This is a genomic window from Deinococcus aetherius (genome assembly GCF_025997855.1).
GTDB lineage: Bacteria > Deinococcota > Deinococci > Deinococcales > Deinococcaceae > Deinococcus > Deinococcus aetherius.
In genome coordinates this window covers 2,780,159-2,831,416 of the sequence record NZ_AP026560.1, presented here as the reverse complement: position 1 = coordinate 2,831,416, position 51,258 = coordinate 2,780,159, and the positions used below count along the sequence as shown (strand labels likewise).

The following is a 51,258-nucleotide window of genomic DNA, read 5'->3' as shown; positions in this document are numbered from 1 at the left end:
GGCGTCGCGCCCCTGCTGAACGGCCTCCCGCTCGCGGCGGGCTGCATCTGCCGCCCGGTCGCTCGCTGCCGTAGCTGCCTCGGTGCGGCGCTGCTGCTCGCTCTTGATGGCGTTGTACTTCTCGACCTCGCCCGCCGCCCTGGCCGTCGCCAGGTTGCTGGCGAGCTGCGCATCGGTATAGGAGCGCAGCCCCCGGACGTACGCCTCCATCTGCTCGCCCCGGACGATCTGCGCCCGGTTGTTGCTCAGCTCCTCGCGTTCGCGCCGGGCCGCCTCGGTCGCCCGCTCGGTGGCGGCGGTCGCCACGTCCTGACGGCGTGCCAGCTCGCCCTTGATCGCGTTGTACCGCTCGGAGTCCCCGGCGGCGCGGGCCTGGGCTTGGGCGTGCTGGAGCTGCGCGGCGGTGGCGGTGCGAAGGCCCGCCACCCACCGCTCCATCGAGATGTCCTTTTCGAGAGCGGCGCGGTTCTTCGCCAGCGTGTCCGCCATCTCCTTGGCGCTGGCCTGGGCCTCGGTGCTCTTGCCCTTCAGGCTGCCCAGCTCCTTGGTGACGAGCGAGAGCGCCTTCAGCCATTCGGTGTAGGCGGGGGTGCCCTCCTTCACCGTGGAGAGCTGCGAGCGCAGTTGCGTGGCGGCAGACTCCAGCGTCTTCGTGTAGGTCGAGAGGTCCACCTTCCCGACCACCCGCTCCGCCTGGAGGTCCCTGAAGGCGTCGAGAAACGCCTTCGCGGTGCCCTCCGCCGCCTTGCGGACGTTCGGGCGCCCGCTCTCGATCCCGGTCACGAAGCCCTGCGAGGTGAACTCGCCCAGCTCGTGCATCACGCGGCTGGGGCTCTGGATGCGCAGGATGCCCTTGATCCCGTTGATGACGGTCGAGCCGAGCCCCTGCACCGCGCGCAGCACCAGGCCGCCCGCTGCCCTGATCCCGTTGACGTAGCCCAGGATCATGTCGATGGCGACCTGCTTCAAGTCGATGTTGCGCAGGAAGTTCACGGCCCCCTGGATCGCGTTGCTGACGATCTCCTTGACCTGCCCCCAGATCGCCAGGGCCCTGGCCTTTACCTCGTCCCAGTTGCGGTAGAGGTAGACCCCGGCCGCGACGAGGGCGGTGATCGCGGCCACGGCGAGCCCCACGGGTCCGGTGATGAATGCGATGGCGACGCGGAGCGCCACGCTCGCGGCCGTGGCCGCCGTGGTGGCGACGGTCCACGCGGTCGTGATCGCGGTCGCCGCGATGGTGGCCGCCCGGTGGATGGCGAGGGCCCCCGCGACGGTGCCGATGCCCGCCGCGAGGGGGATGAGCACCTCCTGGTTACGCTTCAGGAACCCCGTGAACCGCTCGACCCCGGCGGACACCTGGACATAGGCGTTGTTCAGGGTGTTGTACGCCGTGACGGCGCTGGAGGCGAAGGTTTTTACCCCATCGACGCCACTCTTGATCCACCCGGGCAGCTTGTCGCCCAGCCACGACGCGGCCTTCTGGAGGTACGGCATCGCCTCGTTGGCGAGCTTGAGCACCTCCTGACCGGCGGGGAGGAGGGCGACTTGGACTTTCCGCCCCAGCCCGCCGAAAAAGTCGCCGAGCGTGTTGTACCGGGCGTTCAGCTTGTCGGTGGACCCGGCGAGGTCCGCCATGCTGCGGCCGGTGAGGGAGAGCGCCGCCGCCCCCTTCTGCCCCAGGTCCTCGTACTGGGTGCCGATCAGCGCGACGCCCGCCTGCATCCGTAGGTTCTCGTCCTTGACCCCGGCGAGCTTTTGCTGCACGAGGGTGAACGCCTCGGCGGCGGTGACCTGACCTGACGCCATCTTCTTGGCGAGGTCCTCGCTGTTGATCCCGATGCTCTCCAGGGCGTTCGCCACGCCCTCGGAGCCGTCCTGAACCCTGACCCGGAATTCCTTGAAGGCATCGGCGGCCCGGTCGGTGCCGAGGGAGCCGCCCTGAAGGCCGTTCTCCAGCAGAGAGAAAAACTGCGCGGCGGACGCCCCGCCGTTGGCGAACTGGGTGCTGTACTCGTTGATGGTGTCGAGGAAATCCCCCGAGCGGTCGAGCCCCTTCTGGAACCCGGCGGCGAGGAAATCCGTGGCCTGCTGCGAGGTCAGGCCGAACTGTTCCATCAGGGTTTTCGTGGCGTCGATGCTCTCGGGCACCTCGACGCCGAACGAATCCTTGAGGGCCAGCGCCCCCTCGGTTACCCGTTGCAGCTCGTCGTCGGCGAGGTTGCCGAGCTGCTGGCGCACGGTTCCCACGGCCTCGCTCGCCTCAGTCAGCGAGCCGCCGAAGTTGTTCCCGAACACCTGCACGGCCACGTCGCCCAGGCGCTGCGCCTCGGCGGCCGTGGTGCCCAGCCTGGCCTCCAGGGCGGCGGTCGCCTTGACCTGCTCACCCGCGAGGTTGACGGCGCTCGTCGCAGCCGCCGCGAGTCCCCCCGCCAGGGCGAGAGCGGCGGAGGTGGCGACGCCCAGGCCGAGGGAGATGGCCGAGCCGAGCTTGCTTCCCACCCGCCTGCCGGTGTCCTCGGCACCGCCCTCCAGCTTCGCCATGCGGGCTTCGTACTTCTCCATCCGCGCGTCGATGTCGATCCAAACGACATCCGCCTGTCCGCCGAGCCCGCCTCCGCTGGTCATTCGTCACCCCCTCCCGCTGCGTCCCTGATGTCGTCGAGCGGGGCGATCAGCAGCGCCCAGGAGGGCACCCGCTTCCCCTTCATCGCGGCCAGGAACTCCCGCGCCGCGTCCTCGCCGATGCCACCGGGCAGGTCGTACCCGGCGACGTACCGCTGCCAGCCGCGCAGGCGCTGGCGCTCCTCGTCCGTCAGCTCGCCGCCACGCGGCTTGAGCAGGTCGGCGATGCCCTCTTCCCCGAACTTGCTGAATGCGTACCGGAGCAGCGCCTGGTCCCGCAGGAAGCGCACCTCCCCCAGGTGGGCGAGGTACATCTGCCGCTGGGTCGGGGTGAGCGTCTCGGGCTGCCCCGCGCCGGGGAAGAAGGCCGCCATCAGGGCGTACTCGCGCCCTAAATCGCCTCGATCACCTCGTCCATCAGCCGATCCGCCAGCTTTGCCATTAGGAGGTCCATCTTTTTTTTGTCGGGCAGTCGTCCGGTGAGCAGCACCGTGAGCGCCTGGGCGAGCACCGGCTCGGGCCGGATCAGCTCCCGCACCTCGGCACGGCTGAGGCCGTCACGGCTGCACGCCAGCAGCCAGTCGGTGGCGAGGTCGAGCGATTCCTCGTCGCTCCTGCACCCCTGGAGCTGCTGCGCCATGCGGGCACGTTCCTCGTCGGACCGCTCGGGCACCTCGAAGCGCAGGACCCGGCCTCCGGCCTTGAAATGCAGGGGCACGGTGTTCGTGCCGGTCGCCTCGGAGAGGTCGATGACGATGGGCTTCTTCACGGGGCGACCTCCAGCACGGCGTCGAAAGTCAGTCCGTGCCGCCGGGCCCCGAGCAACTTCTTGGGGAGGCGGACACGGACGCGTTCTTTTGTTGTGGGACAGCGAAAAACGAGGGTGCGCCGGGTCTGCCCGCGCATCACGAACAGCAGCTCACAGCGCAGGGCGCGGCCCTCCTCTTCGAGAGCCGCGCCGTACGCGCAGGCCACCGGCTGCCCCTCGCGGCGACTGGTGGCGATGAGTTCCACGGGGCCTAGACCGCCAGGGCGGTGTCGGGGAAGTGCCTGCCGTAGCCGGTCAGGCCCGATGTGAACGTGACCGGGCCGTCCGCCGGGATGGGCTTGCCGGTGGAGGTCACCAGGGCGCAGCCACCCTCGTTCTTGTCGTCCGTCGCCATGCGCCGCTCGGTCCAGACGTACCGGCCCCGCGCCGCATACAGCGCCTCCATCGCCTCCCGCTCGGTCTCGGTGGGCTGGACATTCCCGGTCAGGGTGACCGTCCAACTGCCCTGCCCGGGGCGGGGCCGCGCCCAGCTTGTGACGCCAGCACTTCCGGCCGGGGGCGTGCCGTACATGATGGGCGTGTCGCGGGCCACGGTCGCCACCGCGACGGGCATATCGCTCGTCGTCAGCTCGGGCAGCGTAAGGGCCGCCGAATCGAAATTTGCGGGGCGGACCTCGGTGGGGCCGGGGAGCACCAGGAAGCGGTAAACCGACGTGTCGCCGTAGACGGTGCCTAGAGTCATCTCAACCTCGGCGGTAGTCCGCCAGCTCGCCTACGCCGTCAGGGGCGGGGCGGCTCTGAATGAACGTGAAGCGCTGCGCCCCCAGAGCGGCGCGGGCCTGAGCCGTGAGGTCGAGGGCGCGCTCGACGCCCGCCGCATAGCAGGTGACCTGGATGCGGTTCGTGGTGGCGCTACCCCCCTGCATCTGGAGGCCAGTGGACGCCACACGGTCGAGCACGATTACCTCGTCGCCGCCGGGGTCCTCGTTCACCCCCCGCAGCAGTACGGGCGGGGCGTTTGGAATGGCCTGAAGGGCGGCGAGGGCGTCGGCGAGGGCGTCGAGGAGGTCAGCCACGGCGCACCTTCTCCGCCGCCGGGCGCATGAATGGGCGGGGCGCGATCCGCCGCGTCCCGAACTCCAGCCAGAACGCATACTCGACGTTCGTGCCAACCCTCCACCGCCCCGGCGCAATCTTGAGGGCGACGATGGACTGACGCAGGCGGCCGGTGTCCACGGCGGGCGGGTCGCCAGGGGCGCTGGCCGTGTGCGGAACCCCTCGCCGTTGCCCGACCTTGGCCGTGGTGCCATCCCCCTTGAGGAACTCGCGTTCGAACTCGTACGTCCGCCCCTTGCCCTCCTGCGAAAGCTGCTCGACCACCTCGTTACGGAGTCGCTGGGCCTCCTGCGCCACGGCCTGCTCGGCGATGGCGATGGCGGCAGCGCGGGTGTTTTTCAGGTCCACTCACACCCCCTCGACGACGACAAGCGTGAAGCTCCGCCACGTCGTCACCGTTACACACCGCCAGTCCCGCCCCCGGAACCGAACGCGGTCCCCGGGCTCCCGGGTCACCCCAGCGGGGAGGCGCACCCGGCAGCGAATCACCTCCGCCTTGAGGCCCAGTCGCACCGCCTCCTCGGCAGTGAGGGGGGTGATCCCGGCGAGGTGCGTTTCACCCGCCACATAGGTGACGGCCTGCTCGCCCAGCCGCCCGGCTGAGCCCTTGACCGCCGTGAGGAGCGTGACCTCCTCCGGCTCCTGCCGCCGCAGCTTGGGCCGCAGCACGTCACCAGCCCCCCCACTCGATCCGCGAGTCGAATGCCTCGTCGGTGGCCGTCGCCTCCGGAGGGAGACGCTGGGCCGTCCACTCGGTGTCCAGCTCGCGCAGGCGCTCGGCGAGGTTGGAGGGGTTGACGTACTGCTCGGCGGTGTCGCCCTCGGTTCGAGAAGTCACCTGTCCGGGCCGGAGGAGGTACATCAGCACTGTTTTGTAGGGGCGATAAAAAACCTGGGGAGCATCATTTACGGAACGGATTACAGCATCGTCCGCAAGTTGCTCTGCCCAGGCTTCTGGAGTCCAGTCCGAGTGATCCCCGGCGTGCCTAAGCGCAAGGGCTAGGCACGCCCCCATGTCGGTGGGGTCTGTCATTGCTCTCCTACATGTTCACCACCTGAAACCGCTCCGGCATGAACTCCCAAGGCATCTTCGTACTCTTTGCCAGATTGCAGGGTTCACACGCGATCACGATGTTTTCCGGGTGATTTGTCCCCCCTCGTGACAAGGGGATGAAGTGGTCAATGTGCCAGCGCGTCCGCTTGTCAATCTTGCAATCGCAGTACGCGCACCGTCCCCGCTGCTTGGCGAACGCCGCACGCACGTCCTCGCCCGTGAAGGCTCCGGGGGCACTCGCTCTTTTGGCGCGAATACGAGAGGAAACAGCCCGGTACTTGCCTGGGTTCTGGGTGTACCGCACCCGGCGCCGTTGGTTCACGTTTTCACGCTCCACCTCCATGTACAGCCGATGCCTCTCGCGGGCTCTGACCACTAACTCAGGGTTCTCTGCTCTACGAATCTTCTTGCGAGAGTTGATGTGGTCACGGGTCGCAGGGTCTAACCGCTGTGCCCTCGCCTTGGCGTTGCGCAACCCCTTGTGCTTGTGGTGATGCTTTCGGTTCAAGGCCCGCACCAGTTCGGCCTTTTCGGGGACCGCCCTGTAGCGCCGCATGTACTCCGCTCGTGCCTCCCTACCCTCGACCGTCTGACGGTGGGCCACCTTACGCAAGCGGTCCTTCTCCCTCTGCTCGGGGGACAACTCACGCCCCCGCCTGCTGGCGCTATGGCACACCCGGCATTGCGTTTGAAGGCCGTCCTTCATCCGCTTGTTTTTGGCGAACGCCTCCAAGGGCAGATCGCGGGAGCACTTGCCGCAGAACTTAACGGGGATCACGCCAGCTCCCCCAGTTTCACGAGGCCATCCCGCAGCCCCAGGCGGTACGCCGCCTCCACCATCGCCCGTGCATGGCCCCAGACGGTCAGATCGTCCTCGCTCATGCCCAGCCCCATCGGGGAGGCGTCCATCACCTGTGTTACCCGCAGGAGGATGATGCCCTCAAACGGGGTGGCCTCAAACTCAGGCTCCAACTGGGTTGCGGTGTGCCTGATGTCGGGGAAACTCTGGGGGTCCAAGTCGCGTATACTCATTACAAGCTCCTTTGGGAGAGTTCCGAATAGCCCCGCTGGTCCCGCCAAGAATCAGGCGGGGCTTTTCGGTTATGGTCAGTGTAAAGCGTATAGCTTTACGTGTCAAGCATATTGCTTTACACTAAGGGAGGGGTGAATGCCGATCAGACATGAACTTGCGAATGTCCTCTCAGAGCTTCTTGAGGCTCAGAACCGCCCGCTCGCTCAGGTTGCAAACGAACTGGGCTATAGCCGCCAGCGTCTGCATCAATTACGCACCGGGCAGAAGTCAGCAGCCCCAGAGAAGATTGAGGAGGCGATTAACAAGCTGGGCTACGAAGTGCGGGTGAGCGCCGTACCTACGGCGGATCAGTAGCTGTGCGGTAGGGGCGGTAGTGCAGGACCGGCGGGTCGTCCCGCATCAGTCCGTCGTCGGCGAGCTGCGCGGCCCACTGCTCGGGCGTCCAGTCGGAGGCGTCCCCGATCTGGCGCTGGGCGAGGACGAGGCAGGCCGCCGCGTCGGTGGGGGAGGTGGGGCCGGTCACGACTCAGGCGGGGCCTGCACGCGCTCAGCCCGAGCCGCCTTGACCTTCTCCGCCAGCGTCTCGGGCCGCCAGTTGGGCAGGTGCCGGATGCCAAGCTGATCGAGTTCCGCCCGCAGGTGCTTCGCCCGGTCTTCGAGGAGGGCATTCAGCGCGTTCTCGTCATTCTCGGCGGTCCACTCCAGACCCAGGGCCGTCACCCGCTCACGCAGGGCGACGAGCTTGGAACTGGGCGAGTCGTCCGACCGCTCGCCGGGGCCGTCCACCGCCTCCAGGTCACGGTTCTTAAGTGCCTCGCGGTAGGCGTAGCCCTCCGCCTCGAAGACCTGACCGCTGCGGCGGTGGCGGAACCAGCCGTTGGTCGCTTGCTCATCGGCCATGACAGCCTCCTTGTGCCTTGCAAAAGGCGAGCGGCGGGCTTCCTCCGGAGGAAGCCCGCCGCCTCAGCCGGTGGTTTACTTGCTGAGCTGGCCCTTGTTGAAGGTGCCGACCGCGAATGCCCGGGGTTGGGTCATCTTCGCGCCATAGACGTGCAGGCCGCGCACAAGCGTACCGAAGGACGACTGGGCCCGCAGGGTTTCCGTCTTGACGATGGCGTCCGCGAACGTGATCTCCGGGACGCCCGCGAGCACCTTGAACTTGGCCCCGCCGACGCTGGGGACGTTGTTGCTCTGGTAGACCGTCACGCCGTCCACGTTGCCCGCCATGCCGTTCTGGGTGATGTTGTCGCCCAGGCTGCTCGCCCGGTCGCCGAACTGCGTCTTGAGCGCCCGCACGAACCAGGGAGGCAGCACGATGCGCCGGTCCGGGTTCGGCACGTTCGCCTCGTCCAGCTTCTGGGTGAGGTCGAGGAAGGCGTCGTAGGGCCTCGTCTCGCCCGCCGCGAAGCCGATGGTGACCGGGGCCGCGTCGGTGCCCACGGCGTTCGTCGCGTCCACCGCGCTATGGAACGAGGCCACGTGGCGGTCGCGCACGTCGCTCATGCCCTGCGCGGCCCGCTTGCTGCCCTCGTCCACCAGCATCAGGATCGAGCGCCGGGCGTCCACGTCGTCCACGATGAAGTTGAAGCTTTTGCGCTGGTCGATGACCAGGTCGAGGGCCGTGTCGTTCAGGTTCTCCGGGGCTGCCAGCGTCCCGGTGTAATCGCTCACGGTCACATCGCTGACCTGGAGGATGCGGACCGTGCTGCCCGCGTCCGTGATCTCGCCCTGGTAGTTGCGGTTGGTGAACGCGGCGCCGTAGACGAACGTCTTGTCGAGGTGCGCGAGGATGCGCGCACTCCAAATGGTGGGGTCAGAGACGGTGATCGTCATGTTACTGGGCTCCCTTCAGCTCGGCGTCGAAGGCGGCATTGATCGCTCCCGGGTCCTTGCTGGCGACGGCCGCGTCGAGGCTGGTGGTCGCCGGGGTCTGGGGCCCGCCGCCACCGCTCGGGGCCGTCGCCGTGGTGACGCCCTCCGGCGCGAGGAACGCGTAGCGCCCGATGATCTTCTCGATGTCGGGGTTCCCGTCCTTGTCTTTGAGGTCGTCGGTCATCAGTCGCAGGGTCGCCTCCGGGTCCCGGACCTTGCCCGCCAGGGCAGCGAGCTGGCCGCTGCGGGTCGCCTCACCCGTCAGGCGTTCGTTCTCGCCCTTCAGGGTGGCGTTCTCGCCCTCCAGTGCGGTCAGGCGGTCCTGCAGCTCCTTCTGCTTCGTCTCGTCCACTTGTCCCTCCAGGTCCTGCACACGCTGTTGCAGGGTGGCGTTCTCGGCACGGCTGGTCTCCAGCAGGCCGTTGAGCCGCGCGATCTCCCGGGCGGCCGTGTCGTCGGCAGCCGGGGCGGGCGCGGGCCCGGTCTCCACCGACGCGTCGGTGGGCTTAGGGTCGGGGTTGGGTGCCGTCATGGGAACCTCCAGGCGTGAAGTCACTCAGAGGCCCGGGAAGGCCCCTCGAAGTGCGGGAAGGCTGTGCGATACCGGGCGGCACCCCGCTGCCTTGAATTAAGGGAAATCTGAGGCAGGAAACGGGTCTGCCAAACGAGGCACCCCCGCCCATTGGAGGCGGGGGTGCCTCGTCGGGGTTCACGCACCTAGTTCGGGATGCTGGCAGCCTAGCGTGCGGGCCCGGGGTGCGGCGGGTAGATGTAGCGGCTAGTACAGCCCCTCCAGGGCCCCGGCACTGCGGATCACGAGGGTGTCGCCGAGCTTCCGAACGAAGTGCCCGGCGAGCGGCCCGCCCGTGACCCGCTCGTAGCCGGGGCGGCTGGAGGGGGTGCGCCTGGGGGCCACCTGCGCGAGAGTGAACGTGGGGCTGCCGATCTCGATGATGTACCGGGTGCGGCTGGCCCGCTGCACGCTCACGCGGTCGGTGCTGAGAGACGCCACCTTCCCCCGGCAGGAGACACCGTAACTCATCGACGTGCAGGTCAACCCGGCTCCCTGGGGGTCGGCAACCACCCTCTTCAGGGTGTCGGCCACCCCGGGCGCGGCGGCCACACACGACGACACGGCCAGCAGACCGACGATCAGCAGCTTTTTCATGCCCGCTCAGGCTACGGGGGCAGCCGTGATCTCCCCGTGATCACGCTTCCGTCTGCCCCGGCGGCAGCGCGAGCGCCACGCACCGGCAGTTGAATGGCTCCCCCGGGTGCCCGTCGCTCGGCGGCCGGTCCCAGGCGAAGACCTTCCCGTTGCGGGCCTTGTGCTCCGGCCTGACCCGGCTATCGGAAGCGGTGCGCCAGACGTAGTGGGTGCAGCCCGCCTCCTTCTGGCTCTCGCGCATGGCGAACCCGGCCGCGTTGCCCACCTCGTTCCGGGCGATGAGCGTGGCCCGCGAGCGGCTGACCGACGTGCGCTCGCGGATGCGGCGGGCGATCTGGTCGAGGCCCTGCCCACGCTCCAGTCCGTCGCGGATTGCGGCCTGCACCTCCCGCCGCAACCGGGGCGGCTCCCCTCCCCAGAACTCCAGCATCCGCGCCTCGGCGTGCTCCATGTACCGAAGCTGCAAGGTGGCCGGGACCGTGAAGGCGTCGGTCACGACCTGAGACGCGGCGAACATCTCCGCCGTGCCGGTGATCCCGCTCTGCACCGCCGAGCGCACGGCCGCCGCCAGGTTGTCGGGCGCCTCCCCCAGAATCTCGGCCCCGATGTCCCACGCCTCCATCAGCCGGTCCATGTACCGCACCCGGGCGAGCGGGCTGTCCTCCTCGGTGGCCGCGCGCAGCAGGGCGATGAGGCTGGCGAGGTCGAGCTGCCCGTACAGCCGCGTGACGGCCCGCAACGCCTCCGCCTCCAGCCGGTTGCCGCGCCGCTCCAGCTCCCGCAGGATGCGCTCGACCACCGCGCTCACGCGCCCTCAACCCGGGGCGGGGCCAGTGCCTCCTCCTCCGCCAGCGCCGCGTTGATGTGGGCCTGGGTGACCTGCGAGACACCGAGCGACTGGAGCCCGGAGAGCCACGCACTCCGGGGCAACCCTGCCTTGTACTCCTCCAGCAGCATCTTGCGTTCGTTCATCACATCGCGGGTGAAGCGGGGCTCCAGGGTGACCCGGTAGCCGGGACGCAGCTCCGCCGGGCGCAGGACCGCCCCGAGCGCGTGGGCTTCGGTGAGGGCGCCCCCGACGCTGCCTGCCACGCTCTCGGTGAACTCGGTGTACGCCTCGCGCTTTTCCTGAAGGGCGTCCCCGCTGAGGTCGCCCCCGGTGTCCGGCATGTTGAGCGCGTCCCGCACGTCTGCCCGTGCCGCCGCCTCCTGATCCCGGTACTCGGACAGGACCACCGGGTCGAGACGCTCGTAACTGCCGCCCCCGTCGAGGAGGCGCACCACGTTCACGCCCACCTTCTTCAGTTCCAGCACGAGCGGGTGCCGGGGGTTCTCCTTCGCCAGCTGGAAGAGCTGGTCGGACTTCACCAGCCGCTCCTCGAAGCCGCCGCGCGTGGCGATGAAGGCGAGGAGGACCGCGAACTTCACGAAGCGCCGGAAGGCGGGCACGGCGGTCTGCGCGATGCCTTCAGGCTGCCGATCCGCATCCCGGCCCACGATGCGGAAGGCGATGGGGAGCCGATCCTTCGCGGGCTGCTGGAACACTTCGGGCGTCTTCGCCGCGTACTTCTGCCACTCCTCCAGGTCGCCAAACACCTCCAGCAGCCCCGGCGAGTAGCGCCGGACCTCGTACTTGATCTTGTCGCCCTTGCGGGCCGACGTGATCTGGAGGACGCCGAGCACCTCGCTCGCGTCGCCGGGCTCGTAGATGGGCCAGAGAAACCCGGTGAGCGTCGTCAGCCGGAGGCGGCCGTCCGGGGTGACGGCGGGCAGGAAGGCGAACTTGCCGCTCACCAGGGCGTCGGTCGTGGCGTCCTGCACCAGATCGCGCCCGCGTGAGTCGAGGAATGCGCCGGGGGAGACTCGCGCGTCCGGCTCGCTGCCCTCGCCCTCCCACTCCCAGTTCAGCTCGCCACGGGTCAGGGCCCGCACATAACGGCTGATGCCCTGCTGGAGGTAGTTCGGAACGTCCTTGTTCGCCTTCAGCAGGTTGATGTCCACGCCGGGGAAGAGCTGGGCCACCATCGCCTCGATGCCCTTCCCGCCGATGGCCTGCCGGGCGTCGGACTCGGCCTGCCAGGTCGTGGCGATGTCCGCCATCTGGTCCTGCACGAGGGCTGTCAGTACCGCTGTGTCCATTCAGCCCTCCTAGAGCGTGATGATCCCGCCGCTCGTCTTCGTGACGGCAGCGTGCATGGCGAGGGCCCCAGCCCAGAACTCGTCGGCGTGGCCGTCCGCCTCCGACTCGGCGTCGTAGCGCGGGTTGTTGGACGACGTGGTGATCTTGCGGACCTTGTGCAGCGCCCGCCGGAGCCCTTCCTCCTCCGGGATGCGGATGATGCGGTCCTCGAAGGCGCGGCGCAGGGTCGTGGCAAGGTCGTTCTTGACCGTCCCCGTGAACGTCACCGGCTCGACCTTGGGGCCGTGCCGCTCCTGCGCCTGCTCGGCAAGCTGCATTCCCAGACCCGTCGCGTCGATGCAGGCCCGGGTGACGTGGGGCAGCACGGCGTCCAGGCGCCCGCTTTGCACGGCGAACCGCGCCCCCTTCATCCGCTCCAGCAGCCGGGTCCAGTACACGTCTCCCACCCGCTCCAGCAGCCACAGGACCGTGAGGTCACGGCGGCGGCCGATGTCCACGCCCAGGTAGCGCCCTGAGTCGCGCAGCAGCGCCGCCAGGTCGTAGTCGAGGGTGGCGAGGCGGTGCTCGACGGAGGCGATCAGCTCGTAGGACAGGAACGCAGTTGCCTCGTCCAGGAACTGAAGCTCGTACTCCTGCGCCCACGCCTCGTCGTCCTGGAGGCCCGCTTTCAGCTCCTCCGGGTCCACCGGGAGGCCCTGCGCCACGGCCTCATAGATGTCCACGTGGTGCTTGCTCCAGACGGACTTGCCGGTGCCCTTGCCGTGCCACAGCTCCGCGAACTTGTTGTTCAGGCCGTTCGGCGTGCTGATCACGCGCAGCTTGTAATCGGGCCTGCGCGTGATGATCGGGTAGAGCGCCTGCCAGATGGCCCGGCTGTCCTTGTGGAACGCGAACTCGTCCAGCAGAACGTTGCCGCTGTAGCCACGCGCCGTGTCGGGGTTGGCGGGCAGGAAGATGTGCCGGGAGCCGTTCGGGAGGACCTGCTGAAGCTGAGTGTATCGGGTGCCGTCCTCCCCCAGGAAGTAATCCTCCAGGCTCTCGGCGGCCTGCCGGTACGCGGTGAGGTGGGTCTTCACCGTGTTTGCCAGCTCCAGGCTCTGCCGCTCGCCGCGCGAGAGGTAAATCCAGGTCGTCTTGCGTTCCAGGCCGTCGTCCACCGCCTCCAGGGATGTGGCAAAGGATTTCCCCGACTGGCGCGACATCATGCCGATCTTGAAGCGGCTCTTGTCCTGCACCCACTTCCGCTGGTAGGGCAGCAGGATGCCCCCCGGCGCCGTCAAGGTGCCTCCGGCTCGGGCTCGGCGTCCACCAGGCCGTAGAGGTCGCGCCGGATGGCCCGGAGCACGTCGGGGGCCATCCCCGATTGCGCGGCGAGCGCCGTCACCTTCTTGTCGGCCTCGGCGATCTTGTCCCTGGTCAGGGCCAGCTCCGCCTTCCTCACCTTCAGCAATACCTCGATGCTGCGCACCGTGGCGTTCAGGACCTTGGGGTTCATCTCCAGGTCCACGCCATCGAGCGCCCGCATCGCCTTGCTCACGAGCATGTTGAGGAACGCCGTCTCCATGCCGAGCACCTGCCCGGTCGCCTGCGCGATGGCCTCGACCTGGCGCTGCGCCTCGACGGCACCCAGCACGTCGGGCATCAGATGGTCACTCTTGTGGCGGCTCAACCCCGCCTTGCTGATCTGAAGGCCGTGCGCGGCGGCCCAGTCCACGATCTCCTCGTAGCTGTACCGCTCCCCGCTCTCCTCGTCCACTTCCTTACCCATCAGGCGCAGATCGACGCCCTGACGGATGGAGGAGCTGCACACCTTGCACTTAGGGCGCATGAGGGCGTTGATGTCGTAGTCCATTCGGCCCTCCTGCTCAGGGACTGCCCGGTGTGGCCGGTGCCGCCTGGTGTGCCCGGCTCTGGTCGATTTCGTGGAGCACTGCCCGGTTCAGATTGAGAGCCACCAGGGTGGAGATGCTGATTACCAGTGAGACCGCGACGAGGACGGCCAGGACGCCGACCATCGGCCCGACCCATCGACGGAGGTAGCCCAACTCCAGCTCCAGCCGCTGCAACCCCGTCAGGGTGGTGAGCTGGAGAGCGTCCACCTGATCCGCCACGTCCCGCAGCGCCGCGTCTCGCTGTCGCTCGTCCATGATTACCTTCGAGGCGGGAGTGCGACGCCGGGCTCCACCTGCGCCGCCCGGCGGTTCTCGTAGAGGTCGATGCCCTTCTGAGTCAGGGTCAGGGTGTCGTAGGTGCGGCGGTCATCCATCCCCCACTCGACCTCGACGTACCCGGCACCCTCCAGCCAGTCCACCGCGCGGGTCAGGTCCTCCCGGGGCGGCATCGCCGCACGCTGGGTCAGGGTCATTTCGAGCACGGTGCGGCCCATCGTGCGGTTGCGGGCCGGGTCAGTCAGGCCCTCATGCCAGGCCATGTACAGCGTGCTCAACACGACCCCACGGGTCATGCGGCGGTAGGCATCGGCGGACGTTCCGGATAGGGTCATAGTGCCTCCAGGCGGCGCCCCTACTCGGCAGTAGGGGCAGATTCGGGGTTGTTGGTTGGTCGAGGAGGGAGTCGCCTGAGTGTCCCCATGCGCGAGAGGTTGTGCCACAGCGCCCGGAAGGCGTCGGCCTCGCTGTCCCACATCTCGGGCGGCACGCTGACCCAGCGGCGGGAGCCGTCCTGATCAGCGCGTTCGACGAGCAGGTCCGGCCGGACGAGGTAGGCGAGGACCTGCTCGCGCTGGGCGGGGGTGAGGGCGGCGCGAGCGGCCCGCAGGCTGCGGTTGTCCAGCTCGTACACGCCGAGGATGTCGAGCAGGCTGATGGGGTCGGGGGTCTCGACCTGCACCTTGCCGACGAGCTTCACCTGGGCGTTGACCCACCTCGCCTCTCGCATCCGCTGGGCGAGCATCACGGGCCAGTCGCGGTGGGGTGCCCGTCTGGGCGGGGGCACAGCAGGAGGGGGAGGCTCGTGCGCCTCCCCCTCGTTCAGCTTGCCCTGTCCACGCCGTCGCCCCACGGCAGCATCGGTAAGTCGTTTCCAGGGGCGTTTGGTCTCAGCCCCAGAGCGTCCATCGCCCTCTTCAGTTCCGTCAGCTCGTACACCTTCGGCTCGCCCTGGTCCTCCGGGTAATACTCGACGGAGGTCCGGCGGTGCAGATACCGCTCGCAGTTGGGATTCAGGCAAACGCGCCACCTCCGGTAGATCAACTCATCCTCGCCGTCCAGGCCCGCCTCACCGCGCAAGACGATGGTGCTGTCCTCCTGGCAGGTGTCGCAGGGCAGACCGGCCATTAGGCGTCGCCGTCACTGCGGGATGCTCGCAGGCTAGCGGGCGGGAGGTCCTCCGGGCGGGTAGATGTACCGGGAAGCGGCGGGGTTGTGGGAGTTGCGGCAACCCTACTACGCCCCACATCGAGCACAACCCCCAGCATGACCAGGGTGACGAGCCGCACCCGCTCCTCCCCGACGAGGTAGGCGACCTGGGAGGGTGTGGCGTCAGGCCACAGCACCATGCTCTCGCGCACACGGTCGATCAGGGGGCGAGAGGGGTCGCGGAGGGGAGCGAGCATCTGCGTGAGCGCGCGGCCCAGGCCAGCGACCCCCTCCACGATGCGGCGCACGGCCTCCGCCATCCTCTGCGCCGCTTGCACGAGCGCCTCGAAGGCCGCGACAGTCCGATCACCGCGCCAGGCCCGCCTCATTCGCCGCGACGCCCCCTTCCGGCGGGAGGCGTAGTAGCGTTGACCCGCGCGGACGGCGTTGTGGGCAACACGGTGGTTGGAGGCGTCCATCACCAGCTCACCGTGTAGTAGCCATCGCTCCCATAGGGTTCGCGTGGGTCGTGACCCACATGCGTGTGCCGAATCGAGTAGCCAGCGGCCTTCAAGTGCGCCTCGACCCCAGGCTCTAACGAGTCGTATAGGTTGACGGACGCGGCCCCACGGGCGGTCGCTGCCCTGATCTCCTCGGCGAGCTTCGCAAGCTGCGCCTGCGCCTTTGCGGTTGCGCCCTGCTCAAGCTGCACACGCATGTCGGCGGCACGTGGCAGGCCGCTCATGCCCCCACCCCCCGCACGATCTCCCGCGCCTCCTCCAGCGCCGCCGCGACGTGCGGGCCGGAGCCGATCACCCAGCCCGCCTCGGACAACTCGGCCAGCCCGGAGCGGCTCAGGCTGTCCAGGATGCCCTCGACGGCGGTGTACCGCAGGCCGGTGTTCGCGCTCAGGCGGCTGACTGTCTGCCCTTGGTGATAGAGCGCCAGCAGGAGCAGGGCTCGCCTGCGGCCGGTGCGGGCGCTCACTCCGGGTCCTCCCCGCCTAATTCCCAGGCGGTGGGCTTCTCGCCCTCCAGGCGCACGAACAGCGTCTCGTCGGCGTGGTTCTCCTCTAGCGATACCCGGGCAGGCTCCCCCGTCACCTCGTCGTCACCGCTGAAGAGCGTAACCAGCACCGGCAGCTCACGCCCGCGCCGCTCGGCGACACGCTGAAGCGCGTCAAGGAGATCGCCGAGCGTTGGTGTAGTCATGTGGGTCGTGTCGTACTCGTCGTCGTAGATCATGACAGCCCCCCGAACGCCCCGCTCGCCCGCACCCGCTCCACCAGCGCCGCCATCCGCCCCTGCGCGTTCCCGTCCAGGGGCGCCCCAGGCAGGAGCACGAGCCGGTTCAGCCCGCCCTCCAGGTGCGGCGTCATGGCGATGGTGACGCGCTGATCGTGCAACTCGCCGCCGAGGAACGCCTTCATCCGCAAGAACCGCTCCAGCACCCGCACCTGGGAGCGACGGGCGGTGAGCATCACCACCTCGGCGTGCTCGTCCTGCCACAGCAGCAGGGTCAGCTCCTCGGAGCAGGGCGGGACCTCGCCCTGGGGCCCGAACTCCTTCAGGCCGCAGTCCACGCACGGGCCGTACACGCTCCCGTTCACGCACTCGGGCCGGGGGTCGGGGTTCTGGAGGCTGGGGTAGAGCGTGCGGTCCTCGCGGTAGCCCAGGACGACGGCCTCGATCCGGCTGTGCTGCTCGCCGGTCAGGGTGTTCACGAAGGTCCCGGTTTCGTAGTTCAGGGCCAGCGTGGGGAGGGTGGGACGGGGTTCGGTGTGGGTCATTCGGGGTTTCTCCTGAGCGGCTTGGAGGTCACGTGCCACCGCTTGCAGACCTCACAGCGGTAGGCACGGATGGGATGGGGGCGGTCGGAGTCGTGCCACCTGTGGAGCACCCGGGCGAGGTAGCCGAGTGCGTCGGCCTCCCTCCACCACGACTGCTTGCCCGAGCGCGGGCAACGGGGCGGGGGGCGTCCAGGCATCAGGCCACCTCCAGGGCGCCTTCTGCCAGGAACGCCCGCAGGTCCGCCGCGCAGTCCGGGCAATACGTGTCGTCGTCCTGGTCGTGCTCGGCGCAGCCCAGGCAGACCGCCCGGCGGCAGCAGCGGCAAGTGCGGGGGCTGGGGGTGGGCTCGTGGCAGGAGACGCAGGTGTCGGGGGCGTCGAAGTCGTCGAACATCAGCGGTATCCCTTCGCTTCGGCCACGAGCGCGCGCTCGCAGTGGGGGCAGGGGTAGGTGAACGGCACGGGGGTCAGCGTCAGCTCGCCGGGCGAGCCGAGCGGCACGCCGCAGAGAACCTTGCCGCCCCGGACGTAATGGGACAGACCGTACTGCCACAGGAAACTCCAGCCCTCCCGGACGGGGGGATCAGCGGCGGTCATCGTCCGCCACCTCCTCCCCGACGACGTGCGCGGCCACGGCACAGCCTCCGGCCTGCCAGGCCCACTGGATGCTGAGGGGGAGGTCGGGCCACAGGGGCATCTCGCCCCCGCTGTGGGTCCGCCCCCCGGTGCTCTCCCGGTAGGCGCTGTAGGCGATCTCGCCCAGGGTGCGGTCACTGTCCATCAGACGCCCCCTCGAACGTGGGCAGGCTCGCCCACAGGTCGATGCGCCGGGCGCGGGCCAGCGTGACGAGGCAGTCCAGCACCTCGTCCTCGCTCAGCCCCAGCTCGGGGTGCAGGTCGGCGAGACCGAAGGGCGTCAGCTCGCGCGTGGGGGAGAGCAGGGCGAACACGCGCTCCTCGGCGGGGGGTGCAGGGGGGGGGCGCGTCAGGAAGCCGGAAGAGGCCGTCATCGCCGATCACGGCGCAGCCGGTGCCCACCAGCCGGAGCATCGCCCCTCTCGCCTGGGCTGGGGCGCAGGCCAGGGCCACGCTCATCTGGGTCGAGGTCCACGCGCGGCCCGGCTCTCCGCGCAGGGCAGCGAGGGCCTGTTCGGTGCGGTTCATGGGGTCACCTCGTCGGGCACGAGCGCGAGCAGCTCCACCCAGGTCTCCTCGCTCAGGTCGTCCAGTTGGCTCGTGCGGGTCTCGACGTTCGCGCCGGGGCGCTGCCGCTTGTAGAGCCGGGCGTAGAGCGGCGTGAGGACGTTGTTGACCGCGAACTGGTCATCCGTCGCCTTCAGCCCCGCCTGGAAGCGCATGACGTGGCAGATCATGTCGGCGCTCACCCGGCGGTCGGATTTGGTCACCCTGTACCAGTCGGCGAGGCGGCGGAACTCGACGAACATTTCCGCGTGGTGCGCCAGGTGCCAGCGGTAGTAGGCGAGCGGGTGGTCCTGGAAGCTCGGCGCGGTGACGGTCGGGGCGAGGTCAGGCATGGGCCTCCTCCTCGGTGGGCGCGGCTGGGATGCGCGGCTCGATGACCTGGGTGGGCGCGGGCTGGGGCGGAGCGGAGCCCTGGAGCGTCATGCGGCCCCACCGCTGGCCGCCGTCGCGGCTCCACTGATGGCGGCGGTCCCAGTTGCCCGTGCCCACGATCCGCAGGTCGGTGATGTCGTTGGCGGTGAGCCACGCCGCGACGGGGGCGAGGGTGCGGCGGCCGTCCTCCTCCCGGACGAGGGGCGAGAGGATCAGGTGGACGGAGGAGAAGTTGACGCAGGAGAACTCGACGCCCCGCAGCGTGAAGGTGCCGAGGGAGTCGCAGGTGCGGTACTTGCGCATGAAGGCGACGGCGATGGCGCCGATGTCGCACCCCACGGCCTCGTAGTTGGGGATGGCGTCGAGCAGCTCCTGGGCGGTGGCCTGGGCGTAGAGCATCTCCTCGGCCATCAGCGCACCCGCTTCTTCGCCGCCCACCGCTCGCCCGCCTTCTCCACGACCTGCCCGCAGCGGTTACAGGTCAGGGTGTGCGGGTCGGTGCTGTAGCGGCTCATGCGGGGGCCGTCGAGGGGGATCAGGGTGCCGCACAGCGTCCGGCGGCTGCCCGGGTGGCGCAGGTGGACGGTGCCGCTGGGGACGATGACGTACTCGGCGGGGTGGGGCAGGAGGTAGCGGTCGCCCAGGGCGCGGGCATTGTCACGGGCGGACCGTTCAGGGCGCAGGGAGTCGGGGAGGGTCATGCCAGCGCCTCCGCCCGCGTGATGCGGGTGAGATGGGCAGTGGTGCACTCGTAGGCGCGGCCCTCGCCCGGGCAGAACACCAGGAAGTCGGGGGCGTATGCCTCGGCGTAGTCGTCCACGATCACGCCCAGTTCCTCGTTCAGCTCGTCAACGTCCGTGGTGCTCCGCTGCTCGCACTCGCCGGTCACGTACACCCAGTCCCCGACCTGGAGGTTGCCGTACTCCCGCTCCAGTTCCTCGCGGGACCAGCCGCAGCGGGAGTGGCGAACGCGGTCGAACGCCTGAGCCCACTCCACCGTGTAGGCCCGCTCACCCGTGCCCAGCACCTCGACACACGTGACCACGCCGAGGGCGCCGGTGCTCCGGCAGGTCACCGTGTCGCCCAGGTCCAGCGTGTGCCGCATCACGCCACCCCCGGAATCCGCACCCGCGACCGCACGAGCTGCCGCTCGCGGGCCTGCTGAATCTCCTCCGCGTCGATGCGCTCCGCGACGGCCCTGGCACAACCGAGGTCGATGAACAGCTCGGCCGTGTCGGGTCCGCCCTCCTCCCGTGCGCAGTCGAACAGCTCGCCGGACGTGTACCCGTACCGGTGGGTGTGGTCCACCACGCTCACGCAGCGGGCGGAGGCGTCGCAGGGCGCCCAGGCGACGCGAGCGGGGAGCGAGGCGGCCACCGCATAGAGCAACAGGCAGCCGATGGCGAGGGCGAGCAGCGTCAGGATCATGGGCGGACCTCCTTGGGGGTGGGGAAGGCGGGCGTGACGAGCAGCTCGGCGACGACCCGGGTGGGGTCGAGGCCGGAGACGATGGGGGCGTTGTCGGGATCGGCAGCCCAGGGACCACCCACCGGGTAGGCGACCCAGATGCCGTCCACGGGGTCGCGGAAGAGGGTGATCTCGACGGCGGTGTTCTCGTCCACGGATTCGATGGCAGCCTGGACGGTGAGCGAGAGCCGCAACTGGATGGGGCTGAAGCGGCGCACCTTCTCCCGCCAGCGGGAGAGGCGTTTCTGGAAGTCGGCGAGCCTCATGCCAGCAGCCCCATGCCGAGGGCCTTCGCCAAGTCCTTGTCCTGCACGAGTTCCTCCAGGCGCCCGACGATGTAGAGCCCCGCCTGCACGCGCAGGCCCTCGCGGGTGCGGCGCAGGAGGTCGCGCTGGGCCTCGGTGGAGCGGATCATGCCGTTCAGGGCTTCCAGGCGCTCCACGAGAGCGGAGTGCTTGGGGTCGTCTTCGAGGGCGATGGTGAGAGCAGCGGCGCGGTCCTCGGCGTTGCTGTACTCGCCCTCCTTGCTGATGCGGACGCGGTGCCTCGCCTTGCTCGCGTCGATCTCGCGGGTCTTCTTGGCCTTGTCGTTCTTCAGGCCGTTGAGGGTGCGGTCGAGGGCGTTGATCTGAGCGGGGAGGTCGAGGAGTTGCTCGACGGCTTCTTTACTCGGCTTCACGGGGCACCTCCGGGGTGGGGGAGAGGGCGAGGAGGTCAGTGAGGGCGGCGTGGAGGGTGCGGAGGTCGGTGAGGTTGCCGGGGCCGTAGACGGCGCGGTTGTGGGGCCCGACCGGCGAGAGGCGGTTCAGCTCGCCGCGCTCGGCCATCAGCCGCAGGAGGTTGACGAGGCGACCCGGCCCGGCGGCGGGGAACTGGCGCTCCAGGTCGCGGGGCGTGACCGTGCCGAAGGCCAGGGCCCGGCGCAGGGCCCAGGTGCCGATCTCGGAGGAGAGGAGCCCGGCGGCCCGCTCGACGGGGGTGCGGCCGGTGCGGAGCATGTAGGGGGGGCGCATCAGTTCGCCTCCAGGTCGGCGGCGGTCATCGCCATGCGGTCCTCGACCGTGGGTGCCGTGTACGCTGAGGCGTGAGCGGATACTTCGATCAGATGGCAGACCGTTTCCTTGCCTCGGTCATCAATCCGGTTCGCTGGGCCTACCGGCTGACCCACGATGTCCTTCCGTCCAATACAGGGTTTAGCGATGTCGAAGAGGCCAAGCAGCTTGCCGAAGCCTTCCTGAACAGCGGCCGTGCCACACCTACGCGCGAGGAAGCGTCCGCCATCGTTCGCCTGGCATGGCTGTTCGTGCAGGCGCCCGGGATTGGCACCCTGAGCGAACTTCACGCTGCGAGCAGGGGCAGGGGCCTGCCCGCAAACTCGCCAGAGCTGTACGAGTTGCTGGAGATCGCGGTGCAATTCCGCGCGTACATCCATATTCCCGGACACTGGGACGCCGCCCTGAGTGATGCCCTGGGGTAGGTAACCCATCAGCCGTCCCCCTCGGCAATACCCAGCAGCATCTCACTCAGTTCGTCATTGCTGGGGACCGGGTTCGTGAGCACATGCCGCTCGATCTGCCCGTACTTGCCCGGCCAGATGGCGACCGTCATATCGACGGCCACCACGAAGACTTTCGTCTTGTGGCCCATGCCGCCCCTGGTGCCGGGCCGGTTGTCCTTGAGGGTGAAGACGCTGCCCTCCTGAATCCAACTGACATCGGTCAGGAGAGTGGTGACCGGGAGAGTGGGCCAGGAGTGGTCCTCGCTGAGGTAGATGAAGGTGCCCGCGTCCTTCACGACGGGAATCTTCGTGACCTCGTCGCCCTTCTTGACCTCTGCAAAGCGCTTGCTATTGCTCCCCGCACCGCTTGGGCGCTTCCGGCCGCTCACTGGAGCACTTCCTTCACGAGGTGCCGCAGGTGCCCAATCTTCAGCTCTGCGGGGGAGAGACCTGCCTCTTCCATCGCCACGACCAACTTGCTCAGCAGGCGATCCAGGCGGCGGTAAACGCCAGACGTGAGCTTGTGCATTTCGCCCAGCACGTCCTCGGCATAGCCGTCCGGCTGATACAGCCGGACAAACTCTTCCAACGTCATGCTGCCAACCCGAACCCGCGTTCCCACACGGCTGTCGATGTCGGGGTTCTTCTCGATGATCCGCTCCAGGTTGACGTTAGCGACGAGCACGAACGTGCAGCCGGATTCATCCCCGATGTACTTCAGGGTGTCGAGGCAGTCGTAGTCGAGGCGCTGCCCCTCATCCAAGATGATGAGTTTGGGGTCTTCCCGGAGCTGCGAGACGACCACCGAGGTCTGGGCACGCCACCCACTTCCCGCGTTCACCCCCAGCAGCTCGGCGAATTTGTCCACGAGGTGCTTGGGCTGGTACTTCGGCTGCACGTGGACCAGCAGCACGCCCTCCTGTTGAGCCATAAACGCCACCGCCGTGCTTTTGCCGCAGCCGTTCGCCCCCGTGATGAGGCAGAAGGTGTCGTGGAGCGACCAGGCGAGCTGAATCTTGCCGACGATCTCGCGGAAGTTGCTGGTCAACTTAAAGTTCGCAGGAAGTCGGGTGTCGGAGAGGTCGGCTTCACGGAGATCGATGCCTACCACCTTCCCGGCGGAAACCAACGCTGTGGGTTTGGCCGCTTTCGTCATTTTTTCCTCCCTGGGAGCGTGTTTTTAATCACCGTCATGAACTCGTCGGCGGTCTGAGCGTCCTTACCTGCATCCAAGAACCTGCCGAAGTCCCCCACGTCCTCATCCCGGGGCGTGGTGGCGAGGCGGGCACGGCTGGTGGGAAGGGGCGCGGGGGCAACATCCACCACAGGCAGTTGGCTCGGGTCAGAGAGCGGGAGCGCACGCACGAGGGACTCCGCGATGTTCAGCTCCGGTCGGCGGTTGCGCTCGGCCTCCACCTCGACGCGCTCCACCAGGGCACGCCGGGCACCCTTCTCGATCTGCCGGACGGCCGCAGACTCGGCGCTGTCGGCCCACTCGGGCGCGGGCTCCACATCACCGAGGTAGGCATAGGTCCCGTCCTTGCGGGGGTAGACCACGCCGTACCAGCCCTCTGGGCTGAAGGCGTCCTCCATCAGGACCACGGTCCTCCCGGCATACCCGGCAAGCGCCCCCGTGGGCGACTTGAAGAGGCGGTTCTTGTACTGGATGCCGCTGTCGGGGGTGACCACCCGGCTGATCTGGCGGCAGAACAGCATGAAGAGTTCCTGGGGGTCGTAGAGCCGCAGGGTGTGGCGTGCGGCATCCCCCTGCACGCTGGACAGGAACTTCTCCTGCCGGGTCTCCCCGGTGTCCTGAATCATCTGGTGGTATTCGGTCACCAGCCACATCAGGACGACGGACTTGAACTCTTCTTCGGTCAGGTGCCGTTGCTGGCGCCCGGGATCACGTCCGGTCTCTGCCCACCGGAGGGTCCGCTCTCGCAGCGCCCGCAACTCCTCGCTGTCTCGCGCGACGGCGTTCATCCCGGCGTACCCGGTCAGAGCACGCTCGATCATCCCGTGGAGCGTGCCAAAGAAGCGCTCGATGGCTCCGCGCGTGTGAGACACGCGGGGGAGACTGTGGATGCTCTCGATCCCCAACGTGCTGACGATGCGCTCGACCTCACCACTGCGATATGTTTTGCCGTTGTCCCAGTAGATGGTGTTGGGCGTCCCGTACATGGGGTACAGGTGGGCGTACCGCCCCGTTTTGGGCGTCAGCGCGCGGAGGAGCGCGATGTTGGTCTGCGCCTGGTCCTCGTCCTCACTGAACGAAAGGCCCATGATGCAGCCGCTGTAAACGTCGATGACGGCGTGGACGCGGAGCCTGTAGAAGCGCCGCATGACAGGGTTAAAGACCTCTACATCACAGCGGGTCATGTCCATCTGCCACTGCGCGTTCGCGTGCAGGGCGTGAACCTTCCCGTTGTACACGCGCAGGAACTCCTTGCGCTGCTTGGTGTCACGGAACATCAACTGCATCGCGGGATCGACCATCAGCTCCTGCTGAATCACCCGAACCGTTCGCGGCTCGATCCGCTTCACGCTGCCGCCCTTGGTGCTGTAGGTCATCAGGTGTGGCACCGAACGCTCCAGAGCCCGATAAACCGCGCTGGCGCTTACGCCTGGGCGATTGTTGAGAAAGGCGGCTGTAACAAGCTCCCGCACCTCCTCGGGGAACCGCCGCCTCCCCCTGTCAGATCGCCCCTGCCGCGCCAGGGCGTAAGGGCTATTTGCCCCCTCCTCCAGGGCGTGAACCCAGCGCTGCACCCTGCGGGGGTGAACCTCCAACTCGCCAGCTAAGCGCTCGACCGCCGCACCTCGCTCCCGGCTGTGGCGCCGGGTCCTCAGGACGACCTGCAAGCGTTGGTGGAGGTCGTGGGTTTGCGGGTCGAGGGGGGAAAGCAGTGGCACCTTTGGAGGTGTGCGGAAGGACAAATTGGGTGTCCCTCCGCACGCCTGGGGCGGCGGGGCGGGGACTTCGGGGTTCAGCAGCACTGGGACACCGTTTTCCCCATGTCCTTCCGCACTGATCTCGATGTCCTTCCGCACTGTCCCTCCGCACACCTGCGGAAGGACATGTCCCTCCGCAAGAATCGGGAGGCCCAGGGTCCTCACATCGACAAAGGCGGTACGTACCGAACCCACCCTCGCCTTTACGAAGTGGTACTCGACGTAGACGTGCTCTCCAGCCAGCCGCCTCGTGATGGTCTTGGTGGACCTTCCAGTAGCCACGGCGCATTCCTCCACGGTCAGCAAGTGCGTTTTGCGTTCTTCGCTGTACCTAGACACTCGCCCCCCCCCGGGCCGCTCGCTTTTTCGTGCTGCTAGACGTGTTTTCTACTCGCTTAAGCGAGTGACCGGACGAAAAAAAGTAGTCCGCCTTCACGTCCAAACCCCGGGCGAGAGCCTGGATAGTCGGAAGGGAAACAGCCGCCCCCTTCCTTCCATTCACGATGTCCGAGACGTGACCCGTACTGAGACCGGATAGGCGGGCAATTTCCGCCTGCGAACGCCCGAGTTCACGCATACGCTCCTTGACTAGATCAGCGATCACTCAACCCTCCTTTACTCGCATATGTGAGCAGTCTACACTCACACATGTGAGTAAGTCAACGATAGAGAGGGAGTTCGAAGGTCTTCAGAAGACGCTCGCCAGCCCCAACGGACCCTTTAATCGGCTCATAGCGGCCTACATGCGGAAACACAGCCTCCGCAAGATCGAGGAGTTCGCAGCGGTCAGTAGCATCGGGGAAACGACGCTGTACAACATCGTTCTTGGGAAGAAAACGGCGTCGGGCAAAACTCAGAAAACCTCGGTGGACACATTGAAGAAACTCGCCGAAACCTTGAACGTTCCCATGCACGAACTGCTCTACATGCTAGAACCTGACGGGTTCGGACACGACAAGCTCGAAGCCCACATCCCGGTCGTACAGGTGCCAGTCCAGGTAGCCGGGCTCGTCGGCGCCGGGAAGACGCAGTTCACGGCGTCGGACACCGAGGTCTTCGTGGAGGAGGACTTCGCGCGTGGGCGTGACCTCGTCGCCTTCAAAGTGTACGGAAACAGCATGGAGGGCGGAAAAACCCCCATCCACGACGGCGACGTGGTCATCGTGAACCAGCTCGACAAGAGCCTAGTCGGCTCGGCAGTAGTGGCCCGCATCTCGGACGACGGGTATGTCTGCAAACGGCCACTCTTAGGCGAGGGCGGACGGCTCCAGCAGCTCGTGAGCACCAACCTCGACTATGAAGACCCGCAGTTCAGGATCATTGGGGCCGAACGAGTGGAAGAGGTCGTGGGCCGAGTGATCAGGATCGTCCACGACGCCGTCTAACTCCGATGACAAATAATTCTGTGCAGGAGCCCCGGGAACCCTCGAACCGGAACCGTTCCACGACCGACCGGCACGTTTCGCGCGGAACCGGAAAAGCGCCCACTGCATAAGCGCTTTGTTCCTGCCGGTTCAGCCTGGTTCCGGTTATTTCGCCAAATAATTCTGCCAAGCAGCATAGGGGTAAATCTGCACACAACAGTAGGGCCAGAGGAGGGGGCATGTCCGCCGAGACGTGCCCTCTCCTTTTCTGTTTGCACCGTTTCTATTTGCACCGTGTCCCCAATTCCTTGAACGCTTGTTCAAAGAATGCTACGGTTCGCGCATGACCGCCTCCCCGACTCCCGGCAGCCGTCCCAGCATCGGCATTACCGCCCTCGGCATGTACGCGCCGCCCACCGTCGTCACGAACGCGGACTTCGAGGCGCGCATGGACACGAGCGCCGAGTGGATCGAGGCCCGCACCGGCATCCGCGAGCGCCGCTGGGCGGGCGAGGACGAGTACACCTCCGATATAGGCGTGCGGGCCGTGCGCGACCTGCTCGCCCGTGACCCGGACGCTCTGGAGGGCGTGGACCTCGTGATCTGCGCGACCGCCAGCCCCGACGCCCTCTTCCCCTCCACGGCGGCCCTGATCGCCGGGCAGGTGGGGCTCGCGGGGGCAGGGGCCTTCGACCTCTCCACCGCGTGCAGCGGCTTCGTCTACGGGCTGAGCATGGCCCACGGGCTGATCCTGGGCGGCACGGCCCAGCGGGTGCTCGTGGTGGGGGCGGAGGTGCTGTCCAAGATCATCGACAAAGGCGACCGGGGCACCGCCATCCTCTTCGGGGACGGGGCGGGCGCGGCGGTCGTGGGAGAGGTGCCGGAGGGGTACGGTTTTCAGGACTTCGTGCTCGGCGCGGACAGCGCGGGCGGGCCGAGCCTCTACGCCCGCTGCGTGGCGCCGAGGCTGCCGGGCGGGTTCCCGATGGGCGAGTACGCGGGCATGAACGGGCGCGAGGTCTTCAAATTCGCCGTGCGGGTGCTCGGTGACAGCGGGGGGCAGGTGCTCGCCAAGAGCGGGTTGAGCAGCGCCGATGTGGACTGGGTGATTCCGCACCAGGCCAACATCCGCATCATCGAGGCGGCCTGCGAGCGGGTGGGCCTGCCCATGAGCAAGACCGTGGTGAACCTGGGACGCTACGGCAACACGTCGAGCGCCACCGTGCCCCTCGCCCTGTGCGAGGCCGTCGAGGACGGGCGCGTCCGGGACGGGCAGCAACTCCTCCTCGTCGCGTTCGGGGGCGGGCTGAGCTGGGCGGCCTCCACGATGAAGTGGTGGGGCGGCGCGCCCAGCCTGAGGGGACGGGCCGAGCGCGAAGCGGTGACGGTGTGAGGGTCGCCGCCCCCAACATAGCGGCACTGTTTCCCGGCCAGGGCTCGCACGCCGTCGGCATGGGGGCTGACCTTGCCGCCACCTTCCCGGAAGCGGAGGCCGTGTACGCTGAAGCCGAGCAAACCCTTCCCGGCCTGCGCGCCCTGATCGAGACGGGCCCGCTCGAAGAGTTGACCCTCACCGCGAACCAGCAGCCCGCGCTCGTCGCCGCGTCGGTCGCCGCCTACCGGGCATGGCAGGCGCACACGGGCCTCACCCCCGCTTTTGCCGCCGGTCATTCCCTGGGCGAGTACAGCGCCCTCGTCGCCGCCGGAACGCTCGGCCTCGCGGACGCGTTGCGGTTGACCCGGCGGCGCGGCGAACTGATGCAGGAGGCCGTGCCCGTCGGAGTGGGGGCGATGAGTGCCGTGATGGGCAACCCCGACGTGGTGCGCGAGGTATGCGAGGGGGTGAGGGGCGTCGTGCAGCCCGCCAACTTCAACGCGCCGACCCAGACGGTCATCTCCGGGGAGCAGGCCGCCGTGGACGCCGCCGCCGCCGAACTCAAGGGGCGGGGCCTGAAGGTGATTCCCCTCAAGGTAAGTGCCCCCTTCCACTGCGCGCTGATGCAACCGGCCCAGGACGCTCTCACCCCGGACCTGCGGGCGACTACCTTCGGTCCCCTCGCCTTCCCGGTGGTGGCGAACGTGACCGCCGAGCCGAACGACGACCCCGCCGCCCTGCCCGACCTGCTTGCGCGGCAGATCACGGGGAGCGTGCGCTGGGTGGAGACAATTCAACGGCTCGCGGACCTGGGAGCGGACACCTTCGTCGAGTTCGGCCCCGGCACGGTCCTGACCGGCCTCGTCAAACGTCTTCTGCCCGACGCCCGGACCCTGAACGTGGGAAAATCGGGCGATCTCGGATGACCACACTGCCAACCCCCCAGACCCGCGAGGAACTTCTCCAGGCGCTCGCCCAGATGCAGGGGGAGGTGGTGACCTACTTCCGCAAGCTGTCCCCCGAGGAGTTCACGCGTGGCTCTGCCGAGGAGTGGTCCCCGGCCCACCACCTTCACCACCTGACCCTCTCGAACGCGCCGCTCAGCCAGGCGCTCCAAATTCCGCGCGACCGGCTGGGGCGGCGGGGCGGGGGCCGGGCCTCGCGCTCCTACCTCGACATCCGCGACCGGTACCGGGAGGCGCTGGCGGGCGGCGCGAGGGCCTCGGGCCGGTACGTCCCCGATCCGCAGGCCGACCAGGCCACGCTCGTCGAGGAGTACGCGGGGGCCACCGCCGCCGTCCGCACGGCGCTCGCGGGCTGGACCGACGCCGACCTCGACCGCTTCGCGCTGACCCACCCCGTCCTGGGCGAACTCAGCGTGCGCGAGATGCTGCTCTTCACCCTCTACCACAACCAGCACCACCTCGGCGGCGTGAAAGCCAGCCTGGAGCAGGCATGACCCAACCCCAGAAAATCGCCCTCGTCACCGGCTCCAGCCGGGGGCTCGGCCGCGCGATGGCCCTCTCGCTTGCCCGTGCGGGCTTCGGTGTAGCCGTGCATTACGGCCGGAATCAATCGGAGGCCGAGCGGGTGGGCGGGGACATCCGTGCCCTCGGCGTCCCCGCCCAGGTCTTCGGCGCCGACCTCTCCACGCCCGCCAACGCCGGAACGCTCGTCGAGACCGTCATCAAGGAGATGGGCCGCCTCGACGTGCTCGTGAACAATGCCGGGATCACCCGCGACACCCTCGCCGTCCGCATGAAGGACGAGGATTGGGATGCGGTCCTCGACACCAACCTGGGCAGCGCCTTCGCCGCCAGCCGCGCCGCCATCAAGTACATGATGCGAGCGCGCACGGGCCGCATCATCAACATCGCCTCCGTGGTGGGGCTGATGGGCAACCCGGGTCAGGCCAACTACGTCGCCAGCAAGGCGGGTCTGATCGGCCTGACCAAGGCCCTCGCCAAGGAGTACGGCGGGCGCGGCATCACCGTGAACGCCGTCGCCCCCGGCTTTATCGAGTCGGACATGACGGCGGGGCTCCCCGAGGACGTGCAGAAGACCTACCTGGGCGGCATCCCCCTGGGCCGTTTCGGCCAGCCGGGGGAGGTCGCCGCGCTCGTGGCGTTCCTGGCCTCGGACGCCGCCGGGTACATCACGGGGCAGGTCATCGGGGTGGACGGGGGGCTGTACCCGCACTGAAGGTTGAGGAGTACGCTCCTCTCGCCCCGTGAAGTCCTGGCTTGGCTGGACGCGCCCCCCAGGAAACCGGGAGCTTTCCCTTGGCCGCCGAGCTTGAACCCCGTCCAGCCTTTTTTGCCTCCGGGCGGGTCGCGTGTAGACTGGCGCGAGACTTCAGACCCAGGAGGTATGTGAGCATGGCAACATTCGAGGACGTGAAGGAAGTGATCGTCGAGAAACTCGGCGTGGACGCGGACAAGGTGACCCCGGAGGCCCGTTTCGTGGAGGACCTGGGTGCCGACAGCCTGGAGACGGTCGAGCTGATCATGGGCCTGGAGGACAGGTTCGGCATCAGCATCAGCGACGAGGACGCCGAGCAGATTCGCACTGTGCAGGCCGCCGTCGATTACATCGGCTCCAAGCAGTAACACAAGCGCCCGTCAGGAAGCAATCGGGAGCCGGGTGGGCGCGGGGGAGACCGTGTGCCCGCCCGGTTCCCCGTGGAGGGCAGTTCTAAGGGGGAGAGGGCAGCATGAGCGTGACGGGACTCAAGCGGGTGGTGATCACGGGCGTGGGCCCGGTCACGCCCATCGGGACGGGGGCGGAGGCGTTCGCCCAGGCGCAGCGGGCGGGGAAAAGCGGGATCGGGCTGATCGACCGCTTCGACACCTCGAACGTGGCGAGCAAGATCGCGGGGCAGGTGCAGGGCGACCTCGACGAGTTCGTGGACCCCCGCGAGGCGCGCAAGCTCGACCGCTACGTGCAGCTCGCGCTGGCGGCGGCGGAACTCGCCGCGCGCGACAGCGGCCTGTCCGAGGAGGAGCTGCGCGGCGAGCGGGTCGGGACCGTGATCGGCAGCGGCATCGGCGGGGTGAAGACCTTCGAGGAGCAGGCGGGCGTGCTGCACTCGCGCGGCCCCGGGCGCATCAGCCCCATGTTCATCCCCATGATGATCGCCAACATGGCGACCGGCCACATCGCCATGCGCTACGGCTCCACCGGGCCCAGCAGCACCGTCGTCACCGCCTGCGCGACCGGGACGGGGGCCGTCGGGGACGCGGCGCGCTACATCCAGCTCGGCCTCGCCGACGTGATGCTGGCGGGCGGCACCGAGGCGGCGGTCACGCCCATCGCCATCGGCGGCTTTTCCAACATGAAGGCCCTGTCCACCCGCAACGACGAGCCGGAAAAGGCCAGCCGCCCCTTCTCCGCCAGCCGCGACGGCTTCGTGCTGGGCGAGGGGGCGGGCGTGCTCGTCCTGGAGGAGTACGAGAAGGCGAAGGCGCGTGGGGCGACCATCTACGCCGAAATCGTCGGCTACGGCACGAGCGCCGACGCGCACCACATCACCATGCCTGCCCCCGAGGGTCGCGGGGCGCAGGTCGCCATGCGGATGGCCCTCGCCACGGCGGGCGTGAACCCGGAACAGGTCGGCTACGTCAACGCCCACGGGACGAGCACCCACTTCAACGACCTGCACGAGACGCAGGGGATCAAGCATGTCTTCGGCGAGCACGCGCACCACCTCGCCATCAGTTCCACCAAGTCGATGACCGGGCACCTGCTGGGGGCCGCCGGGGCGATTGAGGCCATCGCCGTCGCGCAGGCCCTCAGGGATGGGGTGCTGCCGCCCACCATCAACCTAACCGACCCCGACCCGGCCCTCGACCTCGACTACATCCCCGAGGGGGCGCGGGAGGCGCGGGTGGAGTACGCGCTGAGCAACTCCTTCGCCTTCGGGGGGCAGAACGCGGCGCTGCTGTTCAGGCGGGTTTGAGCCCTCCTATTGATGTGCCCCGGTGACCGTTCGTTTGCCGGGGCACGTCCGCTTTCGCTGAGAGGAACGCCGCCCGCGCCTTCATCGTCTCCTCTTAATGTTGTTGGGCTTTCGCTGAGCTGGCCCCGGGTTCATTACTCTGGGGCATGACCGTCCGCGCCGAGAAGCCCGTTTCGCCCCCTCCCGAGCCGCCCGCCCCACCCCCGGCCAGGCGGCAGCGCAAGGCGGCGCGGCAGGAGGCCGCCGGAGGGGCGCCCCGCACCCTCAGCACGGTCGCCAACCCGGAAAGCACCTTCCTCAACCGCGAACTCTCCTGGCTCGCCTTCAACGAGCGGGTTCTGGCCGAGGCGCGCGACGAGCGCAACCCCCCGCTGGAGCGGCTGAAGTACGCGGCGATTTGCGGCAGCAACCTCGACGAGTTCTTCATGGTGCGCGTGGCGGGCGTCCACCGCCAGATCGCGGCGGGGGTCTTCACCCCCAGCCCCGACGGCCTCCAGCCCCGCGAGACCCTGCGGCTCGTCCGCGAGCGGACCCACACCATGCTGCGCGAGATCGAGAAGGCCACCCGGGCGACCCTGAAGGTGCTCGCCGCCCACGGAGTCCGCCTCGTGCGCGTTGCCGACCTGGGCAAGCGGGCGCGGGCCGCCCTGCGCGAGCACTACCTTACCCAGATTCAGCCCGTCCTCACCCCGCTGGTGGTGGACCCCAGCCACCCCTTCCCGTACCTGAGCAACCTCAGCCTCAACCTCGCCGTGCTGCTCGACTCGGGCGAGGGCGAGGAGCCCGACTTCGCGCGGGTGAAGGTGCCCGTGGGCGTGCTGCCGCGCATCGTGCCTGTGGGGGACGCGCTGCTACTCCTGGAGGACGTGATCGCCGCGCACCTCGGGGACCTCTTCAAGGGGCGCACGGTGCTCGCCGCGCACGTCTTCCGGGTCACGCGCAATACGGACTACGAGTTCGAGGAGGAGGAGGCGGAGGACCTGCTCGCCACCATCGAGGACGGGCTGCGGCGGCGGCGCTTCGGGTCGGCGGTGCGGCTGGAGATGATGGGGGACACGCCCCCCGGGATCGTCACCTTCCTGCAAGAGCGGCTGGGGCTGGCGCGCGAGGACGTCTTCATCCTCGACGGGCCGCTCGGGACCGCCGACCTGATGGGCTTTCCCGCCGAGCGGCCTGACCTGTCCTTCCCGCCCTACGTGCCCGCCGTGCCCGACCTCGATGGCGACGACGACGAGGGCATCTTCTCCACCCTGCGGCAGAGCGACGTGGTGCTGCATCACCCCTACGACGGGTTCACCAACGTCCTGAACTTTCTGGAGGAGGCCTCGCGCGACCCGCAGGTCCTCGCCATCAAGCAGACGCTCTACCGCACCGGGGACGACCCCCGCCTCCTCGGCGCCCTACGCACCGCCGCCGAGAACGGCAAGCAGGTCGTGGCCCTGATCGAACTGAAGGCCCGCTTCGACGAGCAGCGCAACATCTCGTGGGCGAGGAAGCTGGAGCGCGCCGGGGCCCACGTCGTCTACGGCATGGCAGGTCTGAAGACGCACGCCAAGGTCACCCTCGTCGTCCGGCGCGAGGAGGGGGGGCTGCGGCGCTACGTCCACATCGGCACCGGAAACTACAACCCGAAGACGGCGCGGCTCTACACCGACCTGAGCCTGCTGTCCGCCGACCCCGACCTCGGGGCGGACGCGGCCGAGCTGTTCAACCACCTCACCGGGTACGCCGAGGCCGGGTACAGCCGTCTCCTCGTCGCCCCCGACACCGCCCGCAGCGGCTTCGAGGCCCTGCTGGGGCGCGAGGTGGAGCACGCGCAGGCGGGGCACGACGCCTGGGCACGGGTGAAGGTCAACCAACTGACCGACCCCGCCCTGATCGAGGCCCTGTACCGTGCCTCGCGCGGGGGCGTGCGGGTGGAACTCATCGTCCGGGGCGTGTGCTGTCTGCGGCCCGGCGTCCCCGACCTCTCGGAGACGGTGAGGGTTCACAGCCTGCTGGGGCGGTACCTGGAGCACGCGCGCATCTACGCCTTCGGCAATGCGGGGAGCCCCGAGGTCTACTTCGGGAGCGCCGACTGGATGAGCCGCAACCTCGACCGCCGGGTGGAGGTGATCGCCCCCGTCCTCGACGACCGCCACCGCGACCACTTCCTGCACATTCTGGAGACCGAGTGGGCCGACCAGCGCGGCTCGTGGGAGCTGAGCGTGGACGGCGTGTACCAGAAGCTCATCGGCGACTTCAGCGCCCAGCAGGCCTTCGCGGAGGCCCGCCACCCCGGCTGAGCGTGCCCGCCGCCGCGCCGGACGCCCTCTTCGACCTCGCCGTCAACCGCGCGCACGCGGCGCTGCGGGGGTTGCGACCGGGTGACCCCGCTCACGCCCTCGCCGAGTGGCACGCCCGCACCCGTTTCGCGCGCCGTGTGCCGCTGGAGGCGGTGCGGGTGGCCCTCTCGCAGAAGCCGGATGCTCCCGGTGAGTGGCACTGGGCGGGGGGACCCCAGGGGGGATGGGTGGCGGGGAAGGCGCCGTTTCCGTAGGGTCGCGGTGGAGGATCAAAGGGAGGTGGAGGGCTGGGTTGCTTGGTGGCCTGGCCCGCTCACCCCCACCCGGCCTCCCCCCTCAAGGGGGAGGAGAAAAGAAGCAGTTCAGTCTCCTTGATTACGTGAGGTAGAGGAGGCTCTTCTTTTCCCACAACCTACAACCCACGTCCCACCACCTCCAGCGCCACCCGCACCGCCCGCGTGATCTCGTCCTGTGGCAGGTAGGGCAGGGCGGGGCGGTCCTCCGGCACGGCCAGGGCGACCTGCGCGTTGGCCGGGACGTGCAGGAACCCGCAGGGCACATGGGCCCGGCCCGAGTGACTTAGGTGGTCGAGGGCGTAGTAGAGCACGAAGTTGCAGACGTACAGCCCGGCGGTGTTGCTGATGGACCCCGGGATACCCGCCTCCCGCCAGGCGTCCACGACGGCGCGCAGGGGCAGGGTGCTGAGGTAGGCGGGCGGGGCGCCGGGGTCTTCGTGGGCCGGGTGGTCGCGGTATACCTGCCCGGCGTTGTCGGGGATGTTGAAATCCATGACGTTCAGGGCGACCCGCTCGACCGTTGCGTGGGGACGGCCCGCCGCGAGTCCGGTCAGCAGCACGGCGTCCGGCTGGTGCGTGTCCAGCAGGGGGCGCAGGGTGGCCGCTGCCGCGTGCGGCTCGACGGGCAGGAGCGCCGAGACGACCCGCGCCCTGCCCACCGTCAGCCCGTCCAGCGCCTCCGCCGCCTGCGCGCTGGGATTGGCCGGGTGGGTGTGGAAGGGCTCGAAGCCGGTGAGGAGGAGCGTGGGCATGGGTGGGAGGATAGGACGCGAAGGCCCCTCACCCCACGCCACGGTTCACCCCCACCCCGCCCGCTATCCTCCCCCTGTGCCGGAACTGCCCGAGGTCGAGACCACGCGCCGCAAGATCGAGCCGCTGCTCGCGGGGCGCACCATCCTCAGCGTCACGCACGACGCGCCGCACCGCTACCGCGACACGCACCTCGCGCACGGGCGGCGGGTCAGCGGCCTCTCGCGCCGGGGCAAGTACCTGATGCTGCACCTCGCGGCCTCGGACGCCCGGGAGGGAGACCCCCACGACCTCGAATTCATCGTCCACCTGGGGATGACGGGCGGCTTCCGGCTGGAGGAGGGGCCGCATACCCGGGTGACCGTGGAGACGGACGTGGGGAAGCTCTACTTCCACGACCCCCGCCGCTTCGGCAAGATGGCGGTCGTGCCCGCCGGGGAGTACGGCGGGATGCCGACCCTCTCCGGGATGGGGCCGGAGCCGCTGTCGGACGAGTTCCGGGAGGAGGAATTCGCCCGCCTCGCCGCGACCTGTGGGGCCGTGAAGCCCTGGCTCCTCTCGCAGAAGCCCGTGAGCGGCGTGGGCAACATCTACGCGGACGAGAGCCTGTGGCGGGCCCGGATTCACCCCGCCCAGACCCGCCTCACCCGCGAGGAGGCCGGGCGCCTCTTCCACGCGATTCGCGAGGTGATGCACGAGGCGGTCGAGGCGGGCGGCAGTTCCCTCGGCGACGGCCTGGGCAACTACCGCCAGCACGACGGGGAGGCGGGCGCCTTCCAGGTGCGCCACAGGGTCTACGGGCAGACGGGGAAACCCTGCCCGCGCTGCGGCACGCCGATTGAGAAGATCGTGCTCGCCCAGCGGGGAACGCATTTCTGCCCCCATTGCCAGCAGTTGCGCGGGGAGGAAGGCCGATGACCGATCTCACCAACCTGCGCCTCTCCTACACCCGCGCCGAGTTACGCCGCTCGGACCTGAACCCCGATCCCCTCGCCCAGTTCCAGCTCTGGTTAAATGAGGCCCTCCGAGATGGCCTGCGCGAGCCCTATGCCCTCAGCCTCGCCACGGCGGACGCGGCGGGGAGGCCGGGCGTGCGAACGGTCCTGCTGCGGGGGGCGGACGAACGCGGGCTGACCTTCTACACGAACTACGACTCGCACAAGGGGCGTGACCTGGAGGCCAACCCGCAGGCCGAACTCCTCTTCCACTGGGCCGAGCACGAGCGGCAGGTGCGGGCCTACGGGCGGGTCGAGCGGGTGAGCGAGGAGGAGAGCACCGCCTACTTCCACGCCCGGCCCCGCGAGAGCCAGCTCGCCGCCCACGCGAGCGACCCGCAGAGCGCCCCCATAGTTGACCGCGAGGCGTTGGAGGCCAAACTCGCCGAGCTGCACGCCCGCTTCCCCGAGGGGACGCCCGTGCCCAGGCCCGACTTCTGGGGCGGTTACCGGGTGCGCGTGGCGGAGTGGGAGTTCTGGCAGGGCAGGCCCAACCGGATGCACGACCGCTTCCGCTACACGCGAGGGGGGGAGGGCTGGCGGATCGAGCGGCTGATGCCCTGACCTCCGGGGCCGCGCTAGCCTGAGCCCATGAAGGTCCTCATCGTCGTGGCGACCGCCGGGGAGGCCGCCCGGCTCGCGGACCTCCCCGCCCGCGTGGTCGTGAGTGGGGTGGGCCCGGTCGCGGCGGCGCTCGCCACACAGCGCGTGTTGCTGGAGAAGAGGTTCGACCTCGCCGTCAGCGCGGGGATCGGCGGCGCGTACCTGGGGAGCGGTTTGAGTCCCGGCGACCTCGCCGTGTCGAGCGTGATCGTGCAGGCCGACCTGGGGGCGCAGGACGGGGAAGACTTTCTCGACCTCGCGGCGCTGGGGCTGTCGGTCTTGCCCGACGCGCCGCACGCCGGAGTTTTTCCAGCCTGGGAGGGGGCGGTGGACCTGGCCCGGCGGCTGGGCGCTCCGTGCGGCCCCACCCTCACCCTCAGCACGGTGACGGGGAGCGCCAAGCGTGCCGGGGAACTTGCCCGGCGCCACCCCGGCGCGCTCACCGAGGGGATGGAGGGGGCGGGGGTGGCCCACGCGGCGCTGCTGGCGGGTGTTCCGGCCCTCGAAGTGCGGGGGGTCAGCAACCCCGTCGGTCCCCGCGACCGGGGCGCGTGGCGGATCGGGGAGGCGCTGGCGGCGACCCGACGCGGCTTGGAGGGACTGTTAAGCCTCTGATCCGGCGCCTGGGCCTGCCCCTCACCGCCCCCGCGTTACCCTGCGGTCATGAAGCTCTCCCCCCTGTCTTCCCGGAGCGCCGTGTGAACGCTCCCGCCTGGCGCGTTTGGCTCGTGGTGGCCCTGATGTGCGGGTGGGGCATCCTGGCGATCCGCTTCGTGCAGCGGGGGAACGTCCCCTTCGCCCTCCTGTGCGCCCTGCTGCTGATCACGAACGGCGTGACCCTCTGGCGGCTGACCCGAAGGGGAAAGTAGGCTCTCCCGCCGCGTCACCCCCGCAGTCGGGAGCGGTGCAACCGCCAGCCCGGGGCGCGGCACCACCGGATCAGGTCCCGGGTGGGCCGCACCACGCGCGGCGTCATCCACGACTGCGAGGGCTTGTGCAGGGCCCACCCGCCGCCGAGGGTGATCGCCGTGTGCTGCACCTGACCTGAGTGGTCGCGCCAGACGAGGATCGTGCCCAGGTGGTCGTCGTGTCCGCCGCGCCGGGTGCGCTCGGCCAGAAACGCCTCGAAGGGCTCGCGCTGTACCCACTCCCGCTCCCCGCCCGGCACGCCCGCCGCGCCCATCACCGTGCCGAAACAGTTCGGGCCGCTCGCGTGCGGGAACGTCCCCGCCAGCTCGCGGGCGCGGGGGAGGACGGACGTGGCGGCTGTCCACACGGCGTCCGGTACCTCCGCCCTCCGGCAGTTCAACTGCCCCTGCGCGACCGCTCGCGCCAGGACGGCAGGAGCTATGAGGGACGGCCACCACACGAAGCGCGTCCCCGTCAGGTGCGGGAGCAGGTCGGCGAAGTCGCGGACGGGCGGCACCGCTCCCCGCCCGTGCCGCACCTGCGCCCTCAGCAGCGCGCGGCGGGAGGCCGGGGGAAGGGCCAGCCAGTCCTCCTCCGTGAGCCAGGCGATCCGGTTGGCTTCCGGCCGCACGAACCAGAGGGCGAAGGTATCCGTGTCACGTCCCGCTGGTGGAAAGGACACTTCTGCTCGTGGCACTGTCCCCACCCCAAGCCTCTCTGCCTCCTCCGCAGTCAGGAAGAAGGGCTGCCGCGCCGGGGCAAGCCATCCCGCCCACGCGTCCAGCAATCCGGGCGGGACGGGAATGCCCAGCACCTCCGTAACCTCATCCACGGGGCTCACAGGGGCAGGACGTACACCTCGCCTTCCTCGACGACCGTCTTGTAGATCCGCACGGGCTTGACGGCGGGGAGGGTCTTCGCCTTGCCGGTCGCCAGCTCGAACTTCGCCCCGTGCTTCTCGCAGGTGAGGCGGCCCAGACTCACCTCACCGCCCAGCAGCGGGTAGTCCTTGTGGGTGCAGTTGTTCCGCAGGGCGTAGAACGTGCCCTCGTACCTCACGACGACCACGCCCACGCCGTCCACCCGCACCTCCGTCTGGCTGCCCTCCGGCAGCTCCGCCTCCGCTCCCACCCGCACCCGCTCGCTCATGCGGGCAAGTCTAGCGGGGCGGGAGGGGGACAGGCGTCAGCCCGTCAGGCCCCGCACCCCGTCTCCAGCCGGGCCCGCAGCCCCGCCCCCGGCGTCCATTCGCTCGCCGTCAGCGCGTAGCCCTCGTAATAGGCGCCGAAGGTGATGACCTCCATCCGCCCGTCCCCGTTCAGGTCCGCGATCCCGGCGAGGGCGTGGAGGGTGGCGAGGGGCCCGAAGTCGGTGCTGTTCGGGTCGCGCGCCCTCAGCGCCACGTACGCGCCGAGGACGCTCGTCCGCACCCGGTTCCCGACGACGTGTCGCAGGAGGAGGACGCTGTAGTCGCCGGGCTGCCCGCTGGGCGGCGGGTACAGGCCCGAACCCTCCGCGAAGCGGCGCGCCTCGACGATCACCTCGTCCGTGCCATTCCCGTCGAGATCGGCGCGGACGACTCGGGTGACGTTCACGGCGGGCTCGCGCAGGCCCCGCTTCACCAGTTCGTCCCGAATGGCGGCGCGGTAGACGGCCCCGGTCACCGGGAGGACCGTGACGGGGCGGGGACGGCTCCGCGCCCCGGCGGGCGTGGCGACCGCGAAGGTCGGGAACCGGGGGCCCGGCGAGAGCGTCACGCCGAACGCGTCCGGGCAGGGCGCCCCGAACGACTCGGCCCGCGCTCCCCGGGCGGAGGCGACCTGTCCGCCCAACGCCTGCACCCGGTAGCCCTCACTGCCCCGCACGCGCCGCGCCGCGTCGCCGTCCTCCAGCCAGCGCCTCCCCTCCCACACCCCCAGGAGCGCGGCCTGGGAACTGCCGGGAATCAGGACGAGTGCGGGCTGCGGCCCGGCGGGAGCTGCGCGGGCCAGCGCCAGCGTCAGGGCCAGGAGCGCGAGGAGGGGCAGGACATGGCGGCGCATACGCCAGCGTACCGGAGGGGAGGCGACCCCCCACCCACCCTCCACCTTTCGAGGGATGAGTGGCGACCACATGAGGAGGTATGTACTTTCTTGAGTATCCCTCTCCAATTCTTCTTGTCCTGCCCCCGGAGGCCCCTATGGTTCAGACCGCCCTCAAGGCTCTTGCCGATGCCCTTTCCTGGCTCGCTGGTCTCGCCGTGCCCCTCGCCGTCGCGCTGGGGGCGGGGCTGGTGGCGCTGCTGCTCGTCGGCCTGCTCGACCGTGAACGTTTCCGGGCGGGGCTGGGGTGGGTGGGGGCGCGGCTGCCTGCCTTCGGGCGGTGGGCGCTCGTCGCGCTGGCGGTCGGCGTGGGCGCACTCGCGTTGCACGTCACGCGGCGGGCGGTGGACGCGCGGCTGGGAGCCCAGCAGAATGCCCGGTACGCGAACGCCGCCGACCCCGATGGGGGGCAGACCGTGCAGGCCTCCCCGCGCGTGAGTCTGCTCGACACCCGGACGTACACCCGCACCCTCGTCCTCCCCGCCGACGTGTACGCGCGGCTGCAACTCAACGGCGGCTGGGAGACGCTGCTCCCCTACTTCGGGGGAGTGCCCGGCCTGACCGTGCAGGACATCCGCGAGGGCTTCACCCGGCGTGGGCGCAACCTCGTCTACACCCGGGACGTGACTCTCCAGACGGAGTCGCCCCTGGGTCTGGACACCAGCCGGGTGAACGCCGACCTGCGCTTCGTGGACCCGGCGGGCGGGCGCGGCACGTACTACAACGCGACCTTCTCCGCCGACTACACCTTCACCAACCCGCGCGAGGAGCCCGTCACCGCGCGTTTCGTCTTTCCCCTGCCGCAGGGAAGCGGCACCCTGAGCGGCTTTCGCCTCACCGTGAACGGGCGGGGCTACCGGGCGAGCGACCTGCGCGAGGGCAGCGTCTGGGAGGGCCAGATCGGCGCCGGGCAGACGGTGCGGGTGAACGTCACCTACCGCCACCAGGGCTCGCGCGGCTGGAGTTATCGCCTCGCCGACCGCCGCGAGCCGTTGCGGAACCTCGACCTCAGCGTCACCGCCGACCGGCCCGCGAAGTTCGAGCGCTACAGCCTCTTTCCCACGGACGTCTCGCGTGACGGGCTGGGGCGGGCGCGCACGCTGCGCTGGCAGCTTCAGGACGTGATCACCGCGCAGAACGTCGCCGTCGTCTTCGCGCAGGGCAGCGTGAGGGAGATGCTCGCCAAGGTCGGGCTGACGGCGCCGCTGGCCCTGCTGCTCGCGCCGCTCCTCGTCCTCGGGTGGGCGGTGCGGCGTCGGCGGGTGATCGGGCCGTTGCCGCTGGCGGGGGCTGTTCTGGGGCTGGGGGTGGGGTTCACGCTGGGAGGTGTGCTCACCGCTTACCTGCCGCCGGTCGTCGCCCTGCCGTTGGGGGCGGGGGTGGGCGTGGCGTTCGGGGTGACGACGCTGGGGCGGGGGTACGTGCTTCCGCTGGGGGTGGCCGCGCTCGTGCCGCTCGTGTTTCTGGCCGTAGGGCACGCGGGGCTCTTGCTCACGCTGCTGGCGGGGGGGACGCTGGTGCTGCTGCTGGTGGCGGGGGGACGGGGGAGGGTGGCAGGGTAACTTGGTGCGACTTGACCCCTACCCCCCAACCCCCTGCCCCCGGAGCGGGCAACGTCTCCGCCGCGCGGGGCGGCCCGCGCGTTGACGCCAAGCTTGTTGACGTGTCTCTCCTCTAAGTGGAGGGGGAGCTTTCCGCTGCGCTCGGCAAGGACACACGGGCGGCGCGGGTGGACGTGTTCCTCTGAACGCAATGTGTGATCTTGTCGCGGCCCATCTGCGGGCCCACCGTCTCGCTGCGCGAGCGGACGTGGTCGTGGGCCTGGAGCGTTCAGTCACGACCACTTGGCAGGCGTCCGAATTGACGTTTTAACAACAAGCGAAGGCTTCGGCTTCTTTTGCCCCTCCCCCCTTGTGGGGGAGGCTGGGAGGAGGGTAAACGGAGCCTCCACCAGCGCCCCCAAACGCCCTATACCCCTGCTCTACGCCCCTCGTGGAGCCCCGCAGATCATCGCCCGCCCCCTCCCTACCTCTCCCCGTGCGCGTACCGCCGCCGGATGATCCGTCTCACGATCCAGTCCCCCACCCCGGGGAGGGCGTGGTCGAGGAAGGCGAGGGGGCGGTAGACGCGCGGCACGGTGACTTCGCGCTGGGGGCGGCCCAGCACGTCGGCGACGGCGCGGGCGACGACCTCGGGGCCGGGCATGGGGAGGCGGGCGGCGCGGGTCATCTCGCTGCGGACGAAGCCGGGGGCGATCAGGCTGACGGTGACGCCCGTGCCCAGGAGTTCGCGCCGCAGGGCCAGTGAGAAGCCGCGCAGGCCGAACTTGCTCGCCGAGTAGATGCCGTTCGTGGCCGCCCGCCCCGCCACCGAGCCGATGTTGACGATGTGCCCCGATTTCCGAGAGCGCATCTCCGGCAGCACCAGGCGGGTGAGTTCGATGGGAGATTCCAGGTTCACCCGCAGCACCCGCAGGGGGTCGGGGTCGTCCCACCACCAGCCGCGCTCGACAGTCACGCCCGCGTTGTTGACGAGCACGTCGACGGGGCCGAAGTGTTCCCGGGCCGTCTCGATCAGCGCCCGGCGGGAGTCGCCCTCGGTCACGTCGGTGGGCACGGCGAGGACGCGTGAGCCGCTGGGGTCGAGTTCGCGCGCCAGGGAGGCGAGGGTGCCTTCGCGCCGCGCCGCAAGGACGAGCGTGTGTCCGCGCCGGGCGAGTTCGTGCGCCGTCGCCCGCCCGATGCCGCTCGACGCGCCCGTGAGGATCACCACCTGCCGCTTTGCCTGAGTCGAGGTCATGGAGGGATGCTACGCGGTGGTCGGGGAGACACCCCCGGTTCCACCGCCCCGGGACCATCCCGCTCTCAGCCCCGGGTCAGCGGGGCGCGCCAGACTGGGCGGGTGAACCTTCTGCGTTCCCTGCTCCTGACGGGCGCCCTGGCGGGGGTGGCCGCCGCCGCCCCACGGATCGTCCCCATTCCCGCCCTGCCCCTCCCCTCCGGCCAGGCGACGCTGCCGGAACTCCAGCCCCTCCCCACACCCGCGCAACCCGCCCCACCGTTGCTGCCGCTGACGAACCCGCCCGCGACCCCTCCGGTCGCCCCCACGCTCTACCGCCCCGCCGACCCCCTGTTCGCGCGGCAGTGGAACCTGGAGGCCATTCGGGCGCCGGGCGCGTGGGCGCTGCTGGGGAGGGGGCACGGCGCCCCGGTCACGGTCGCCGTGCTCGACACCGGCTTCGTGCCCAGCCCCGAACTCACCGGGCGGGTGGTGAACGGGTACGACTTCGTCTCCGACCCCGCCCGGGCCGGGGACGGCGGCGGGCGCGACCCCGACGCGGGCGGGGTGGGCCAGTTCGCCTACCACGCCGAGGTGGTCGCCAACCTGATCGCGGCGGCGCACGACGGGCGCGGCATGGCGGGCATCAACCCGCAGGCCCGGGTGGTGCAGGTGCGGGTGGCGGGGGTGGACGGGTTGATCGACCCCCAGGACCTCGCGGACGCGCTGCGCTGGGCGGCGGGCCTCCCGGTGCCCGGCGTGCCCGCCAACCCGAGCCCCGCGCGGGTGCTCAACCTCAGCCTCTTCGCCGACTTCATCCCGCTGACGGGCTGTGACGCGCGGGTCCAGGCGGCCCTCGACGCCGTGGCCGCGCGGGGGGCGCTCGTGGTGGCGGGGGCGGCGAACGACGGGGCGGACGCGCGGGGGTACACGCCCGCCGGGTGCCGGGGCGTCCTGACGGTGACGAGCGTGACCGTAGCGGGGCAGCGGCCCGCCTACGCGAACTGGGGAGCGAGCGTCGCCCTCGCCGCGCCCGGCGGGGAGCCCGGCCACGGGGTCGTGGCGAGCAGCCTGAGCGGCCCCGGCGGCGAGCGCGACCCCGACGGCACCAGCTTCGCGGCCCCCCAGGTCGCGGGGGTCGCCAGCCTGCTCTTCGGCCTGAAGCCCGGCCTCACCCCAGCCCAGGTCCAGGGCGTCCTCGCCCGCACCGCCACCCCCTTCCCGGGCGGGCGCTGCGACCCCCTCGACCCCCGCAAGACCTGCGGCGCGGGCCTTCTCGACGCCGAGGCGGCGGTCCGCTCCTCACTGACGACGGCGCGGTCGCACTAGGCTCTCACCCGTTCAGGAGCAGGTTCTGCCACGGCGAGGGCGGCGCCGGGAGGTTCACCGCCACCGTGACCACCGTCCCCTCGGGCGTCCTGGGGTCGATGTTCAGCCAGTGGCTCACCAGGACGGGCGGGTCGGGCTGCGGGTCGAGGGCCCGCACGAGCACCCTTCCCCGCGCGGGCACGAACACGCACCAGCCCTCGGGCGCGGCGGTGAAGGCCCGCACCGGCAGGACGCTCTGAAGGGTCAGTTCCTCGGGAGTCACCCAGTATTCGACGAGCAGGCAGGCGTACTCGCGGGCCAGGTCATGCGGGTCGGGGTCGAACTGAATCTCCACGGCGTCGGGCAGGCCGGGGATGAGGTTGGTCCAGCCGGGAACCACGAGGCGCCCGCTGTGGAGGCTCCTGAACTGCCCGGACGTGCCGGAAGGGTCGGTCATGGGCGGCGGCCTACTTCGATTGCCTGTTCCGCAGCACGGTACGCACCAGGACGAAGCCGACCACGAAGAACAGCAGCGGCGTGAGGTTCACGGTGATCTCGGCGTCCTGCTCGGGCGTCAGGGCGTTTTGCCGCCGGTAGGTGATCATGCCCCCAGCCTACCCTCCCGGCGGTGTCCGCCTGTCCCCGCCACACCCCTAGGACACCCACGTTTCTTGAGTCCGGTCATGTTAACCTGGGGGACGGAGGTCGGGTCACGGCCCGGCGACACACACCTATGGATTACTACGAACTGCTGGGCGTCGCCAAGTCGGCGAACGCCGACGAGATCAAGAGCGCGTACCGCAAGCTGGCCCTCAAGTACCACCCCGACCGCAACAAGGAGGAGGGGGCCGCCGAGCAGTTCGCGCGCATCAACGAGGCCTACGCCGTGCTGAGCGACCCCGAGAAGCGCGCCCACTACGACCGCTTCGGCAGCGCGCCGGGGAACGGGGTGCCGGGCGGCGACCCCTTCGGCGGCATGGGTGGGGTGGGCTTCGACCCGATGGACATCTTCGAGCAGCTCTTCGGCGGAATGGGTGGTCGCGGGGGCCGCCGGGGTCCGGCGCGCGGCGACGACATCGAGACCGAGGCGCGCGTGACCCTGCTCCAGGCCCGCGCGGGCGAGGAGATCGAGGTCGAGGTGGACCGTCTCACGTCCTGCGAGCACTGCCACGGCAGCCGCACCGAGCCGGGCGGGAAGCCCCCCAAGACCTGCTCGACCTGCGGCGGCGTGGGGGCCGTCCGCGCCCAGGCCCGCACGATCTTCGGTGTGGTGGAGACCCAGCAGCCCTGCCCGACCTGCCGGGGCGAGGGGCAGATCATCCAGGACCCCTGCACGGTCTGCAAGGGCCGGGGCCGGACGCTGAAGGCCGAGACGGTCAAGGTCAAGCTCCCGCGCGGCATCGACGAGGGCTACCGCATCCGGGTGGCGGGCAAGGGGAACGAGGGGCCCGGCGGCAACGGTGACCTCTACGTCCACATCGAGATGGAGCCCCACCCCGAGCTGCGCCGCGAGCAGGAACACCTGATCCACACCGCGAGGATCGGCTTCGCCAAAGCGGCCCTCGGCGGCGAGGTCACGGTGCCCACCCTCGACGGCCCGCAGACCGTGGAGGTCAAGCCCGGCACCGGGCACGGCGAACTCCACCGCCTGCGCGGGCAGGGGTTGCCCCGACTCCAGGGCGCCGGAGTGGGCGACCTGATCGTCGAGTACGAGATCACGGTGCCCAAGCCGGGCCAGCTCAACCCCGAGGCGCGGGACGCCCTGCACGCCTACGCCCGCGCGGTGGGCGACGAGGTGACTGAACACCGCGAGGGCTTCCTGGGCAAGGTGGGCAAGATTTTCCGGGGCGAGTGAGGTCTTGAGAGGGGAAGGGGCGTGGCGAAGGGGGCCGCGCCTCCCTCGTTTTGTTTTCTGTATTTCTCTGGGGTCAAAGTCTTGCAGGAAGCCAGATGTCTTTCTCCCTCTCCCCTCGTGGGCGACTCGTAGAGCTGCGAAGCAGAGGGTTGGGGTGAGGGGGAAGGCGAGCCAGCCTCATCGTCAGGAAGATGCCTTCCCCGACCTCCAGGTCTCAGGACGCCGCGACGGTTCACGCCCACCCAGCTTCCCCCCTCTGCAAGCAGCTCTGCGAGTCAAGGGGGAGGAGCAATAACGTCGTTGCCATGTGGGCGATAAAAACTGTTGCTCAACCTTTGAGACAGGCCGTCAGAACCGCCGCACCAGCACCACCCCTGCCACCACCAGCGCGAGCCCCAGCACCCGCCCCGGCGTGAGGGGGTGGTGCGGCAGGCCCAGCCAGCCGAAGTGCTCCAGCACGCCCGCCGCGAGGAGTTGCCCCAGCACGGTGAGGCTGAGCAGGGTGGCGGTGCCCAGGCGGGGCGCCAGCGCGGCGAGCCCCAGCAAGTACACCAGCCCGAAGGCCCCTCCGACCCAGGTCCACCACGGCAGCCCCGCCCGCGCCAGCGCGGCGACGTGGCCGGGGCGCACCAGCAGGACGAAGGCGGCGAGCAGCAGCAGGGTGAGCGTCACGCTGACCAGGGCGGCCCAGGCGGGGTGCCCGGCGGCCAGCCCGAGGCGCGAGTTGGCCGCCGTTTGCAGGGGGATCGCGGTGCCCATCAGCACCGCCACGAGCATCAGGAACCAGGGCACGGGCCATGTTATCCCTGCCGTGTCCTGTTCCCTCCCCGGGAACGCCCCGGACGGAAAAGCGTCCCGTGACACCCGCGCCGCGCGGCGGGTATGCTGCTTCGCGGACGTTTGCAAACCACACATTCTTAGGAGCACGGGGCTTCCCAGTGATCCAGTTCCCAGCGCCCCAGTTCCCACCCCCGGAGGTTTCCCCACCGTGACCGTGCCCCACCGAGCCCCTTCCGAGCGCCTGGCCTCCAGCCGTCGCCAGCCGCTGCTCGTCTTCGCCGGACAGAGCAATTGTCCCCTCGCGCAGGCGATCTGCGCCAACCTCGGCGTGCCGCTCGGCAAGAGCAAGACCGAGAAGTTCACGAACGACAACATCATCGTCCACTACGAGGAGTCCCTGCGTGAGGGCGACGTGTTCGTCGTGCAGACCTTCTCCACCCCGGTCAGCGACGCGATCATGGAGTTGCTGCTCCTGATCGACGCGGCGAAGAGTGCTTCTGCCGGACGCGTCACCGCCGTGATTCCGTACTTCTCCTACGCCCGCAGCGACAAGAAGGACAGCCCGCGCATCTCCATTGCCGGGCGGCTCGTCGCCGACCTGCTCCAGGAGGCGGGGGCCGACCGGGTGCTCACCATGACCCTGCACTCGCCGCAGGTCCACGGCTTTTTCAAGGTGCCCGTCGACCACCTCTCCGCCGACCGGGTTCTGAGCGCACACTTCAAGTCGTGCGTGCCGAACGCGCACGACGGCGTGGTGCTCGCCCCCGACGCGGGCAGCATCAAGCGGGCCAGCCAGATCGCCCGCCGCCTGAACTCGGGTCTCGCCATGATCGACAAGGAGAGGCTTTCGGACACCGAGGTCCGCCCCCGCGCCCTGATCGGCGACGTGGAGGGCAAGACGGTCTTTATCGTGGACGACGAGATCAGCACCGCCGGGAGCCTGGTGGAGACCGTGAGCATCGCCCGCAGCCTGGGTGCTCGTGACGTGTACGTGGCCGTCACCCACGGCGTGTACACCGGGCCCGCCATCGAGCGCATCGCCGCCCTCGACGTGACCCAGGTCGCCAGCACGAACACGGTGTACGTCTCCCCCGAGAAGATCGCCGCCTCGAACGGTAAGCTCGCCGTCCTCGACGTGGCGCCCCTGTTCGCCGACGCCATCACCAACATCCACGTCGGCCAGAGCGTGAGCACCCTCTTCGAGTAGGGGAGCGAGGACCGAACGTGGCGGGGAGCGCGGACGTTCCCCGCCGCGTTTGGTTTCGGAAAACCTGTGGCCCGGGTCCTCAACGGCCAAGGTTGGATGAATCGCCTTTTCCTTGACAGCAATTACATTGGGGGCGATCTAAATGCGGTGGAGCGGGCGTCCAGTACCCCCCGGGCCCGCCCGCAAGGAGAAATGTATGCGCGTAACCCCGGTGCTTCTCGGCCTGCTCGGTGCCCTGTCCCTCAGTTCCTGCAATCAACTCGGCGTGACCAAACCCGCCCCCAAGACCTACGTGCTCGTCCACGGGGCGCTGCTGGGCGAATTCTCGTGGAAGCCGGTCGAGCGGCAGCTCGTGGCGGACGGCAACACCGTGATCACCCTCGACCTGCCGGGGCACGGAGCCGACCAGACGCCGGTCGATCAGATCACGCTCGACAGCTACACGAACGCGGTCGTGAACGCGATTGGGGACCGCACGAACGTCATCCTGGTCGGCCACTCCTTCGGGGGCATCGTGATCTCGCAGGTGGCGGAGGCCATTCCCACCAAAATCTCCAAGCTCGTGTACCTCGCCGCCCTCGTGCCGCAGAACGGCGAGAGCGCGAGTGACTTGGCTGGCCGGGACCAGAACTCCCTGTTCGGCAAGTACGCCACCTTTACCCCCAACACCATCGTCTTCAACCCCGAGGGTGTCCAGCCCGTCTTCTGCAACGACTGCACCGCCGCCGACGTGGCCCTGCTCAAATCCCGCCTGCGCCCGGAGCCCCTGAAGCCCTTCGCCACACCCGTCAACCTCACGGCGGCGCGGTACGGCAGCGTGCCCAAGTACGACATCCTGACCAAGCGGGACAACGCGGTGAGTTACGCCTTTCAGCAGACCCTGCGCGACCGTCTGAGACCCATGCAGAGCTTCGAGCTCGACAGCGGGCACGTCCCCTTCCTGACGCAGCCCGACGCCCTAACCAAAATCCTCGAAGGGCTCTGAGCACGGCAGGGGAGGGCGGGGAGGGCAGCGCACCCGGCCTCCCCGCCCTCCTTGTTCCGCTTACAAGGTCCCGCCGATGCCCGTCAGGTTCTGCCCGGCGGCGACGGAGAGGGCGGCGAGGGCCTCCAGAACGTTGTCCTGAGCCTGAAGGCGGGCGTACCGCGCCTGCTTGAGCGCCAGTTGGGTCCCCTGGAGAGTGACCGCGCTGATCGTCCCGCCTCTCAGCCGCGCCGCGTCCTGGGTGTAACTCTTCTGCGCGGCGGCCTCGCGGCTCAGCGCCACCTGAAGCTGTGCCGCCGCGTTCTGGGCGGTCTGGTACGCGCTCGCCAGCGTGGTCCGGGCGTTCTTCTGCGCCGCGTCGAGAGTCCGCCGGGTGTTCGCTAGGGTAATTCGGGCTTGGGAGATCGTCTGGGCGGGCGTGAAGTCGTTGTCGGCGAGCTTCACCGCGAGTTGTGCCTCGGCGACCTCCTGCCCGGCGCTCACCACACTCGTGAGGTTCGCATTCAGCCCCGTTCGCAGCGAGGCGAGGCTGGTCTTGAGGGTGGGGACGCTCGTCAGTCCCGCCGCTCTCACGCCGTTGTCCAGCCCTGTCAGGGTGGCGAGCCGCCCGGAGGCGAGGTTGACCTGAGCGCGGGCGTCGGCGAGGTCCTGGGTACTGCCCGATAAGGTGTTCTGCGCCCGCTGCACGTCGAGCGGGGTGGCGTTGTTCACGCTGAGCTTGACCTGCGCGACCTGGAGGGCCTTCTGGTCGACCTGCACCTGGAGGGTCTGGAGGTCCACGTTCTCCTGCGCCTCCAGCAGCGCCGTGTAGGCGTTGACCGTGTTCTGAAGGGTCGAGAGACGGGCGGCACGCAACTGGACCCGGGCGAGGGCCTCCGCGTTCTGAGCGGAGAGCCTAGCGGCGGCGAGGGTGCTGGGGTCGGCCTGGGCGGCGCGGTCGGCGGCGGTGGCCTTTTCGAGGTTGGCCTGAGCCGTCCGAACGTCCGTCCCGTTGGCGAGAGCGGACTGGACCGCGCTGGCGACCGTGACGGCGGACTGCGCGGCGGCCAGTGGGGCGAGGAGGACGAGCGCGAGGGCGAGGGGACGAGGCCTCACTGAGGGCCTCCGGCGGCGTTCTGGAGTCGGATGAGGGCGAGCTGCGCCGTCGCGCGGGCCTGCACGAGGTTGCGCTGCGCCTGGGCGAGGGCGATCTGGGCGCTCGTCACGGCCTCGGCGGTGCCGGTTCCCGCTCTCAGCCGGGCCTGGGCGGCGGTGAGGGCCGCTTGGGCGACCTGCACCTGGGTGGCGCTCGTTTGCAGGGCGGTGAGGGCCGTCTGGGCGGTGCTGTAGAGGGTGCGGACGTTCAGTTCGGCGGTCTGCTGGGCGACTTGCAGGGTGAGCTGCGCCTGGGTGACGTTCGCCTCCGCCGCCGAGAGCTGGGCGCGCAGGGCGGGCGAGTACACGACGTAACTGCCGCTGACGCTGGCGACGACCCGGTTGGCCGCATTGCTCCCGCTGGCGCCGAAGGGCACGCTGTAGCCCACCGCCGCGTCGCCCGCCTGCACGTCCAGGCTCGCGCTCAGGCCGCCGCTGCCCGCCGGGCCGTAGCGCAGGCTGGCGGTCAGGTCGGGCAGGTGCTGCTCGCGCTGCCGCTCCTCCAGCGTGTCCTGTGCGGCGGCGAGGTCGTTTTGCGCGTCCACCACGTCCACCGTGCTTGTCCGGGCGCGGGTGACGAGCGTGTTCAGGTCGGGCAGGGTGAAGGTGCTCGGGGGCTGGGTGGTGAACGTGGCCCCCGTGAGGCTCTGCCCCAGCACGGAGGCGAGGCTCAGGCGGGCGACCTCCAGATTGCTCTGAGCTTCGAGCAACGAGGCCTGGGCGAGCTGGACGTTGGCCTGGGCGGTGAGGACGCTCTCCTGGGTGGCGTTGTTCTGCGCCCGCTGGGTCCGGGCGATCTCCAGTTGCCGCTGCCTCAGCGCGAGGGTGTCCTGGGCGAGGGTGACGTCCCGCCCGGCGACCACGGCGGCGAGGTACTGCTGGTACACGTTGAGCCGCGCGCTCGCCTGGGCGGCCTGGAAGCTCGCCTGGGCGAGGGCGAGGTTGCGCTGGGCGAGGCGCAGGGTGCTCTGGTTGCTCGACCACGGCAGCAACCCCAGGCTGGCCTGGGCGCCGACGCCGCTGCTGAGGTTGCCTGCCGTGCTGGTCGTCGTGCCGTCGTCGGCCGTCGTGGTGGAGGGGCCCGTGTAGGCGCTGCTCGCGGTGACGCTCACGCTGAGGCCCAGGGCGCTGCGGGCCGCGCCCAGGTTCTGCTGGGCCACCTGCACGCTGAGCTGCGCCTGCGTGACGCTGGGCGCCTGGGCCAGCCGCGCCAGCGCCGCCTCCAGCGTCAGGGAAGTCGCGGCGGTCATCGTGGAGGGGGTCGTCGTGCGCTGACTCGGGGTGGTCTGGGCCGGAGTGGTCGTCTGGCTACTCTGCGCCTGAACGCCTCCACCACCGAGGGCCAGCGCGAGGGTCAGGAGGAGGCGCCGGCCGGGGGCGCGGGCGGGCGGGAAGGAGGGGGCGGTCATGTCGTCCAGCCTGCCCCGAGTCGGCGAACGGCGCGCTCACCTTTTTTGAAGGTTTGTCGAAGACGCCTCACGGCGCCCCCAGACGCACTCCCGGCGCCTGTGGCCCGCCCGGGCGAACGCGCACCTTCGCATAACCTTCGCCCAGGGCCCCTACCATGGGATCATGAGTGCCCTGATCCTGATCGTGGAGGACGAGCCCCAGCTCGCGGAGGTGCTGGAAGCCTACGCCCGGCAGGAGGGCTACCGCACCGAGCGCGCCGACGACGGGAATGCGGCGCTGACCGCCTACCGCGCCGCCAACCCCGACCTGATTCTCCTCGACATCATGCTTCCCGGCAGGAGCGGTCTCGACGTTCTCAAGACCGTCCGCGCCGACGGCTCCACCCCCGTCATCCTCGTCACCGCCCGCGCCGAGGAGACCGACCAGATCGTCGGCCTGGAACTCGGCGCCGACGACTACGTGGTCAAGCCCTTCCGTCCCCGCGAGGTGATGGCCCGCGTCAAGGCCGTGCTGAGGCGCGTGAGCGCGGCGCTCGACGACACCGAGCGCCCGCTGCGGGTGGGGCCGCTGGAGGTGGACCGCCGGGCGGTGATGGCGCGGGTGAACGGGCAGTCCCTCAGCCTCACCCCGGCGGAGTTCCGGCTGCTGGCGCATCTGGCACAGGTGCCGGGGCGGGCCTTCACGCGGGAGGAGTTGCTGGCCGCCGCCCTCCCGGAGAGTGACGCGCTGGAGCGGGTGGTGGACGCGCACCTGGCGTCGGTGCGGCGCAAGCTCGACGCGGCGCACGCCGGGGGGCTGCTGCACACGGTGCGG

At 69.6% G+C, this 51,258-nt stretch carries 77 protein-coding genes (2 of these 77 only partly in view); 21 read left to right on the top strand and 56 right to left on the bottom strand.

The genetic code is table 11. The features are described 5' to 3' along the window. The 11 genes from DAETH_RS14575 to DAETH_RS14525 form a co-directional block, all read right to left on the bottom strand. Positions 1-2,625, bottom strand: partial view of a phage tail tape measure protein gene (locus DAETH_RS14575; protein ID WP_264775605.1) — the 5' portion only. It extends 1,917 nt beyond the left edge of the window; 2,625 of the gene's 4,542 nt are visible here — the first part of the coding sequence; its start codon is at positions 2,623-2,625; its stop codon lies off the left edge, out of view. Continuing rightward, positions 2,622-2,996, bottom strand: a complete 375-nt coding sequence (locus DAETH_RS14570; protein WP_264775604.1) for a hypothetical protein — start codon at positions 2,994-2,996, stop codon at positions 2,622-2,624. Before DAETH_RS14570 ends, DAETH_RS14575 begins: the two co-directional genes overlap by 4 nt. Before the next feature lie 17 nt (positions 2,997-3,013). After that, positions 3,014-3,391 (bottom strand): hypothetical protein, encoded by a 378-nt coding sequence (locus DAETH_RS14565; RefSeq protein ID WP_264775603.1) that lies wholly within the window; start codon positions 3,389-3,391, stop codon positions 3,014-3,016. Further along, entirely contained in the window at positions 3,388-3,636 is a 249-nt protein-coding gene (locus DAETH_RS14560; protein ID WP_264775602.1) for a hypothetical protein, read from the bottom strand. Before DAETH_RS14560 ends, DAETH_RS14565 begins: the two co-directional genes overlap by 4 nt. Positions 3,637-3,641: 5 nt before the next feature. Next, positions 3,642-4,133, bottom strand: a complete 492-nt coding sequence (locus DAETH_RS14555; RefSeq protein ID WP_264775601.1) for a hypothetical protein — start codon at positions 4,131-4,133, stop codon at positions 3,642-3,644. A gap of 1 nt (position 4,134) precedes the next feature. After that, complete coding sequence (locus DAETH_RS14550; RefSeq protein ID WP_264775600.1) at positions 4,135-4,467, bottom strand: hypothetical protein; 333 nt, start codon at positions 4,465-4,467, stop codon at positions 4,135-4,137. Then, positions 4,460-4,855 carry a phage virion morphogenesis protein gene (locus DAETH_RS14545; RefSeq protein WP_264775599.1) on the bottom strand — a complete coding sequence of 132 codons (396 nt, stop codon included), beginning with the start codon at positions 4,853-4,855 and terminating at the stop codon, positions 4,460-4,462. The genes DAETH_RS14550 and DAETH_RS14545 overlap by 8 nt, the downstream gene beginning before the upstream one ends. Then, positions 4,856-5,176 (bottom strand): head-tail adaptor protein, encoded by a 321-nt coding sequence (locus DAETH_RS14540; protein ID WP_264775598.1) that lies wholly within the window; start codon positions 5,174-5,176, stop codon positions 4,856-4,858. It lies immediately after the preceding gene. Between the two features lies 1 nt (position 5,177). After that, positions 5,178-5,369: a hypothetical protein gene (locus DAETH_RS14535; RefSeq protein ID WP_264775597.1), complete on the bottom strand. Its 192-nt coding sequence runs from the start codon at positions 5,367-5,369 to the stop codon at positions 5,178-5,180. A 178-nt stretch (positions 5,370-5,547) separates the two neighbouring features. Continuing rightward, entirely contained in the window at positions 5,548-6,339 is a 792-nt protein-coding gene (locus tag DAETH_RS14530) for an HNH endonuclease (RefSeq protein WP_264775596.1), read from the bottom strand. Then, a complete protein-coding gene (locus DAETH_RS14525; RefSeq protein ID WP_264775595.1) occupies positions 6,336-6,593 on the bottom strand; it encodes a hypothetical protein in 258 nt (85 codons plus the stop codon). Before DAETH_RS14525 ends, DAETH_RS14530 begins: the two co-directional genes overlap by 4 nt. Positions 6,594-6,729: 136 nt before the next feature. On the opposite strand from DAETH_RS14525, the gene DAETH_RS14520 reads away from it, so the two are divergent. Further along, on the top strand, positions 6,730-6,948 hold the full coding sequence (locus DAETH_RS14520; protein WP_264775594.1) for a hypothetical protein: 219 nt from the start codon (positions 6,730-6,732) through the stop codon (positions 6,946-6,948). On the opposite strand, the gene DAETH_RS14515 is transcribed toward DAETH_RS14520, so the two are convergent. The 31 genes from DAETH_RS14515 to DAETH_RS14365 all read right to left on the bottom strand — a co-directional run bounded on the left by DAETH_RS14515 (position 6,932) and on the right by DAETH_RS14365 (position 20,935). After that, a complete protein-coding gene (locus DAETH_RS14515; protein ID WP_264775593.1) occupies positions 6,932-7,117 on the bottom strand; it encodes a hypothetical protein in 186 nt (61 codons plus the stop codon). The genes DAETH_RS14520 and DAETH_RS14515 overlap by 17 nt on opposite strands. Next, on the bottom strand, positions 7,114-7,494 hold the full coding sequence (locus DAETH_RS14510) for a hypothetical protein (protein WP_264775592.1): 381 nt from the start codon (positions 7,492-7,494) through the stop codon (positions 7,114-7,116). The genes DAETH_RS14515 and DAETH_RS14510 overlap by 4 nt, the downstream gene beginning before the upstream one ends. 75 nt (positions 7,495-7,569) lie before the next feature. Continuing rightward, positions 7,570-8,427: a hypothetical protein gene (locus DAETH_RS14505; protein ID WP_264775591.1), complete on the bottom strand. Its 858-nt coding sequence runs from the start codon at positions 8,425-8,427 to the stop codon at positions 7,570-7,572. Between the two features lies 1 nt (position 8,428). After that, positions 8,429-8,998, bottom strand: coding sequence for a hypothetical protein (locus tag DAETH_RS14500; RefSeq protein WP_264775590.1), 570 nt, complete (start codon positions 8,996-8,998; stop codon positions 8,429-8,431). A 246-nt stretch (positions 8,999-9,244) separates the two neighbouring features. Then, entirely contained in the window at positions 9,245-9,634 is a 390-nt protein-coding gene (locus DAETH_RS14495; protein WP_264775589.1) for a hypothetical protein, read from the bottom strand. A gap of 40 nt (positions 9,635-9,674) precedes the next feature. Then, the gene (locus tag DAETH_RS14490) at positions 9,675-10,442 is read right to left on the bottom strand and encodes a phage minor head protein (protein ID WP_264775588.1); all 768 of its coding nucleotides are present in this window, start codon (positions 10,440-10,442) and stop codon (positions 9,675-9,677) included. Then, the gene (locus DAETH_RS14485; RefSeq protein ID WP_264775587.1) at positions 10,439-11,773 is read right to left on the bottom strand and encodes a hypothetical protein; all 1,335 of its coding nucleotides are present in this window, start codon (positions 11,771-11,773) and stop codon (positions 10,439-10,441) included. Before DAETH_RS14485 ends, DAETH_RS14490 begins: the two co-directional genes overlap by 4 nt. 9 nt (positions 11,774-11,782) lie before the next feature. Beyond that, positions 11,783-13,054: a terminase large subunit domain-containing protein gene (locus DAETH_RS14480; RefSeq protein ID WP_264775586.1), complete on the bottom strand. Its 1,272-nt coding sequence runs from the start codon at positions 13,052-13,054 to the stop codon at positions 11,783-11,785. After that, entirely contained in the window at positions 13,051-13,626 is a 576-nt protein-coding gene (locus tag DAETH_RS14475; protein WP_264775585.1) for a DUF3486 family protein, read from the bottom strand. Before DAETH_RS14475 ends, DAETH_RS14480 begins: the two co-directional genes overlap by 4 nt. 13 nt (positions 13,627-13,639) lie before the next feature. Continuing rightward, complete coding sequence (locus DAETH_RS14470; RefSeq protein ID WP_264775584.1) at positions 13,640-13,921, bottom strand: hypothetical protein; 282 nt, start codon at positions 13,919-13,921, stop codon at positions 13,640-13,642. Positions 13,922-13,923: 2 nt separating this feature from the next. Continuing rightward, the gene (locus DAETH_RS14465) at positions 13,924-14,277 is read right to left on the bottom strand and encodes a helix-turn-helix domain-containing protein (protein WP_264775583.1); all 354 of its coding nucleotides are present in this window, start codon (positions 14,275-14,277) and stop codon (positions 13,924-13,926) included. 20 nt (positions 14,278-14,297) lie between these two features. Beyond that, on the bottom strand, positions 14,298-14,729 hold the full coding sequence (locus DAETH_RS14460; protein ID WP_264775582.1) for a hypothetical protein: 432 nt from the start codon (positions 14,727-14,729) through the stop codon (positions 14,298-14,300). 35 nt (positions 14,730-14,764) lie between these two features. After that, positions 14,765-15,070: a hypothetical protein gene (locus DAETH_RS14455; protein ID WP_264775581.1), complete on the bottom strand. Its 306-nt coding sequence runs from the start codon at positions 15,068-15,070 to the stop codon at positions 14,765-14,767. Beyond that, positions 15,070-15,570 (bottom strand): hypothetical protein, encoded by a 501-nt coding sequence (locus DAETH_RS14450; protein WP_264775580.1) that lies wholly within the window; start codon positions 15,568-15,570, stop codon positions 15,070-15,072. Before DAETH_RS14450 ends, DAETH_RS14455 begins: the two co-directional genes overlap by 1 nt. Next, the gene (locus DAETH_RS14445; RefSeq protein WP_264775579.1) at positions 15,570-15,836 is read right to left on the bottom strand and encodes a hypothetical protein; all 267 of its coding nucleotides are present in this window, start codon (positions 15,834-15,836) and stop codon (positions 15,570-15,572) included. Before DAETH_RS14445 ends, DAETH_RS14450 begins: the two co-directional genes overlap by 1 nt. Then, a complete protein-coding gene (locus DAETH_RS14440) occupies positions 15,833-16,078 on the bottom strand; it encodes a hypothetical protein (RefSeq protein WP_264775578.1) in 246 nt (81 codons plus the stop codon). Before DAETH_RS14440 ends, DAETH_RS14445 begins: the two co-directional genes overlap by 4 nt. Beyond that, the gene (locus DAETH_RS14435) at positions 16,075-16,335 is read right to left on the bottom strand and encodes a hypothetical protein (RefSeq protein ID WP_264775577.1); all 261 of its coding nucleotides are present in this window, start codon (positions 16,333-16,335) and stop codon (positions 16,075-16,077) included. The genes DAETH_RS14440 and DAETH_RS14435 overlap by 4 nt, the downstream gene beginning before the upstream one ends. Beyond that, positions 16,332-16,880 carry a hypothetical protein gene (locus DAETH_RS14430; protein ID WP_264775576.1) on the bottom strand — a complete coding sequence of 183 codons (549 nt, stop codon included), beginning with the start codon at positions 16,878-16,880 and terminating at the stop codon, positions 16,332-16,334. Before DAETH_RS14430 ends, DAETH_RS14435 begins: the two co-directional genes overlap by 4 nt. After that, positions 16,877-17,077, bottom strand: coding sequence for a hypothetical protein (locus DAETH_RS14425; protein ID WP_264775575.1), 201 nt, complete (start codon positions 17,075-17,077; stop codon positions 16,877-16,879). The genes DAETH_RS14430 and DAETH_RS14425 overlap by 4 nt, the downstream gene beginning before the upstream one ends. Further along, positions 17,077-17,274, bottom strand: a complete 198-nt coding sequence (locus tag DAETH_RS14420; protein ID WP_264775574.1) for a hypothetical protein — start codon at positions 17,272-17,274, stop codon at positions 17,077-17,079. The genes DAETH_RS14425 and DAETH_RS14420 overlap by 1 nt, the downstream gene beginning before the upstream one ends. Further along, on the bottom strand, positions 17,274-17,477 hold the full coding sequence (locus DAETH_RS14415; RefSeq protein ID WP_264775573.1) for a hypothetical protein: 204 nt from the start codon (positions 17,475-17,477) through the stop codon (positions 17,274-17,276). Before DAETH_RS14415 ends, DAETH_RS14420 begins: the two co-directional genes overlap by 1 nt. Further along, entirely contained in the window at positions 17,464-17,661 is a 198-nt protein-coding gene (locus DAETH_RS14410) for a hypothetical protein (protein WP_264775572.1), read from the bottom strand. The genes DAETH_RS14415 and DAETH_RS14410 overlap by 14 nt, the downstream gene beginning before the upstream one ends. Next, on the bottom strand, positions 17,651-17,890 hold the full coding sequence (locus tag DAETH_RS14405; RefSeq protein WP_264775571.1) for a hypothetical protein: 240 nt from the start codon (positions 17,888-17,890) through the stop codon (positions 17,651-17,653). Before DAETH_RS14405 ends, DAETH_RS14410 begins: the two co-directional genes overlap by 11 nt. Positions 17,891-18,040: 150 nt before the next feature. Then, positions 18,041-18,415 (bottom strand): hypothetical protein, encoded by a 375-nt coding sequence (locus DAETH_RS14400; protein WP_264775570.1) that lies wholly within the window; start codon positions 18,413-18,415, stop codon positions 18,041-18,043. Continuing rightward, complete coding sequence (locus DAETH_RS14395; protein WP_264775569.1) at positions 18,408-18,893, bottom strand: hypothetical protein; 486 nt, start codon at positions 18,891-18,893, stop codon at positions 18,408-18,410. Before DAETH_RS14395 ends, DAETH_RS14400 begins: the two co-directional genes overlap by 8 nt. Continuing rightward, positions 18,866-19,156 carry a hypothetical protein gene (locus DAETH_RS14390; protein WP_264775568.1) on the bottom strand — a complete coding sequence of 97 codons (291 nt, stop codon included), beginning with the start codon at positions 19,154-19,156 and terminating at the stop codon, positions 18,866-18,868. Before DAETH_RS14390 ends, DAETH_RS14395 begins: the two co-directional genes overlap by 28 nt. Further along, positions 19,153-19,560 (bottom strand): hypothetical protein, encoded by a 408-nt coding sequence (locus DAETH_RS14385; protein WP_264775567.1) that lies wholly within the window; start codon positions 19,558-19,560, stop codon positions 19,153-19,155. The genes DAETH_RS14390 and DAETH_RS14385 overlap by 4 nt, the downstream gene beginning before the upstream one ends. Continuing rightward, the gene (locus DAETH_RS14380) at positions 19,560-19,883 is read right to left on the bottom strand and encodes a hypothetical protein (protein ID WP_264775566.1); all 324 of its coding nucleotides are present in this window, start codon (positions 19,881-19,883) and stop codon (positions 19,560-19,562) included. The genes DAETH_RS14385 and DAETH_RS14380 overlap by 1 nt, the downstream gene beginning before the upstream one ends. Beyond that, entirely contained in the window at positions 19,880-20,188 is a 309-nt protein-coding gene (locus tag DAETH_RS14375; protein WP_264775565.1) for a hypothetical protein, read from the bottom strand. Before DAETH_RS14375 ends, DAETH_RS14380 begins: the two co-directional genes overlap by 4 nt. Then, positions 20,185-20,601, bottom strand: a complete 417-nt coding sequence (locus DAETH_RS14370; protein WP_264775564.1) for a hypothetical protein — start codon at positions 20,599-20,601, stop codon at positions 20,185-20,187. Before DAETH_RS14370 ends, DAETH_RS14375 begins: the two co-directional genes overlap by 4 nt. Then, positions 20,588-20,935, bottom strand: coding sequence for a hypothetical protein (locus DAETH_RS14365; protein WP_264775563.1), 348 nt, complete (start codon positions 20,933-20,935; stop codon positions 20,588-20,590). Before DAETH_RS14365 ends, DAETH_RS14370 begins: the two co-directional genes overlap by 14 nt. A 71-nt stretch (positions 20,936-21,006) precedes the next feature. On the opposite strand from DAETH_RS14365, the gene DAETH_RS14360 reads away from it, so the two are divergent. Further along, a complete protein-coding gene (locus DAETH_RS14360) occupies positions 21,007-21,399 on the top strand; it encodes a hypothetical protein (protein ID WP_264775562.1) in 393 nt (130 codons plus the stop codon). An 8-nt stretch (positions 21,400-21,407) separates the two neighbouring features. Here the strand turns inward: DAETH_RS14360 and DAETH_RS14355 are convergent, their stop codons facing one another. The 4 genes from DAETH_RS14355 to DAETH_RS24670 form a co-directional block, all read right to left on the bottom strand. Continuing rightward, on the bottom strand, positions 21,408-21,809 hold the full coding sequence (locus DAETH_RS14355; protein ID WP_264775561.1) for a hypothetical protein: 402 nt from the start codon (positions 21,807-21,809) through the stop codon (positions 21,408-21,410). Further along, on the bottom strand, positions 21,806-22,576 hold the full coding sequence (locus DAETH_RS14350) for an AAA family ATPase (protein WP_264775560.1): 771 nt from the start codon (positions 22,574-22,576) through the stop codon (positions 21,806-21,808). Before DAETH_RS14350 ends, DAETH_RS14355 begins: the two co-directional genes overlap by 4 nt. Beyond that, entirely contained in the window at positions 22,573-24,003 is a 1,431-nt protein-coding gene (locus DAETH_RS14345; RefSeq protein ID WP_264775559.1) for an integrase catalytic domain-containing protein, read from the bottom strand. Before DAETH_RS14345 ends, DAETH_RS14350 begins: the two co-directional genes overlap by 4 nt. A gap of 700 nt (positions 24,004-24,703) precedes the next feature. Then, positions 24,704-24,976, bottom strand: coding sequence for a helix-turn-helix domain-containing protein (locus DAETH_RS24670; RefSeq protein WP_406585084.1), 273 nt, complete (start codon positions 24,974-24,976; stop codon positions 24,704-24,706). A gap of 46 nt (positions 24,977-25,022) precedes the next feature. Between DAETH_RS24670 and DAETH_RS14340 the strand changes: the two genes are divergently transcribed. The 9 genes from DAETH_RS14340 to DAETH_RS14300 all read left to right on the top strand — a co-directional run bounded on the left by DAETH_RS14340 (position 25,023) and on the right by DAETH_RS14300 (position 33,608). After that, on the top strand, positions 25,023-25,757 hold the full coding sequence (locus DAETH_RS14340) for a S24 family peptidase (protein ID WP_264775558.1): 735 nt from the start codon (positions 25,023-25,025) through the stop codon (positions 25,755-25,757). 322 nt (positions 25,758-26,079) lie between these two features. Beyond that, on the top strand, positions 26,080-27,129 hold the full coding sequence (locus DAETH_RS14335; RefSeq protein WP_264775557.1) for a beta-ketoacyl-ACP synthase III: 1,050 nt from the start codon (positions 26,080-26,082) through the stop codon (positions 27,127-27,129). Beyond that, positions 27,126-28,037 (top strand): ACP S-malonyltransferase, encoded by a 912-nt coding sequence (fabD, locus tag DAETH_RS14330; protein WP_264775556.1) that lies wholly within the window; start codon positions 27,126-27,128, stop codon positions 28,035-28,037. Before DAETH_RS14335 ends, fabD begins: the two co-directional genes overlap by 4 nt. After that, on the top strand, positions 28,034-28,570 hold the full coding sequence (locus tag DAETH_RS14325) for a DinB family protein (protein ID WP_264775555.1): 537 nt from the start codon (positions 28,034-28,036) through the stop codon (positions 28,568-28,570). Before fabD ends, DAETH_RS14325 begins: the two co-directional genes overlap by 4 nt. Further along, positions 28,567-29,313 (top strand): 3-oxoacyl-[acyl-carrier-protein] reductase, encoded by a 747-nt coding sequence (gene fabG / locus DAETH_RS14320; protein WP_264775554.1) that lies wholly within the window; start codon positions 28,567-28,569, stop codon positions 29,311-29,313. The genes DAETH_RS14325 and fabG overlap by 4 nt, the downstream gene beginning before the upstream one ends. Before the next feature lie 176 nt (positions 29,314-29,489). Continuing rightward, a complete protein-coding gene (acpP, locus tag DAETH_RS14315) occupies positions 29,490-29,720 on the top strand; it encodes an acyl carrier protein (RefSeq protein ID WP_264775553.1) in 231 nt (76 codons plus the stop codon). 104 nt (positions 29,721-29,824) lie between these two features. Further along, a complete protein-coding gene (gene fabF / locus DAETH_RS14310; protein ID WP_264775552.1) occupies positions 29,825-31,069 on the top strand; it encodes a beta-ketoacyl-ACP synthase II in 1,245 nt (414 codons plus the stop codon). 146 nt (positions 31,070-31,215) lie between these two features. Next, positions 31,216-33,354 (top strand): polyphosphate kinase 1, encoded by a 2,139-nt coding sequence (gene ppk1, locus DAETH_RS14305; RefSeq protein ID WP_264775551.1) that lies wholly within the window; start codon positions 31,216-31,218, stop codon positions 33,352-33,354. A gap of 2 nt (positions 33,355-33,356) precedes the next feature. Next, complete coding sequence (locus DAETH_RS14300) at positions 33,357-33,608, top strand: hypothetical protein (protein WP_264775550.1); 252 nt, start codon at positions 33,357-33,359, stop codon at positions 33,606-33,608. 158 nt (positions 33,609-33,766) lie between these two features. Here DAETH_RS14300 and DAETH_RS14295 read toward each other — a convergent pair whose 3' ends face one another. Continuing rightward, positions 33,767-34,402, bottom strand: coding sequence for a pyroglutamyl-peptidase I (locus tag DAETH_RS14295; protein ID WP_264775549.1), 636 nt, complete (start codon positions 34,400-34,402; stop codon positions 33,767-33,769). Between the two features lie 76 nt (positions 34,403-34,478). On the opposite strand from DAETH_RS14295, the gene DAETH_RS14290 reads away from it, so the two are divergent. The 4 genes from DAETH_RS14290 (at position 34,479) to DAETH_RS14275 (ending at position 36,867) form a co-directional block, all read left to right on the top strand. Further along, positions 34,479-35,318, top strand: coding sequence for a DNA-formamidopyrimidine glycosylase (locus DAETH_RS14290; protein WP_264775548.1), 840 nt, complete (start codon positions 34,479-34,481; stop codon positions 35,316-35,318). Continuing rightward, the gene (pdxH, locus tag DAETH_RS14285) at positions 35,315-35,959 is read left to right on the top strand and encodes a pyridoxamine 5'-phosphate oxidase (RefSeq protein ID WP_264775547.1); all 645 of its coding nucleotides are present in this window, start codon (positions 35,315-35,317) and stop codon (positions 35,957-35,959) included. The genes DAETH_RS14290 and pdxH overlap by 4 nt, the downstream gene beginning before the upstream one ends. Before the next feature lie 27 nt (positions 35,960-35,986). Next, positions 35,987-36,613: a futalosine hydrolase gene (mqnB, locus tag DAETH_RS14280; protein ID WP_264775546.1), complete on the top strand. Its 627-nt coding sequence runs from the start codon at positions 35,987-35,989 to the stop codon at positions 36,611-36,613. An 83-nt stretch (positions 36,614-36,696) separates the two neighbouring features. Further along, positions 36,697-36,867, top strand: coding sequence for a hypothetical protein (locus DAETH_RS14275; protein WP_264775545.1), 171 nt, complete (start codon positions 36,697-36,699; stop codon positions 36,865-36,867). A 14-nt stretch (positions 36,868-36,881) separates the two neighbouring features. On the opposite strand, the gene DAETH_RS14270 is transcribed toward DAETH_RS14275, so the two are convergent. Genes DAETH_RS14270 through DAETH_RS14260 form a run of 3 tightly spaced genes read right to left on the bottom strand, consistent with a single transcriptional unit; the run spans position 36,882 to position 38,949 of the window. Beyond that, positions 36,882-37,739: a hypothetical protein gene (locus DAETH_RS14270; RefSeq protein WP_264775544.1), complete on the bottom strand. Its 858-nt coding sequence runs from the start codon at positions 37,737-37,739 to the stop codon at positions 36,882-36,884. 5 nt (positions 37,740-37,744) lie between these two features. Further along, on the bottom strand, positions 37,745-38,056 hold the full coding sequence (locus DAETH_RS14265) for a Rieske 2Fe-2S domain-containing protein (RefSeq protein WP_264775543.1): 312 nt from the start codon (positions 38,054-38,056) through the stop codon (positions 37,745-37,747). Between the two features lie 44 nt (positions 38,057-38,100). Continuing rightward, the gene (locus DAETH_RS14260) at positions 38,101-38,949 is read right to left on the bottom strand and encodes a hypothetical protein (RefSeq protein ID WP_264775542.1); all 849 of its coding nucleotides are present in this window, start codon (positions 38,947-38,949) and stop codon (positions 38,101-38,103) included. A 137-nt stretch (positions 38,950-39,086) separates the two neighbouring features. Between DAETH_RS14260 and DAETH_RS14255 the strand changes: the two genes are divergently transcribed. Beyond that, a complete protein-coding gene (locus DAETH_RS14255; RefSeq protein ID WP_264775541.1) occupies positions 39,087-40,550 on the top strand; it encodes a hypothetical protein in 1,464 nt (487 codons plus the stop codon). Between the two features lie 463 nt (positions 40,551-41,013). Here DAETH_RS14255 and DAETH_RS14250 read toward each other — a convergent pair whose 3' ends face one another. Then, a complete protein-coding gene (locus DAETH_RS14250) occupies positions 41,014-41,787 on the bottom strand; it encodes an SDR family NAD(P)-dependent oxidoreductase (RefSeq protein WP_264775540.1) in 774 nt (257 codons plus the stop codon). Positions 41,788-41,889: 102 nt separating this feature from the next. Here DAETH_RS14250 and DAETH_RS14245 point away from each other — a divergent pair, with 102 nt between their 5' ends. Continuing rightward, positions 41,890-43,095, top strand: a complete 1,206-nt coding sequence (locus DAETH_RS14245) for a S8 family serine peptidase (protein ID WP_264775539.1) — start codon at positions 41,890-41,892, stop codon at positions 43,093-43,095. Positions 43,096-43,099: 4 nt separating this feature from the next. Here the strand turns inward: DAETH_RS14245 and DAETH_RS14240 are convergent, their stop codons facing one another. Beyond that, positions 43,100-43,531 (bottom strand): uracil-DNA glycosylase, encoded by a 432-nt coding sequence (locus DAETH_RS14240; RefSeq protein WP_264775538.1) that lies wholly within the window; start codon positions 43,529-43,531, stop codon positions 43,100-43,102. A 10-nt stretch (positions 43,532-43,541) separates the two neighbouring features. Then, positions 43,542-43,679, bottom strand: a complete 138-nt coding sequence (locus DAETH_RS14235) for a hypothetical protein (RefSeq protein WP_264775537.1) — start codon at positions 43,677-43,679, stop codon at positions 43,542-43,544. Between the two features lie 128 nt (positions 43,680-43,807). Between DAETH_RS14235 and dnaJ the strand changes: the two genes are divergently transcribed. Continuing rightward, entirely contained in the window at positions 43,808-44,929 is a 1,122-nt protein-coding gene (dnaJ, locus tag DAETH_RS14230) for a molecular chaperone DnaJ (protein ID WP_264775536.1), read from the top strand. 348 nt (positions 44,930-45,277) lie between these two features. Here dnaJ and DAETH_RS14225 read toward each other — a convergent pair whose 3' ends face one another. Beyond that, positions 45,278-45,721, bottom strand: a complete 444-nt coding sequence (locus DAETH_RS14225) for a DMT family transporter (RefSeq protein WP_264775535.1) — start codon at positions 45,719-45,721, stop codon at positions 45,278-45,280. 196 nt (positions 45,722-45,917) lie between these two features. Here DAETH_RS14225 and DAETH_RS14220 point away from each other — a divergent pair, with 196 nt between their 5' ends. After that, complete coding sequence (locus DAETH_RS14220) at positions 45,918-46,916, top strand: ribose-phosphate diphosphokinase (RefSeq protein WP_264775534.1); 999 nt, start codon at positions 45,918-45,920, stop codon at positions 46,914-46,916. 196 nt (positions 46,917-47,112) lie between these two features. Next, complete coding sequence (locus DAETH_RS14215) at positions 47,113-47,901, top strand: alpha/beta fold hydrolase (RefSeq protein WP_264775533.1); 789 nt, start codon at positions 47,113-47,115, stop codon at positions 47,899-47,901. 60 nt (positions 47,902-47,961) lie between these two features. Here DAETH_RS14215 and DAETH_RS14210 read toward each other — a convergent pair whose 3' ends face one another. Both DAETH_RS14210 and DAETH_RS14205 read right to left on the bottom strand, forming a co-directional pair. Continuing rightward, positions 47,962-48,996, bottom strand: coding sequence for a TolC family protein (locus DAETH_RS14210; protein WP_264775532.1), 1,035 nt, complete (start codon positions 48,994-48,996; stop codon positions 47,962-47,964). Further along, a complete protein-coding gene (locus tag DAETH_RS14205; RefSeq protein WP_264775531.1) occupies positions 48,993-50,444 on the bottom strand; it encodes a TolC family protein in 1,452 nt (483 codons plus the stop codon). The genes DAETH_RS14210 and DAETH_RS14205 overlap by 4 nt, the downstream gene beginning before the upstream one ends. 163 nt (positions 50,445-50,607) lie before the next feature. On the opposite strand from DAETH_RS14205, the gene DAETH_RS14200 reads away from it, so the two are divergent. After that, a protein-coding gene (locus tag DAETH_RS14200; protein ID WP_264775530.1) for a response regulator transcription factor crosses the window boundary here: on the top strand, positions 50,608-51,258 show its 5' portion. The gene runs 33 nt beyond the window's last position; 651 of the gene's 684 nt are visible here — the first part of the coding sequence; the start codon lies at positions 50,608-50,610; its stop codon lies beyond the right edge, outside the window.

Coding starts and splice junctions, on each gene's coding strand:
- DAETH_RS14570 (WP_264775604.1), bottom strand. CDS start 2,996: ATGGCGGCCTTCTTCCCCGGCGCGGGGCAGCCCGAGACGCTCACCCCG.
- DAETH_RS14555 (WP_264775601.1), bottom strand. CDS start 4,133: ATGACTCTAGGCACCGTCTACGGCGACACGTCGGTTTACCGCTTCCTG.
- DAETH_RS14535 (WP_264775597.1), bottom strand. CDS start 5,369: ATGTACCTCCTCCGGCCCGGACAGGTGACTTCTCGAACCGAGGGCGAC.
- DAETH_RS14525 (WP_264775595.1), bottom strand. CDS start 6,593: ATGAGTATACGCGACTTGGACCCCCAGAGTTTCCCCGACATCAGGCAC.
- DAETH_RS14520 (WP_264775594.1), top strand. CDS start 6,730: ATGCCGATCAGACATGAACTTGCGAATGTCCTCTCAGAGCTTCTTGAG.
- DAETH_RS14510 (WP_264775592.1), bottom strand. CDS start 7,494: ATGGCCGATGAGCAAGCGACCAACGGCTGGTTCCGCCACCGCCGCAGC.
- DAETH_RS14505 (WP_264775591.1), bottom strand. CDS start 8,427: ATGACGATCACCGTCTCTGACCCCACCATTTGGAGTGCGCGCATCCTC.
- DAETH_RS14500 (WP_264775590.1), bottom strand. CDS start 8,998: ATGACGGCACCCAACCCCGACCCTAAGCCCACCGACGCGTCGGTGGAG.
- DAETH_RS14495 (WP_264775589.1), bottom strand. CDS start 9,634: ATGAAAAAGCTGCTGATCGTCGGTCTGCTGGCCGTGTCGTCGTGTGTG.
- DAETH_RS14485 (WP_264775587.1), bottom strand. CDS start 11,773: ATGGACACAGCGGTACTGACAGCCCTCGTGCAGGACCAGATGGCGGAC.
- DAETH_RS14475 (WP_264775585.1), bottom strand. CDS start 13,626: ATGGACTACGACATCAACGCCCTCATGCGCCCTAAGTGCAAGGTGTGC.
- DAETH_RS14470 (WP_264775584.1), bottom strand. CDS start 13,921: ATGGACGAGCGACAGCGAGACGCGGCGCTGCGGGACGTGGCGGATCAG.
- DAETH_RS14465 (WP_264775583.1), bottom strand. CDS start 14,277: ATGACCCTATCCGGAACGTCCGCCGATGCCTACCGCCGCATGACCCGT.
- DAETH_RS14455 (WP_264775581.1), bottom strand. CDS start 15,070: ATGGCCGGTCTGCCCTGCGACACCTGCCAGGAGGACAGCACCATCGTC.
- DAETH_RS14450 (WP_264775580.1), bottom strand. CDS start 15,570: ATGGACGCCTCCAACCACCGTGTTGCCCACAACGCCGTCCGCGCGGGT.
- DAETH_RS14445 (WP_264775579.1), bottom strand. CDS start 15,836: ATGAGCGGCCTGCCACGTGCCGCCGACATGCGTGTGCAGCTTGAGCAG.
- DAETH_RS14435 (WP_264775577.1), bottom strand. CDS start 16,335: ATGATCTACGACGACGAGTACGACACGACCCACATGACTACACCAACG.
- DAETH_RS14430 (WP_264775576.1), bottom strand. CDS start 16,880: ATGACCCACACCGAACCCCGTCCCACCCTCCCCACGCTGGCCCTGAAC.
- DAETH_RS14425 (WP_264775575.1), bottom strand. CDS start 17,077: ATGCCTGGACGCCCCCCGCCCCGTTGCCCGCGCTCGGGCAAGCAGTCG.
- DAETH_RS14420 (WP_264775574.1), bottom strand. CDS start 17,274: ATGTTCGACGACTTCGACGCCCCCGACACCTGCGTCTCCTGCCACGAG.
- DAETH_RS14415 (WP_264775573.1), bottom strand. CDS start 17,477: ATGACCGCCGCTGATCCCCCCGTCCGGGAGGGCTGGAGTTTCCTGTGG.
- DAETH_RS14410 (WP_264775572.1), bottom strand. CDS start 17,661: ATGGACAGTGACCGCACCCTGGGCGAGATCGCCTACAGCGCCTACCGG.
- DAETH_RS14405 (WP_264775571.1), bottom strand. CDS start 17,890: ATGACGGCCTCTTCCGGCTTCCTGACGCGCCCCCCCCCTGCACCCCCC.
- DAETH_RS14400 (WP_264775570.1), bottom strand. CDS start 18,415: ATGCCTGACCTCGCCCCGACCGTCACCGCGCCGAGCTTCCAGGACCAC.
- DAETH_RS14390 (WP_264775568.1), bottom strand. CDS start 19,156: ATGACCCTCCCCGACTCCCTGCGCCCTGAACGGTCCGCCCGTGACAAT.
- DAETH_RS14385 (WP_264775567.1), bottom strand. CDS start 19,560: ATGCGGCACACGCTGGACCTGGGCGACACGGTGACCTGCCGGAGCACC.
- DAETH_RS14380 (WP_264775566.1), bottom strand. CDS start 19,883: ATGATCCTGACGCTGCTCGCCCTCGCCATCGGCTGCCTGTTGCTCTAT.
- DAETH_RS14375 (WP_264775565.1), bottom strand. CDS start 20,188: ATGAGGCTCGCCGACTTCCAGAAACGCCTCTCCCGCTGGCGGGAGAAG.
- DAETH_RS14365 (WP_264775563.1), bottom strand. CDS start 20,935: ATGCGCCCCCCCTACATGCTCCGCACCGGCCGCACCCCCGTCGAGCGG.
- DAETH_RS14350 (WP_264775560.1), bottom strand. CDS start 22,576: ATGACGAAAGCGGCCAAACCCACAGCGTTGGTTTCCGCCGGGAAGGTG.
- DAETH_RS14335 (WP_264775557.1), top strand. CDS start 26,080: ATGACCGCCTCCCCGACTCCCGGCAGCCGTCCCAGCATCGGCATTACC.
- DAETH_RS14325 (WP_264775555.1), top strand. CDS start 28,034: ATGACCACACTGCCAACCCCCCAGACCCGCGAGGAACTTCTCCAGGCG.
- fabG (WP_264775554.1), top strand. CDS start 28,567: ATGACCCAACCCCAGAAAATCGCCCTCGTCACCGGCTCCAGCCGGGGG.
- acpP (WP_264775553.1), top strand. CDS start 29,490: ATGGCAACATTCGAGGACGTGAAGGAAGTGATCGTCGAGAAACTCGGC.
- fabF (WP_264775552.1), top strand. CDS start 29,825: ATGAGCGTGACGGGACTCAAGCGGGTGGTGATCACGGGCGTGGGCCCG.
- ppk1 (WP_264775551.1), top strand. CDS start 31,216: ATGACCGTCCGCGCCGAGAAGCCCGTTTCGCCCCCTCCCGAGCCGCCC.
- DAETH_RS14295 (WP_264775549.1), bottom strand. CDS start 34,402: ATGCCCACGCTCCTCCTCACCGGCTTCGAGCCCTTCCACACCCACCCG.
- pdxH (WP_264775547.1), top strand. CDS start 35,315: ATGACCGATCTCACCAACCTGCGCCTCTCCTACACCCGCGCCGAGTTA.
- mqnB (WP_264775546.1), top strand. CDS start 35,987: ATGAAGGTCCTCATCGTCGTGGCGACCGCCGGGGAGGCCGCCCGGCTC.
- DAETH_RS14265 (WP_264775543.1), bottom strand. CDS start 38,056: ATGAGCGAGCGGGTGCGGGTGGGAGCGGAGGCGGAGCTGCCGGAGGGC.
- DAETH_RS14260 (WP_264775542.1), bottom strand. CDS start 38,949: ATGCGCCGCCATGTCCTGCCCCTCCTCGCGCTCCTGGCCCTGACGCTG.
- DAETH_RS14255 (WP_264775541.1), top strand. CDS start 39,087: ATGGTTCAGACCGCCCTCAAGGCTCTTGCCGATGCCCTTTCCTGGCTC.
- DAETH_RS14250 (WP_264775540.1), bottom strand. CDS start 41,787: ATGACCTCGACTCAGGCAAAGCGGCAGGTGGTGATCCTCACGGGCGCG.
- DAETH_RS14240 (WP_264775538.1), bottom strand. CDS start 43,531: ATGACCGACCCTTCCGGCACGTCCGGGCAGTTCAGGAGCCTCCACAGC.
- DAETH_RS14235 (WP_264775537.1), bottom strand. CDS start 43,679: ATGATCACCTACCGGCGGCAAAACGCCCTGACGCCCGAGCAGGACGCC.
- dnaJ (WP_264775536.1), top strand. CDS start 43,808: ATGGATTACTACGAACTGCTGGGCGTCGCCAAGTCGGCGAACGCCGAC.
- DAETH_RS14215 (WP_264775533.1), top strand. CDS start 47,113: ATGCGCGTAACCCCGGTGCTTCTCGGCCTGCTCGGTGCCCTGTCCCTC.
- DAETH_RS14205 (WP_264775531.1), bottom strand. CDS start 50,444: ATGACCGCCCCCTCCTTCCCGCCCGCCCGCGCCCCCGGCCGGCGCCTC.